The sequence below is a fragment of the Salegentibacter tibetensis genome (genome assembly GCF_020164485.1).
Lineage (GTDB): Bacteria > Bacteroidota > Bacteroidia > Flavobacteriales > Flavobacteriaceae > Salegentibacter > Salegentibacter tibetensis.
In genome coordinates this window covers 1-49,184 of record NZ_JAIQZA010000033.1, presented here as the reverse complement: position 1 = coordinate 49,184, position 49,184 = coordinate 1, and the positions used below count along the sequence as shown (strand labels likewise).

The following is a 49,184-nucleotide window of genomic DNA, read 5'->3' as shown; positions in this document are numbered from 1 at the left end:
AGGGAAAAATAAAATGAGCGTATTAAATGCAGTAAGAAACAAGTTAATCCACATTGCTATGGCATTGGTTAAAAACAAAACATATTACCAAAATCGCTTGGTTTTGTCATAGAAATCGAAGTGACGGCCCGTCAGGTCGAGTTGCGGTATTTGAACCTTAAGCGAAAATAGCGCAGTATCGAGACCCAATAGAAGTTGTAAATCCATGGCACTTCTCGATACATCCCGATGGCTATCGGGACTGATAACTAAAAAGCCATCAATTCAGGAATATTTTGAAGACTTAGCTTTTGATTCTTGGACTCCTTCTTTTTAATTTAACCGTCATTGCGAGGAATAATTTTACGAAAGTAGAATTGTGACGTGGTAATCTGCTGAATGAACCAACATATTTTGCTTCAGTCGTGCCTCCATCGCAATGACCTTATGATTTTATTTTTTTGCCACGAATGCACTTTCAAGTGAAGGATCAAACAAACAAAGCTTTAGAATTTTCAATAACAGGCTCAATCAAGTGGAGTTGCTTTTTCTTGAGTTTTATATTCCCAATTTTTTCCAGGTGTTCCATACGGTGGGCATCGCTGCTAATAAAATCTATCATGCCGCTTTCAAGGAGCTGGAATGCTGTTTTCTGCATACTGATTCCATAATGCGGAGTAAGTGATAACATATTCAGTTGAAAACTACAGCCCCGGGCTTTTAAATCCTCATACTTATTAAGGTTACTTCCGTGGTAAAACGCATATCGTTCGGGATGAGCCAGAATCGGTTTTAGGTTTCTATTTTGAATTTTAAATAAAATTTCGGCTAAATTAATCGGTGCCTGGAAATAAGACATTTCAACCAAAACATACTTATCTACCACGTTCAAAACATTTTCCTTTTCCAGCTGATCTATTAAAAATTGATCCATCATATATTCTCCCGCGGCTTTAATCGAATTTCCATCCGGTAGTTCCTTTTTTACCTGTTCTAACGCCGGAAGAATAGTATCTGGAGTATTGGGATAGAATTCCCCCATAACGTGAGGGCTGGCTATAAAATTCTTTACTCCAAATTCATTAAATCGCTTAATCATTGCTATAGAATCCTCCACATTTTTCGCACCATCATCTATTCCGGGCAATAAGTGATTATGGAAATCGGTAAAACCTTCCAATAAATCGGCTAAAAATATTTTTTTCTGAAAAATGGATAGCATTTCTAAGTTTTAGGAGTATAAAATTACATATTTTTAAATCGAATTAAGCATATTTAAAATGACTTAACGCCTACTTATGAAACAAAAACTACTTACACTCCTATTTGTGGCTTTCGTCTTATCGGTGAATGCTCAGGAACTAGACTTCCGGGGTAATATAAATACAAACGGCTTATTGTTTAGTGAAGAAAATTCTCCTTTTTGGATGCATACCAATCAAAGAGGAAGAATAGATGAACTCACCAATTTTTCTGGCCTTATAAATGCCTTTGCGCTATATAATCTTTCTGAAAATTCAAATTTAGAATTGGGCCTGGGAGCCCTTTATCAGGATGGATATGCTGATAAACTGCAATTAGACGAAGCCTATCTGGCTTTTAATAATTCCTGGCTGGGGGTTGTTGCCGGCCGCAAACAGCGCAAAGAAATGTATCGTGGGTTAAGCGCCACCAACCAAAGTATTTTATGGTCTCTAAATGCGAGGCCACTTCCCGGAATTCGACTTTTTACAAAGCGACCTGTATTTTTTAAAAACAACAGCGGATTTGGTTTTGAGGCTTCCCTGGAAGAATATTTTATGGACGATGATCGCTATGTAGAGAATACCCGTATTCATCATAAAAGTTTCCATTTAGTCTATAGATCTTCGCCCGGTTTTCAAATTTCAGCGGGTTTAAGGCATTTTGTGCAATGGGGAGGCACTCACCCCGAGCTTGGGGATTTACCTTCAGATTTCGAGGCCTATACAAGGGTAGTAACCGCCAGAGGAGTTGGAGAAGATACCGGCGATGGTATTTCAGAACAAGAAATCAACGGACTTGGAAACCACCTGGGGAGTTACGAGATAAATATCAAAACTATTTTAGCCGGTTATAATCTTGAAATTATTTATAATCATTTATTTGAAGATGGTTCGGGAAGCGTTCTTAGAAATACCCCCGATGGCCGTTACGGGATTTTTATAGAAGACCCTGCGGCGCCTGTAGACTCCTGGTTTCAGGCGGTAATGTATGAGTTTTATTATACCAAAAACCAGAGTAAAAACTTCCCAACTTCCGATGGGGAAGATAATTACTTTAATAATAATTTGTACCGTTCTGGCTGGACCTATGAAAATCGTGTCCTGGGACTTCCATTTATCACACTTGGACCGGATCGTTTCAGAATAAACAACAATAAAATAGTTGCCCATCATATTGGTTTAAGCGGAATGGCTTTTAAGAAAGTTCCGTATAGATTTCTGGGGAGTTTTAGGCAAAATTATGGAGCAAAAGGAGGAGGAAACATCACCGAGCACCACGTTCTTTCTACCTATCTTGACCTAAGTCTTTTACAAAATATAGTAAATCTAAACCTTCAGCTGGGGACTGATTTTAGTGAAATTGACGGCCCTAATTTTGGTGCCGGTATATCTATTTCCAAATCGTTTTTATAAAAAACATCAGCAATTTTAAACTTCGCCCCAATGAAGCAAATAGCTACGCCCATTTTAAAAATCAATCATAATTTTGAACTTATAACCTGGAATCCCTCTGCGGAAGAATTCTTAAAGGAAAATCTCAATAAACAATTAAAGATAGGTTTAAGTATTGACCAGGTTTTTCCTCAAAAACTTTTAGAAAACTTCAAAAGTGATTTTAAAAAAAATGAAGGAGCTTTTTATAATGCTTTTTCTTTTTCAGCAACAAAAGATATAGAATTATCAAGTAGCCCTTGTTTGGATGCTAAAGCAAATATTGATGGCTTTTCTATATGTTTAAAATTGACTTCCAAAAAAGAGTCCTCATCGTCTGAAAATATAATTCAGCTTAGAAATATTCTTGAAAATTCGTCCCTGGCAATTTTCTTAACCGATCCTGCTGGACCAATATTAGATGTTAACAAAGCAGCTTGTAGAATGTTCGGCTATACTTTTGAAGAGCTTATCGGTTTAGGTCGGGAAGATATAATTCAAAAAAACATCGATTTAGAAAAAGCGGTAAAGCAAAGAAATGAAGCCGGGGAAATAAGACGGGAATTAACAGGAATTAAGAAAAATGGGGAGACTTTTCCCTGTGAAGTGCATTCAGTTATTTTTACCACTCATAAGGGGGAAAAAAGAACCAGTACTACGATTGTAGATATTTCAGATAGAAAAAATCAGGAGTTAATTGCAGAAAATAGCAAGCAGGCATTTCAGTCTTTATTCGATTATAATCCTGATGCGGTGTATTCTTTCGATCTGGAAGGGAATTTTTTAAGCCTTAATAATGGTGCTACAAAACTTAGTGAGGCATCGAGGGAGGAATTACTGGATATGACATTTCTGCCTTTAATCCCTGCAGAAGATCGTGCCCGGGTGATGGCTCATTTTACCAAGGCAGCTTCTGGTGAAATACAACACTATCAAACAAATTTTGAAAGTCTAAAAGGCACAAAAAAAGTTCTGGATGTGACCAATTTTCCTATTTATGTAAATGGAAAAATAACCGGGGTTTACGGCATAGCAAAGGATATAACCCAACAACTAAATATAAAACAGAAACTACGGGAGGAGCGTAATATGTTTCGGGCAATTATAGACTATATCCCCGATCGTATTTTTGTGGTAAACGAAAAACATGAAACGATTTTAACTAATCATAGTTTTTATAAGAATTACATTGGGGTGGAAAACGAACAAAAAAGCTTGGGTCTGACTCCGGCAGATTATTTTCCGAAAGAAGAAGCAGAGGGAATTATTCAGGATAACGCCCGGGTTATGAATCAGGGGATTCCTGTGATAAATCGTGGCGATATTGTAAAGAATTTTAATGGTGATCAGGAATATACGCTATTGACTAAGGTTCCTGTTAAATTCGGGGATAATAAGAAAGGTTTAGTGGGAATTTCAAGAAATATCACTGAAATTAAAGAAAAAGAAAAAGCCCTGGAAGACCTAAATAATCAATTGCGAAAGCACGCGGAAGAGCTGGCTCTATCTAATAAAGAACTGGAACAATTTGCTTATATCGCCTCACACGATCTCCAGGAGCCGCTTAGAATGGTCACTAGTTTTCTCAGTCAGCTGAAGAAAAAATATAACCATAAACTGGATGAAAAAGCGCAGCAGTATATTTATTTTGCGCACGATGGTGCAACCCGTATGCGGCAAATAATTTTAGATCTGCTCGAATATTCCAGGGTGGGCAGGCTGGAGCATACGGTAACTGTGGTGAATATTGAGGATTTGGTTTCTGAAGTCTTATCACTTCAGAAAAAATGTATCGAAGAGAAAAAAGCCGAAATCATAATAGATCAGCTTCCTACGTTGAAAGTTGAAGAACCACTTTTAAGACAGCTGTTTTCAAATTTAATTGGGAATGCTTTAAAGTATTATTCAAAAGACAGGCCTCCAAAAATTAAAGTTTCGGCTTTAGAAAAGGATAAGTACTGGGAGTTTAGAATAAGCGATAACGGTATTGGAATTGAAAAGGAATTCACGGAAAAGATATTCGTGATTTTCCAGCGCTTGCATCAGCGTGAAGAATATGAAGGAACAGGAATTGGTTTGGCAATTTGTAAAAAGATCGTAGAGAATTTTGGGGGCGAAATATGGGTGGATTCCGAATATGGTAAAGGGAGTAGCTTTTATTTTACGATCCCAAAACAATTTTAGTATATTTACTCAATAGGCAAAAACTAATTTCCGATAAGCGATTCGGATTTTTTTATATTACATCTTATAAACCTGATTTAAGCTAGTTTATTCAACTAATAAAATTCTAATAAATCGATTTAAAATTAATTTAAATGAGGAAAAGTTCCGGGGAATTAAAAATTTTAGTCATTGAGGATAACCCGGGAGATTTTATTCTTATTGAAGATTATCTTTCTGAAGAACATAATGCCCTGGAATTACAGCGCGCCGAAACCTTTAAGTCGGCGAAAGAAATCCTCCAGGCTTCTTCAAATTTCGATACTATATTACTCGATTTATCGCTTCCAGATATTAATGATACCGAAATTCTTGTAAAAGAAATCCTGGCATTATCAAATGCTGCCCCAGTAGTGGTGCTTACAGGGTATACAGATAAAGACTATGGCGCTAAAACCCTTTCCTGGGGTGTTTCCGATTATTTACTGAAAGATGAAATTAATGCTTCTAATCTTTCAAAAAGCATTCATTATAGCATGGAGCGTAAAAAGGTACAGCGACAACTATACGAATCTGAAGAAAAGTACCGTACCCTTTTTGATTCCAGTCCTTTGCCTATGTGGGTTTTAGACAGGCATAGCCTTGAGTTTCTAAGTGTAAATCAGGCCGCGATCAAATTATATGGATATAGCCGGGAAGAATTTTTACAAATGACGGTTAGGGATCTATGGGCTGAAGAGGGCGATAGAATTGAGAAAGTCGTGGAAGAAAATTTTCACGATTTGTTTACCGTCAAAGTAAAGCATTTTACAAAAGGTGGCGATACGCTTTACATAGATGTACAGAGCAATCCTATTTTATTTGGAGGGCGGGAAGCAAGGGTAACCCTTGCACATAATGTAACCGAAAAACTTAAAGCCGAAGAAAAGTTAAAACACAGCCAGCAGCGTTTTAAGGCCCTGGTACAGGATGGCAGTGATCTAATAAAAATTTTAGATGAAAATTTTTATTATGCTTACGTAAGCCCTAGTTCAAAAAATATTTTAGGGATAAAACCTGAAAATCTGGAAGGTAGAGATGCCTTTGAATTAATTCATCTGGACGATCGTGCAAAAATCCAAGAACAAATTCAGTATCTAGGAAAGAAAAAGACCATTCAGTTGCCGTCTTATAGATATAGAGACGGAAATGGGGAATGGCGCTGGCTTGAAACCATTATTAGTGATTTACGGCATGATCCTGCGGTAAATGGATTGGTAGCAAATTCCCGTGATATTACTAAGTTCAAATTGCAGGAAAAACAGTTAAGGGAAAGCCTGGAACGCTATGATATAGTAGCTAAAGCTACCAGCGATCTTATAACCGATTATAATATTGAAAAAGATGTTTTTCAGTATAGTAATGCGATTTACGATATTTTTGGCTATTCTCAAAATGAATTAAGAGCCTCAAAAAAATGGTGGCAGGAGCAAATTCATCCTGATGATAGATTACGCGTAGTTGAGGCTACCAATGCAATTTATGAACGAGGGCAGAAATTGTTGAGCATTGAATATCGTTTTCAATGTTCAGATGGGGACTATAAATATGTTCTGGATCGTAGCTATGTAATTACTGACGATAGCGGGAACCCATCACGTATAATTGGTTCTATACAGGATATTACCGAAAGAAGGAAATATATTAATGCTATAGAGCGCAGTAACGAAAGGCTTCGTGAAATTGCCTGGACCCAATCTCACGTGGTTAGGGCCCCTTTAGCAAGAATTATGGGTTTGATAGATTTATTAAAAAATCAAAGAAATAACCTTGATAATATTGAGGAAATTATAGATAATATCTTAAATTCGTCTAAAGAGCTTGATAAAGTGATTCGGAAGATTACAAATAAGACCGAAGAAGAATTTTAAGCTCCTGCCCTAAATTTTTTAAAATGCTTGAAGTAATTATCGTAGATGACGATCAAATTGTGGTATTTATCCAAAAGAAAATGGTAACCAATCACGAGATTGCCATAAACCCTATTAGCTTTCACGATGCTGCAGCTGCTTTAGATTATATAATTGGAGAAAAGCAGGGCAAACAGCGAAAGAACTTCCTGATTCTTTTAGATATAAATATGCCCAATATGAACGGCTGGGATTTTCTGGACTGTTTAGAAAATCACGAAGAAAAATCTAATTACCATGTGATAATGGTAACCTCATCTATTGATAATAAAGATAAAAAGAAAGCTAAGAAGTACAGTACCGTCCGTTCTTTTATAGAAAAGCCTATCTCTACTTCAGATTGTGAAAAAATTAAAGAGATTTCAGAAATTAGTCATTTCTTTGAGCGGGTTTAGACCCCTTTTTCCCGGGGTTCGGCATCATCAATTTTCTCCTGTGCCCATTCTTTTTCATCTTCCTCGGCTTCAGGTTTTTCTTGTTCGTCTTCCGCTTTTCTTTCAAAATTCAGTTTGATATACATAGGAAAATGATCAGATCCCATGGGTTTTTCCCGTGCAATTTCTATTAAAGTAAAATCATTGCTGTGAAAAACGTGATCCAGCGGCCATCTAAAAAATTGATAATTAGCATGAAAAGTGTTAAAAAAGCCTCTACCCCTTCTAGGATCCAATAATCCGCTCATTTCCTGAAATAATCGGGTAGTTCTGGACCAGGCTACATCATTTAAATCTCCAAAAACCAAAACGCTTTTATCCTGTTCCTTTACATCCCTGCCAAGCATTAATAATTCGGCATCACGATTGGTAGATGTATCGGCTTCAGAAGGGCTTGGAGGTCTTGGGTGCATACAGTGAATTCTAATTTTTGTATCATCATCTAAACGTACGAATCCATGAATAGAAGGAATATCGTTTCTTACCAGATACCTAATCTCGGTTTCTTCTAATTTCAATTTAGAATATAAGTGCATTCCGTAGAGATTTTCCTGGGGTACTTTTACGGTGTATTTATATTCCTTCTCTAATTCTTTTAAAGCATCCTCCCATTTCTTATCAGATTCCAGGGTAAGTACAATATCAGGCTGTCTTCTGTTTATAATTTCAAGAAGCTTATGGTAATTGTTGTTTGTAGTGAGCACATTACTAACCAAAAGCGCGATATTATCGCTGGGATCCCCATCTTCAAATTCCATCACTTCTTTTTCAGCCAGTAAGGTATAAGGGTAAATTTTATGAAGTTGATATATAAGGCTTAAAATAAGTAATCCTAAAGCTATGAAATGTATTATTTCAGAAAAATCAAATACTAGAAATGCAGCAATAATAACCACGATAATAAGAAATGAAATTTGAATACGTGGAAAATCAAAAGCACGTATCCACCATTGGTCAAAACGTGTTGCAGATGCCAGGCTGGGGATTAAAAAAATCCCACATAACACAAGCATTATAATTTCTGAAATTTCCATGGAGAATAACTTAAAACTTATAAGAAAGCGCCAGGCCTTTAGTATTTATTCCTGTACCATTAATATTAAATCTAGCCGTAGGATAAACATCAATATTTTCTTTACCCTTTTTATGTAATTCTGGAATTAAGATTCCACTCGCAGCACCTACTACCAAACCGGCGATATTATCGGTTAAAAAGTGTTTACCGGCTTTGGTTCTCAAATAGCCCATTAATGCCGAAAAACCTGCAGCACCTCCCCATACATAAGGTACGGCTTTAGAATCTGGATGAAAATCATTGAAGATTTTGGCGGCAAAAAAACTACCGGCAGAGGCAACAGCGGTGTGACCGGCAATAAAAGAACGCTGCGCCCCGCCTTCGGCACGTTCTCCAAAAGGAAGCTCCTCATTGTAAACCAGGGGCCTGCTTTTATCTATTAAACCGGCTGTCATGGTGTAAATAACCCCGGTGGTTGCCATAGTTTCAACAAATAGAACACTTATTTGTCCAAAATTATTTCGTTCTGCTTTACCCGGTAAAAAGGCCAGGGGCATTCCCAGGGCGGCATAAAACGGAATATAACTTACAGCATCAGCTTTCTCAGAATGGTATCCTGCTGCCCAACGATTAATTCCCGCAATATCATTTTTATCTAAAGCAGCTACTTCGTCTTCTGTAAGTGCATCCTTATTCTGAATAAATGTAAACCCCAGTACGTTTAAGCCTACGGTTCCTGCAATATAAGCCCCATCTTTCCAAAGATCGGTTTTATAAGGAGAATCTTGCGAATAACTGTTATAACTAAGAAGATAACAAAAAAGAATTAAAAGTGTTTTTTTCATTATTCTATTGTTGCAGGTTTAATCCTTCATTGAGGGTTTAATTCTCGAGACCTGCCCGAATCATTCAGGCGAGCTTGCCTCGAAATTATAAAATAGTTTTCCAATTCATACCTCGTGGGTTTGCCCCGAGGTTCTTGATTAATTTCCAAATCTCTAAACTCCATGGTAAATGCTGAAGTATTTAAGAAAAGAATAACAATATAAAACTCAATTATAACACTCCCAGATTTATAGATTAACATAAGTTTAATCCCTGTTGCAGCTAAAGATTTTCTAAATCTATTTAAAATACCTTAATTTTAGAATATGAAGAAGAGAGATTACAGACAGGGCAGCGGATTTGTCTTTAATAAGTTTGAAGAACCTGAAAAATCACCATTTGACAGGTTGTTTGAAGTTTTTAAGGAACTCATCACGCATACCTCTGGCGATTTAGATGAAGCTTTAGACTGGCTGAAACAGTTGGACGAAGAGTATAAATTAAGCACTGAAGATTATACGTTGGATGATTTTGTGGAAGACCTTAAAAAGAAAGGTTACATAAAAGAAGAAAGCGAAGAAGAAGGCGGCGGAATGGCAATTACGGCCAAAACCGAACGCGCTATAAGAAAACAAGCTTTAGACCAAATCTTCGGAAAGTTGAAAAAAAGTGCCTCCGGAAGCCATAGAACAAACCATGCAGGCAGAGGAGACGAACATACAGGTGATTTCAGAGCATTTCAGTTTGGAGATTCGCCCGATAAGATTTCGATGACCGAAAGTCTGCGAAATGCCCAAATTAACCACGGCATCGGAAATTTCAATATGACCGAAGAGGATCTGGTGATAGAAGAAACCCATTATAAATCCCGAATGAGTACCGTGTTAATGATAGACCTTAGCCATAGCATGATTTTATATGGCGAAGATCGCATTACACCAGCGAAAAAAGTAGCCATGGCTTTAGCTGAATTGATCACTACCAGATACCCAAAAGACAGCCTGGATATTATAGTTTTTGGTGACGATGCCTGGCCGGTTTCTATAGCCGATCTACCTTATCTTAAAGTTGGCCCTTATCATACTAACACTGTTGCCGGTTTAAAACTGGCTATGGATATTCTTAGAAGAAAGCGAAGTACTAACCGTCAGATTTTTATGATCACCGATGGAAAACCGAGTTGTTTACGAGAGCGTGATGGTTCTTACTATAAAAACAGCATGGGACTCGATCCATATATCTTGGGAAAATGTTACACCATGGCCCGGCAGGCAAGGAAATTACATATTCCCATCACCACTTTTATGATTGCACAAGATCCCTACTTAATGCAGTTTGTAAGGGAGTTCACTTACGCTAATCAGGGCAAAGCTTTTTACACCGGCTTAAAAGGCCTGGGTGAAATGATTTTTGAGGATTATGAAACCAATAGGAAAAAGAGGATAAGGGGGAATTGATCAAACTCCCCGTTTTGGTTTACAACCAAAACTTCCCCTCTTTATCTAAAGAGGGGAGCAGTTAAAAAAATAAATAATTGATAAGGAAGCAGATTCATACACGTGAGGAATTAAAAGGATATCGCAAAGCCCTTAGAGAAAATATGACATCGTGTGAAGCTTTTCTTTGGAACTTTTTAAAAGCTAGAAGGCTTGAAGGAAAACGGTTTACAAGACAGCATAGTATTGGGAATTATATAGTAAATTTTTACTGTGCTTCAGAAAAATTGATCATTGAACTGGATGGCGAAGTACATTTAAATAGCAACGACGAAGAGAAGGATTTAAAACGTACTGAATATTTACAAGGATTAGGATTTAAGATTATTCGTTTTGAAAATAAAATGATATTCGACTTCCTGCCCTCAGTATTAAAGGAAATTACAGATAATTTTAAATCCAATTAAAACTTTCCCTCTTTATCTAAAGAGGGGAGCAGTTAAAAAAATAAATAATTGATAAGGAAGCAGATTCATACACGTCAGGAATTAAAAGGATATCGCAAAATCCTTAGAGATAACCTGACACCGGCTGAAGCTTTTCTATGGAATTATTTAAAAGCCAGAAAGCTGGAAGGAAAACGGTTTACAAGACAACATAGTATTGGTAACTATATAGTAGATTTTTACTGTGCTTCAGAAAAATTGATCATTGAACTGGATGGCGAAGTACATTTAAATAGCAACGCCGAAGAGAAGGATTTAAAACGTACTGAATATTTACAAGGATTAGGATTTAAGATTATTCGTTTTGAAAATAAAATGATATTCGACTTCCTGCCCTCAGTATTAAAGGAAATTACAGATAATTTTAAATCCAATTAAAACTTTCCCTCTTTATCTAAAGAGGGGAGCAGTTAAAAAAATAAATAATTGATAAGGAAGCAGATTCATACACGTCAGGAATTAAAAGGATATCGCAAAATCCTTAGAGATAACCTGACACCGGCTGAAGCTTTTCTATGGAATTATTTAAAAGCCAGAAAGCTGGAAGGAAAACGGTTTACAAGACAACATAGTATTGGTAACTATATAGTAGATTTTTACTGTGCTTCAGAAAAATTGATCATTGAACTGGATGGCGAAGTACATTTAAATAGCAACGACGAAGAGAAGGATTTAAAACGTACTGAATATTTACAAGGATTAGGATTTAAGATTATTCGTTTTGAAAATAAAATGATATTCGACTTCCTGCCCTCAGTATTAAAGGAAATTACAGATAATCTTAACCACAAATAATGCTCCTCCCTTTTTTAAAGGGAGGTGGCTGAATTTCGATAGAAATTCAGGCGGAGGGTTTGAGCAGCAGGATGGGTTAAAACAAGAATAAAAAAATAACAAACATGAAAATAGAAAATATAAATACACTTGGTGAATTAAAGAAATCCGGATATAAAAGTCGGGGGATTAAAGAGGAACTCAGGGAGAATTTAATTGAAAAGATCAGGAAAAACGAACCTACTTTTCCGGGAATTCACGGTTATGAAGATAGCGTAATCCCGGAGCTGGAAAGGGCAATTTTATCGCGGCATAATATTAATTTACTCGGGTTAAGAGGTCAGGCGAAAACCAGGCTGGCTCGCTTAATGGTCAATTTACTTGATGAATATATGCCGGTGGTCCAGGGTTCAGAGATTAACGACGATCCGCTAAACCCAATTTCCCGGTACGCCAGAGAACTGTTAAAGGAAAAAGCAGATGAAACTCCTATAAACTGGGTACACAGGGATGAACGGTTTTTCGAGAAACTCGCCACGCCAGATGTTACCGTGGCCGATCTAATTGGGGATGTTGACCCAATTAAAGCAGCAAATTTAAAGTTAAGTTATGCTGATGACCGCGTAATCCACTTCGGAATGATCCCACGGGCCAATCGAAGCATCTTTGTAATAAATGAACTGCCCGATTTGCAGGCTCGTATCCAGGTGGCCTTATTTAATATTCTCCAGGAAGGCGATATCCAGATTCGGGGATTTAAATTGAGGCTACCCTTAGACCTTCAGTTTGTATTTACTGCTAACCCCGAAGATTATACCAATCGCGGTAGCATTGTAACTCCGTTAAAGGATAGAATTGGTTCTCAAATTTTAACGCATTATCCCGATAGTATTGAGGTAGCTAAAACAATTACCGCCCAGGAAGCAAAACTGGATGAAAGACAAAGTGAACTGGTTCACGTTCCGGAACTCGCAAAAGACCTGCTGGAACAAATTAGTTTTGAAGCCAGGGAAAGTGAATTTATAGACGAAAAAAGCGGAATTAGCGCCAGATTGAGTATTACGGCTTATGAAAACCTGCTCAGTACCGCAGAAAGACGTTCGTTGAAATCTGGAGACGATCAAACCTTGTTGAGGTTTGGGGATTTTTTGGGTGTGGTTCCTTCCATTACCGGAAAAGTGGAACTTGTTTACGAAGGAGAAGAAGAAGGAGCAGCCAGTGTTGCACTTCAATTAATTGGTGATTCGGTAAAAACATTGTTTCCTGAATATTTTCCTAAGATTGAAAAGTTACAAAGGCCAGATGAAACCACACCTTATGATGATTTGGTAGAATGGTTTTTTGAACAAAGCGGTTTTGAACTTCCCGACGACCTTTCTGATGCCGAATACAAAGAAAAACTGGACTCCATAAAGCCGTTAAACGAATTGATTAAAAAGTACCAGCCTGAGATATCAGAGAAAGATTCTTATTTCTTAAAAGAGTTTTTGCTGTGGGCATTAGTAGAATATAAGAAGCTGAGCAAACACCGTTTTGCCAAAGGGGTTCAATTTAAAGATCTTTACGGAAGTTATATAAGTGACCTTTAAATAATTATTGAAATAAAACGAAAAAACACCCGGTTAAATTATTAATCGGGTATTTTTTTTATGGAATAAAAAGAAATTCATAATTCTTCCCTTGTAACCTCATTTTTGTTTTTATTACCCCTAAAATTATATACTTTTATCATCAGAATAAGGTCAAAAATGAGGATTAAAGAAAATATCGATTTCACTACTTCAAAAAGCATTTCCGGCCGGGGCATTTCTGGCATGACTATTATTCGTATTACCCCTTTTGGGGTATAATTCTACATAGCACCAGCGTACACACCTGTTTTTTTAAAACAAAATCATTCTAATTCTAATCAATCGACTTATGAAAGTCCTAAAATTCGGAGGTACCTCTTTGGCATCTCCAGAGCGTATAAAACTCGTAGCAAAAACAGTTCAAAAACATTTAAAGGAAGACAAAACTCTTGTTGTTTTCTCAGCATTCGGTGGTGTTACCAACGATTTACTGGAAATGGCCGATCTGGCTTCCCGTGAAGATCTTGCCTACAAAGATATTCTATTAAACAATGAAAAAAGGCATCTTGAAGCGGTTCGGGAATTAATTCCGGTAAACTCTCAAAGTAGCATTTTAAGCAAAGTTAAAACCGAATTAAATCGTCTTGAAACTTTATACGAAGGTGTTTACCTGCTTAATGAACTATCCAACAAAACACGCCACGTAGTAGCTGGTTTCGGGGAAGTTTTATCTTCTTTAATTATTGCTGAATATTTCAAAAATCTGGGAATAAATTCTCAGTATGTTGATTCACGAGAGCTTATAGTTTGTAAAAATACGAATGAAAAAGTACAGGTGAATTATCAGCTAACCAATAAAAATATAGATAAGTATTTTGCTGAAAAAGATGCTTCCCTGTATATAGCTCCTGGTTTTGTTTCCCGAAACGAGCAAGGCGTTCCCAGTACACTGGGGCGTGGTGGTTCAGATTTTACAGCTGCGCTATATGGTGCTGCTTTAGATGTAAAAGAAGTGCTTATTTATACCGACGTTAACGGGATGTATACGGCCAATCCGCAAATTGTTCCGCACGCTTATCCGCTTAAAGATATTTCTTACCAGGAAGCGATGGAATTGTCGCATTTTGGGGCCAAAGTGCTTTATCCGCCAACGCTTCAACCTTTGCTGGATAAACAAATCAATATCCTTATTAAAAACACCTTTAAACCCGATGAAGAAGGAACTTTAATTTCAAAATCTTCAGAAAAGAATTTCCGATGGGTTACAGGGATCACGCATATAGATTCCATAAAATTACTGAATATTGAAGGCAGTGGAATGGTAGGCATCCCCGGCTTTTCCAAACGTTTTTTCGAAGTGCTTTTTCAGGAGAATATCAATGTGGTTTTAATTACCCAGGCATCTTCAGAACATAGTATCTGTATCGCGGTAAAAGATGATGAAGCAGAGCTTGCGAAAGAAGCTTTAGATGAAGCTTTTGAGGTTGAAATTCAGTATAAAAAAATCAAACCGGTAGAGATTGAAGATAATGTTGCTATTGTAGCCCTGGTAGGTGACAGAATGAAAAGCCATCACGGTTTAAGCGGAAAAATGTTTAGTGCATTAGGGAATAACAATATCAATATTCGGGCAATCGCTCAAGGATCTTCAGAACGTAATATTTCTGCAGTAATCGCTAAAAAGGATGTAAAGAAAGCCCTCAATACTCTACACGAGCAATTCTTTGAAGTACCTTCAAAAGAACTCAATTTATTTATTACCGGCGTTGGAAATGTGGGTAGTAAATTATTGAACCAATTAAAGAAACAGGAAAAATTCCTTCTGGAAAACCTTAGGTTAAAGGTTCGCGTACACGGACTCTCAAATTCAAGAAAGATGCTTTTTGATGAAAACGGTATTGATCTTCAAAATTGGGAAGAAGCCCTTGAAAAAGGGGAAAAAGCTGATAAAGCTGAATTCTTTAAAAAGGTTAATGCATTTAACCTGAGAAACAGTGTTTTTGTAGATAACACGGCAAGTGCTGAAATTTCTGCCTGGTACAGAGAATATTTGGCGAATTCGGTTTCTGTGGTAACCTGTAATAAAATTGCCTGCGCCGATAGTTTTGAAAACTACCAGGAATTACAAAACCTGGCACGGGAATATGGAGCTTCATTTTTATATGAAACCAATGTAGGTGCAGGTCTCCCAATAATAGACACCCTTAAAAATCTAATTGCTTCTGGAGATAGAATTAAGAAAATACAGGCGGTGCTTTCGGGAAGTTTAAATTTCGTTTTCAATACTTATAAAGGAGAAGATCCTTTTTATAAGACTGTGGAAATGGCTATGGAAGAAGGTTATACTGAACCCGATCCTAAAATAGATTTGAGTGGGGTAGATGTGGCGCGAAAAATTCTAATTCTTGCTCGCGAAAGTGGATATGAAATGGAACTGGAGGATATTGAAAGTGAAGATTTCCTATCCCAGGAAAGTTTGGCGACCACCAATAATGAGGACTTTTTCGAGTTGCTGAAAAAAGACGAACCTAAATTCCAGGAAATCTATAAATCGGCTGAAGAAAAAGACGCCCAATTAAAATACGTAGCACAGCTGGAAGATGGAAAAGCTGTGGTTGGATTGCAGGCTGTAGACTCCCAACATCCATTTTATAACCTTAGCGGTAGCGATAATATCGTGTTGTTCTTTACCGAGAGATACCCGGAACAACCTTTAATTGTAAAAGGTGCGGGTGCTGGAGCCGAGGTTACTGCTTCGGGAATTTTTGCTGATGTAATAAGAATAGGAAAGAAATAGGTTATGGATAGAATAAAACTGTTTGCACCGGCAACTGTAGCCAACCTTTCCTGCGGATTCGACGTTTTGGGCTGTTGTTTAGACGGTGTTGGTGATGAGATGATTATTTCTAAAAATTCAGAACAGAAACTTAGGATCACCAAAATAACCGGCCAGGATCTTCCATTGGATGTAGATGAAAACGTGGCCGGGGTTTCAGCAAAAGTGATGTTAGCTGAGCTGGGAGAAAAGCAGGGATTTGATATTGAAATCAAGAAAAATATAAAAGCGGGTAGCGGAATAGGAAGTAGCGCGGCCAGTGCCGCAGGAGCCGTTTTTGGAATCAATAAATTACTGGGAGAACCATTTTCGGCTAAAGAATTGATAAAGTTTGCGATGGAAGGGGAGCGCCTCGCCAGCGGGAATGCCCACGCCGATAATGTGGCGCCGGCCCTCCTGGGTGGATTTAGCCTGGTGAAAAGCTACGAACCCCTTGAAATTATAAGTTTACCAAGTTTGCCGGAATTACGAATGTTGGTACTTCATCCGCTAATCGAGCTTAAAACCCGGGATTCTAGGTCTGTAATCAGGCAAAATGTTGAACTGAAAAAGGCGATTAGTCAATGGGGTAATTTAGCCGCTTTGGTAAGTGCATTGTACACCCAGGATTACGAGCTCTTAGGCAGAAGTTTAAAGGATGAAATTATTGAACCCGTGCGTTCTATTTTAATTCCGTATTTCGACAAGCTTAAAGCTCTGGCTTCAGCTAATGGGGCACTGGGTTTCGGAATTTCCGGCTCTGGACCTTCGGTTTTTGCTTTGTGTAAAGGCGATACTGTAGCCGAAAAAGTAAAAGCCGAATTTCAGGAATTTTATCAGGATAAAAATATAGATTTTGACCTGCATTTATCTAAAATCAATTCCGAAGGAATAAAAATAATAGCCTAATGAGACCAGCATGATGCTGGACCCTAAAATTAGCAACAAACAGGAGTATAATTATAAGTTTGTGCTTAATTCCCAAATAGGGATAAAATTATAAACAGATGAAATACATTAGTTTAAACGATAAAAATCATAAAGTTTCCTTTGAAGATGCGGTTGTTCGCGGACTTGCACCGGGAAAAGCACTCTATTTTCCTGAAGAAATCCCGGTTTTATCTAAAGAATTTTTTAAAAACCTGGATAAGCTCTCCAAAGAGGAAATCGCTTATGAAGCGATAAAGCAATTTGTTGGAGACGAAATTGATAAAAACGGACTTCAGGAAATTCTAAAAAAAACTTTGGATTTCGAGTTTCCGGTTGTGCCAATATCAGAAAGTATGGGAACACTGGAGCTATTTCACGGGCCAACGCTGGCATTTAAGGATGTAGGTGCAGGATTTATGGCCGGTTGCCTTGGCCATTTTGTAAAGAAAGGAAATTTAGGGAAGATCACGGTTTTGGTAGCTACTTCCGGGGATACCGGTGGAGCAGTGGCTAATGGATTTTTAGGGGTTGATGGTATAGATGTTGTAATTTTATACCCTAAAGGAAAAGTGAGTGAAATCCAGGAAAAACAGCTTACTACCCTTGGCCAAAATATTACAGCTCTTGAGGTGAATGGTAATTTTGACGATTGTCAGGATATGGTGAAAAAAGCTTTCTCTGATTCAGAAATTAGTGAGAAACGCCAGCTTACTTCAGCTAACTCCATTAATGTAGCGCGCTGGTTACCGCAAATGTTCTATTACTTTTTTGCGTATAAACAATTGGTAGAAAAACAACAAAAACTGGCTTTTTCAGTACCTAGCGGGAATTTTGGTAATATTTGCGCCGGAATGTTTGCTAAAAAAATGGGATTACCAATAGATCATTTTATCGCGTCAAACAATGAAAATAATGTAGTGACCCGTTATTTGCAGTCCCAGGATTACAGTCCAAAACCCAGCGTACAAACTATTTCTAACGCAATGGATGTTGGAAATCCAAGTAATTTTGTGCGAATTTTGGAATTATTCAACAATGAGTTTAAACCACTATCACAGCAACTTTCTTCTTTTAGTTATTCTGATGAAGAAACCAAAAAAGCCATAAAAGAGGTAAAACAAAAGCACAATTACGTAATGGATCCTCACGGAGCTGTTGGGTATCTCGGACTTCAGGAGTTTTTAACTAAAAACCCTGATTACTACGGTACATTTTTGGAAACTGCACATCCGGTTAAGTTCCTCGAAACAGTAGAAGAGGTGATTGAAGAAAAGGTAGAAATTCCTGCTTCAATTAAAGAAGCGATGAATAAAGAGAAAAAATCCATCGAAATTTCAGATTACTCTGAATTGAAGGAGTATTTGATGCAGTAGTTTTATTATAAAATTGTTTGGGAAGCTTTTTTCAACTAACGTCACCCTGAGACCCGTGATAAAGAAGCTTTATCTAGCGGAGGGAAATGACAGATAAATATGAAATTACTGAATTTATTAATGAGCTGAAAATAGATTGGTATTCTGTTCTTTTTCCATTGATGAAAAAGAACCAAAAAATCTAGGCTTACGAAAATGGATCTAAATTTTTCGTTCGATGTCTAAATTTTCTGAACTCGCGGGGAAAATATGAATAATTAGAAAAAGAGGTGTCGCTCAAACAGCAGAAAATTTAAACGACATCTCACTTCGAATTTTACGATCAATTTTCGATAGGCCGCTTAAATTTCCTTCTATTATATACCTACTCCTATAACTCTCTAATAAATAATAAAATCTACTCTGTCAATGGTAATTTATTTCAGGGTCTAAGTTGAGCGATAAGTGATATCAACCTAGACCCTGAAACGAGTTTAGGGTGACGTTAAAAAAGAGATAGCTTCCCAAAAACAATTTATGTTTATTAATATTTAGCAGGAGCCCCTTCTTTTGGAAGGCTATTTTCTATAAACTCCCGAATATCATCATTGGCATTTTTAAGGTCTTCGGCTCTCAAGTACATCATATGGCCACTTTCATAACCTTTAAAACTTAAGCGATCTTTCATCTTTCCGCTTTGGTCTAATTGCCACATCGTGTATTTTGCATTGAAATAGGTAGTAGCCCCGTCAAAATATCCCGACTGAATCATGACATCTAAATTTGGGTTTTGTGCCATTGCCTGTCTTAAATTCTCGCCGGTATTGTTCCCGCTGCGATCCCAGGGGTGTACAGGGCCAAACATATAGTATTTTAAATCGGTTTTAAAATTAAGATCCTGTCTCAAGTAATGATTTATAGCCGGTGTAAACGAGTGTAACCAGGAAGTCAGCTCAGCATTATAATCGGGGGAATCACCAGATTCTTTAGCATCTATTCCAAGATATCTCGAGTCAAGTCGGCCAATTGTGGTGCCTTCTTTTCGTCTTAATTCTTTCCAGAAAAAACGGTAATCTACATCAAGATTATTCTGAAGGATCACTTCTTCTGAAATTCCTGAATAATAAGCCATTTTTTCGGCTACTGCTTCTTTTTTGGTGGTTTCAGTAAAGCCTCCTTTTACTAGTACCGGAAGTAATTCGTTAATACTATATTCTTCAACTTCTTCTAATAATTCTTCTAATTCCTTATTCTGAAGTTCTGCCGGTAAAGCATCGTGATACCAGGCTGCGGCAGCGAAATAGGGTAATCTATTAGCGATGCCCACCGGGCCGTCGCGTTCAATCCCAATTTCGGTAGGAGAAACTAAAATAACTCCGTTAAGATACATCCACTGGCTGTTTTGCAGTTCTAATGCCAAACCTGAAACTCGGGTTGTGCCGTAGCTTTCCCCAATAAGGTATTTAGGCGATAACCAGCGTTCGTTTCTGCTCATAAACGTATTTAACCATTCGGCTAAATATTTAATATCGGAGTTTACGCCAAAGAATTTTTCTCTATCTACTTTTCCGTCTTCATCAGGAATAGGGCGGGAGTAACCGGTGTTAATTGGGTTTACATATACGATATCGGCAACATCTAAGATAGAATGCGGATTTTCTTTTATTCCGTAAGGTTGAATTGGGAAACCTTCATCATCAATTTTTAAAACCCTGGGGCCGGTATAAGCTACGTGCATCCAAACCGAAGCCGATCCCGGGCCGCCATTAAATGAAATAACTAAAGGGCGATTTTCAGTATCTTTTACATTACTTCGCTTGTAATATGTATAAAATAAACTGGCAATTGGTTCACCGTCGTTGTCCCAAAGCGGTTGCATTCCCGTAGTAGCGGTATAATTGATGTTTTTTGAATTAATAGTTACCGAATGATTGGTAGTAACTGTGGTATCTACTGGAATTTCAACTTTTTGGCTCCAGGCCGCTGTTATAAAAACAAGTAAAAATAGTGGGGTAAAGATTTTATTCATGTGGTTCTAATTTTTAGAAACGAAAAATACACCGAAATAGGCGAATCCCCAAATTCGTTAATCTTTATTATTCAAATTTTCATCTCTAAATATTATAATATAACTAAGAATAATTCCACCAATCGCTGCAAGTAAAAAGAAGAGCATAGCAAGACCGGGATATCCAAAAATGGTAAAATCTGAAGGCACCTGCATCAACATTGAAGCACCTATAATCATTGCTGCTATAATTAATCCTAAGGTAATGCGGTTGGCAACTTTCTGAAAACCATCGGTAACCCGTTTTTCGTCTATGGCATCAATCTTTATTTTAAACTCGTTTTCTGCCAGGTTTTTTGAAATAATGTTTAAACGATCGGGTAAATATTCTATGAATTTCTTTGATGCCAGGAGGGAAGAGAAAAAGTTTTCAGGTTTTAATTCCTCATACATCTTATCGCGCATCATTTTATTAGAGTGACGTTTTATGGCATCTCTCAGATCAAAATCAGGATCTAAAACAGCGATTATCTGATCCAGGTTTAGAAGGATTTTCCCCAGGATATTTACTTCTACCGGAAGGTGAATTCCACTTTCAGCTGCGAGCCTGTTTAACTGGATAAGCAGGCGGCCGGTTTGCATATCTTTTGCCCTACCATGCTCACTATCCATGATAATATCACCGATAGTCTTTTTAAAGAATTTAAGCTTAGCATCCTCATTCACTTCACTCATACTTAACAATACCCGAGCGGTATCTTCGCCACTATTGTTACTAATAGCCATTAAAAGCTCTAAAATATATTCTTTAATGGCCGGGCTAAACTTAGCGACCATTCCAAGATCTATAAGGGCAATCTTATCATCTTTTGTAAACTGAATATTCCCGGGATGCGGATCGGCGTGTACAAATCCATCATTGATTACCTGTTGTAAATAGGCCTTTACAAGCTGATCTACCAGTGGTGAATAATCTACTTCAATTTGCTTGAGCGGAGAAATTGAAGTGATCTTTTTACCTTCAATATACTCCATGGTGAGCACCTTGGCAGAAGAATAATCCTGAATGGGTTGCGGCACGATAAGATCCTTGAAACCTTTTAAATTATCGCCAAGGGTGATTAAATTTTGTGCTTCCCTGTGATAATCCAGTTCCTGCAATAAAATACGCCTCAGTTCAGTTAAAACATCGTCAAAAGCATATTTTTTAGCCGTGGCGCTGTGTTTAACAGCAAGATCAGCCAGCTCTTTTAAGGTATCTAAATCTGAAAGGAATTGTTTTTTAATTCCGGGCCTTTGAATTTTAACCGCCACCGGTTTACCAGATCTTAGCGTAGCTTTATGTACCTGCCCAATGGAAGCACTTGCCAGGGATTTTTCATCAAAACTCTCAAAAGCTTTGGAAATTCTTGTACCTATTTCTTCCTCAACAATACGGTGCACTTCTTCGTATGGGATTGCGGGCACATCATCCTGTAATGTCGCCAAAGCTTCTAAATAAGCGTTGGGGAGTAGGTCTGGCCGTGTTGAAAGCAATTGTCCCATTTTTATATAGGTTGGCCCCATATTTTTTAGATCTTCTACCAACTCATCGGGGCTTTGATCGTAAGTGTTTTGGGTATTATTTTTATCTGAAGTTTCATCCATTGCCTGGGATGCTGTGTTTGCAAATAAATCGCTGTTCCAGTATTTTAACATGAAGCCTATAAATTTCTGGTAACGCAAAAGATCGTCGGGAAGTACAGACATATGGTTATTGGTTGTTAGGTTATTTAATTTTAAAGATATCTATTTAAAATTATAACACCAATTTGAGAAGAATTGCAAAGCATTTTTTTGCATTATTTAAGAAACCTTTTGAATGTTTTACAGAAATTAAGATTTTACCGGGTAAATTTTCTATTTTCAGTATTTATTTTATTCACCTCTGAAACCTATTTTTAGTGAGCAAAAACGGCAACTTCAATTTTAAGGAAAAAGTAGATCAAGCTACTTTGCGTAAACCATTATTTTCACGTCCTGGTAAAGATATACCTGCGAGTATAGTAGTTTTCCTTGTAGCCCTTCCCTTATGCCTGGGAATAGCTCTGGCCAGTGGAGCCCCATTGCTTTCCGGACTAATATCCGGAATTATTGGTGGTATTGTAATAGGAAGTGTTAGTCATTCTTCGGTGAGTGTTAGTGGTCCAGCGGCCAGTTTAACTGCGGTAGTCCTGGCCTCCATTGCTTCCCTTGGGAGTTTTGATATTTTCCTGATGGCCGTGGTGCTGGGGGGTATTTTTCAGTTTATCCTGGGAATTCTAAAGGCCGGTCTTATCGCCGATTATATGCCTTCAAACATTATTAAAGGTTTACTTGCGGCAATTGGAATCATATTAATTATCGCTCAACTACCTTATGCTGTTGGTTTTGTAGAAGATCCGGCAGGCTATTTTTCAACTAGAGGTGATATATTTGATCAGGTTTCGGGAATGTTTAAAGGTTTCTTTTATTCGCTTCATCCCGGGGCAGTAGTTTTATCTATAATTTCCCTTGCCATAATTATATTCTGGGAGAAAAGTCCGCTTAAAAATTTCAAACTTTTGCCCCCATCTTTAATTGTGGTGATCCTGGGTGTTTTCTTAAACCTGCTTTTTAAGTATATAGCTCCAGTGCTTCATCTGGGAGAAGCTCATTTGGTTAATATTCCGAAGATTGACACGGTGACCGAGTTAATTACATTTCCCGATTTTTCTGCAATAACAAATCCTGAGGTTTGGGGTGTAGCGATAACTATTACCCTTATCGCGTCTATTGCCAGTTTACTGGCTATTGAAGCTGCAGATGAAATAGACCCGCATAAACGAAAAACCCCTCCAAACCGGGAATTGGTTGCCCAGGGAGTTGGCAATACAATAGCAGGTCTTGTAGGTGGTATCCCATTAACGTCTGTGATTGTTAGAAGTTCTGTAAATATTAATGCCGGGGCCGAAACCAAACTTTCTACAATTTTACACGGGATTTTTCTGCTCTTAAGTGTGTTATTCTTAAGTACGGTTTTAAATCTTATTCCACTTTCCAGCCTGGCGGTTATTTTGCTGGTAGTTGGTTATAAGCTGGCTTCCTGGGATGTTATTAGTACCATGTACAAAAAAGGATGGAACCAGTTTATTCCTTTTGTGGTTACCGTGGTGGCGATTATTTTAACCGATTTACTTATAGGTATTTTCATAGGATCGCTGGTAAGTATCTTCATTATACTGCGTAGCAACTATCATAATGCCTTTTTTATTGAAAATACCAAGATATTTAAAGGAGAAACAATAAGGCTGGAACTTTCTAATGAGGTTTCGTTCTTTAATAAGGCTTCAATAAAGAACAGTCTTTGGAGTGTTCCACAGAATTCTAACGTGATCATAGATGCAACTTTTGCCAGCTATATAGATCATGATATTTTAGAGATCTTTGAAGATTTTAAAACAACTTTCGCTGAGGAGAATAATATTAACGTGAGTATTATTGGGCTTAAAGACAAATATTCTGCAGGGAAAGAGCTGGATTTTGTTCGGGAAGATATAGAAGAATCTAAAGAGAAATCTACTCCAAAGGAGATTCTGGAATATTTAAAGGACGGAAATTCACGCTATGTAGATGGAAAACTGGTTTCCAGACGTCTTCGGAATAAAGAATTGATGGATTTCATTAATTCGGCACCGTTAGCTACTGTGGTAAATTGTATAGATTTAAGGGAGCCTCTAAATGTGATGATGAATACCGGAATTGGAGATTTAATTCCTATTAGAGCTGCAGGAAACCTTGTAGACACTCATATTATAAAAACTATAGAAATTTCCTGTAAACAACAGGGAGCACGATTTATATTAATTATGGGTAATTCATCCAATAAAATTTATGCAGAAGCTTTAAAAGATTATATGGAAAATGGATATCAGAATCCCGATTCCCTTATTGCTGAAGCTTTAAAAGCAAAACAAATTCCAGCTAAATTCGAGGAGAAAGATTTATACACTTATGCCGATCTTTTAACACGCTGGAGCCTCAAAGAGTCGCAACAAAGAATTATGAACCAAAGCCAGTACCTAAACCAACGAATCACTCAAGGTAACATAGGTTTGGCCACTGCATTTTTTCATCGTGAAAATGGAAAAATTGAGTTTTCTGAATTATATGATTCGGTACCAATTTCCTAGTATGAAAGCTTTTCGTTTAGTTTATTAATGTTTACAGGATTACCGAAAATATACAATAGATCGCCTTGTTTAATTTGAGTGTCTGGTAAAATTTCAGTGATATATTGGGTATCTCTTTTTATTGCTAGAACGGTAACCCGAAAGTTCTTGCCAATTCCTGAAGTTTGAATACTTTTCCCTACAATATCCCTGTTATTCTGCTGAACACTTAAGGTCACGATTTCCCGGTTTGGGATATGTAAATGTTGTAGTGATGGTTTATGCGGCCTGCCTTTTACCGAGGTTAACATCTCATAATCTGAAGAACGTATGCTTGCGGTAAAATCCATTATTTCATTATACGGGACCAGGTATTTTTTAAGTACACGGTTAAATATTTCTATTGAGGTTTCAAACTCTTCAGGGATAACTTCATCGGCTCCTAATTTAATGTTTTCTTCAATTTCCCTTACATAGCGTGTTCTTACAATAATGTAGGCTGTTTTAGAATATAAGCGGACATTACTAATAATTTTTTTAGTAGCCCCGGGATCTGAAATAGCAATTACCACAACACGAGAATCCTGAACGTGAAGGTGTTTTAAAATTAGCGAGTTTGTAGCGTCTCCAAAAATAATAGGTTCATCATTAGCTTTTGCCTTTTTGAAGGTTATGGGATCGGTATCCAGAATAACATAAGGAATTTCAGCGTTACGGGCTGCTTTCGCGATATTTTCTCCATTAATTCCGTAGCCAATAATAATTAGGTGATCATCTAATTTTTTGGGTTCATCAGTTTCTTCAGTAGTCTTATGTTTATTAAGACTCTCCAGCCTATGCCTTACTGAAGATGGAACCCTGGCTTTTAAAATCGAATAAGTGATCTTTGGGGCTGCTGCAATTAGAAATGGGGTTAAACCCATAGTAATAATTGAAATTGCCAGGAAATACTGGTAGATACTGTCAGGAATAATATTATTATCTAAACCAACTCCTGAAAGTAACAGAGAAAATTCCCCAACCTGGAATAAACTAAATAAACTTAAAAATACAGTTCTTGGTGGATATTTAAGCAACATAACCGTTGCACCCACTACTAACATTTTTAATAAGACCACCCCAATTACCAGGGCAAGGATCATTAAGATGTTTTTGATAAAAAATTCTAAATTCAGTAGTGTACCTACCGAGATAAAAAAGAAACTGATAAAAATTTCCCTAAAAGGCAAAACATTCACGGTAGCCTGGTGGCTGTATTCCGATTCAGAAATAATAAGTCCGGCGAAAAAAGCTCCTAAAGCCAACGATAATCCAACCGAAGAAGTTAGCCAGGCAATGGCAAAGCAGAAAACTACTGTTGTTAATATAAAGAGTTCTTTACTTTTTGTTTTAACAACCATACTAAAAATACGAGGTACTATATATTTAGCCAATAAATAGATTACCACTCCAACCCCAACAATCTTAAGGATAAGAAAAAGCACGGTAGTTAGGAGATCGCCACCATCACCCGCTAAAATTGGGGTAAGTAGCATCATAGGAACTACGATTATATCCTGAAAAATCAGAATGCCAAGTGCCACACGGCCATGTGGAGCGGTAATTTCGCCTCGTTCCTGGACTAGCTTTAATACGATTGCCGTACTACTTAAAGAGAAAAGAAACCCAAGGAATACTGCCGAATTTAAAGGTAAACCAAGGAAATAAGCAATGATCGTGGTAAAAAAGATTGTACCACCAACCTGAAGCCCCCCGCCAATTAGGACGGTGTTTTTCATAGCAATAAGTTCCTTTATAGAGAGTTCAATTCCAATAACAAAAAGCAGGAAAATAATACCAATTTCAGAAAGTAGTTCTACCTCGTGTGAAGAACTTATAAGGTTAAAGGCGTGTGGGCCTGCAATAATTCCCGCTAGAAGGAATCCCAGGATAGAAGGGACCTTTATCTTTTGGAATATAAGGATAATCAATATTGAAAGTCCCAGAATAATTACAATATCCTGTAAAATAGGAATTTCCATAAACGATTTTTTAGTTGGTTCGGCGCCCTAATTTAGCGGTTATAACCCAATTATGGAAATAAAAAGCGGCGGGAATACCCGCCGCTTAAAACACTTAAAACCAAAAACCTCGGGGCAGGTCCACGAGGTATGAATTGGAAAACTATTTTATAATTTCGAGGCAAGCCCGCCTGAATGATTCGGGCAGGCCTCGGAGAACCTGCCCGAAATAAATTTCATTCAGGCGGGTTAAACCCTCAATGAGGTAAGGGATTAAAATTTATTAACCTTTTAACCAGGCATTTCTAAGTTTGACTTCTTCGCTGCTTTCAGGCAGGCTTTTTTCTGTAATTGTGGTGTCGGTATCTGTAGGCTGTGCAGTTGTTGCGGTGAGTTCTAATTCTTTCCCGTCTCGCATTACCACAAAGCTAACTTCTTCTCCTTGTTCCCAGGATTCAGCAGTCATTATTAAATTATAAACATTCTGAATATTATATTTTTCATTGTTTACAGTTTTAATTACATCGCCCCCTTTCACGTCAAGCTCCTGAAGAAAAGAATTAAATTGAATATTTTTTCTAAAAAACAACTCACCTTTGGCAGGATCGCCGTCTATATAAGGAGTTTGGCCTTTTATAAAATAGCCGGTGTTGATTTCAGTCTCAGATTCTTCGAGGCCTACTTTTGCGAAAAATTCATTGTAAGGAATGGGAGTAGTTCCGCTAACATAAGTTTCCAGGAAAGTTCTTAATTCAGGATAAGTTAGCTCAACGATATCATCAAACAATTCATCATCCTTAAATGGTTTATCCATCCCGTATTTATCGCTTAAGGCTTTCATAAGATCAAGAATTCCCATTTCTCCATCACTTAATTCCCTTAAACGAATATCAAGGGCCATCCCAATTAAGGCTCCTTTTTGGTACACATTATAATAACTGTTTTTATAAGGATCTTCAAGGATATTTTTGCTCATTTCAGTAAATGGCATGGTATCGTCAAACTGTTGCGCAGTTTTTATTTTCTCTGAAATCCGATCATAAAAATCCTGCTTTTCAATTAACTCCTGGTTGATCTGAAACAGGTTTGCAAAATACTCGGTAACACCTTCATACATCCATAAATGCTGGGACATTTTCGGGTCGTTATAATCGAAATAATGAACTTCTTCTGAATGAACATTTAGCGGAGTTAAAATGTGGAAGAACTCGTGAGAAACCACATCTGTCATTGTTTTTTGTAATTGATCGGGCTGCATAGACTCCGGAAGCACAACCACGGTAGAGGTGTGGTGTTCTAAAGCTCCAAAACCACGGGCATCCTGCTTTTCGCTATCTGAAAGATATAATAGAATAGCATATTTTCCGGTATTGTCTACTTCTCCTAAAAAGCGTTTCTGTGCGCTAATCATCTCCTGGATCCCCGGTTTTATACTTTCTGAAGTATATACTTCATTAGGAGAATATACATTGATAAGTACTTCCATTCCTTCTACCATAAAACTGGTGGTATCTGGTTTGGCATACATAATTGGGTTATCTATTACTTCAAAATACCGACTTAAAGAATAAATATCTTCTTTAAACTCCATATTGTCTGAAGCTGCAACAGTTTTACTTAAAGCCGTTCCAGGGATTAGACCATGTGGTCTTTTAATTTCCAAACGATAAGCTTCTTCCTGTTCATTTTCAAAATACCCTACAAAACCGTGGAGGTTAAGCATAAAGTTTTCTCCGGCTTCAATATTGGTTCCTGAGGGTGAGAACACACCTTCTTCGCCTTCAATGTCATAAGTATCATTAACCTGATAACTTACTTTGTCTAAGTTTGCGGCATTTGGAATTGTCCAGGAATTATCGTCTATTTTTTCAAACTCCAGTTCATTTCCATCATAATCCAGGGCTTTAAAATTTTCGATAAATTTTCCGTAGTTATCTATAGAGTAGGTGCCGGGAACAGTTTTAGGAATATAGAAAGTGGTATTTTCAGTGGTGAACCTATCGGGATCTACTGTTACCGAAACTTTGTCTTCTACAATATTTACAAGGTCTATACTTGCAATTACCGGTTGAGCTTTTTCTGAGGTTTGTGTGGTTTTACAACTGTAAAGGGCGCAAATAAACGCCAGCGTATAAATAGCTTTTTTCATTGATAAACTTTTCTTTATTTATATGACTGCAAAAATGCTTAAAAGTTACAATTATCTAGTCTGAAATTATGATTTTAATAAAATTGGACGCGAAATTATGGAAATGTGCTCTGGCTGGGTATTCATTTTCAATCAGGGTTACAAATTAGGCATAAAAAAAACCGCTGAATTTATCAGCGGTTTTTAAAGCTATATTATCGTCAAACTAATTTCAGCTTCTAATATGAAATCATTTCATTTAGAACTAGATCCTGAAATAAATTCAGGATGACGACATAATAGACTTAGTTTTCGTAAAAGAAAAAGTAAACTACTCTCTAATATGACCTTCACCTAATACATAGTATTTGTTGGTCACCAGTTGTTTTAAACCAAGTGGTCCACGGTGGTGAAGTTTATCGGTACTAATAGCGAGCTCTGCTCCAACTCCCATTTGACCGCCATCCGTGAATCGGGTAGAGGCGTTGTGGTATACGGCAGCGCTATCTACCTGCTCCATAAAATTGGCAGCTTCTTCTTTATCTTTAGTGATAATCACAGCAGAGTGACCACCCGAATATTTGTTGATCTTATCCATTGCGGCATCATTACCATCTATAGCACCAAGTACAATTCTCATTGCCAGGAATTCTTCATACCAGGTGTCTTCAGAAGGTATTTTTTCTTCGTTTGGAAGTACTTTGGCGATATCATCATCTACCTGAATCTGTACTTTATTTTCAGTGAACATATCATAAAGCTCTTTCACTCTTTTTTCAAAGTCTGGCAGATTTTTATCGATCAATACCTTATCTAATGCATTACACCCTGAAATCTTATCGACTTTGGCATTTAGCATTACCTTTTTAGCGGTATCAAAATCGGCGTTTTTAGAAACATAAAGGAAATTATTTCCCCGTCCGCTTACTAAAACAGCACCGGTTGAATGTTCCTTAACAAAGGCGATTAGTTTCTCACCACCTCGTGGCACTACTAAATCGATATGCTGTGGTGGATTTTTAAGAAATTCCTGAGTTTCGGTTCTATTTAATTGCAATAGCTCGATCCAGTCTTTTTCCAGGTTATTTTCCTGAAGTGCTTCGTGCCAGCATTCCTCAAGAATTCTGTTTGAGTGATTGGCTTCTTTACCACCTTTTAGATAGATCTTGTTATTTGCTTTAAAAGCAAGTACAGCAGCTTCAATAGTAACATCGGGACGAGACTCATAAATAATCATAATTGTTCCGAATGGTGCGGTTTTATTGGTGATATCCAATCCCGTATCTAATCTTCTATGCTCTATAGTCTGGCCTACAGGATCTTCCTGGTCCATAACTTCTTTTACAGAGCGCATCATATCGTCTACCTTGGCATCATTAACTACCAACCTATCATACATAGCCTGATCTCCTTCGCCAAAAGCATCAAGATCTTTTTGATTTGAGGCTACGATCTCTTTACGCCTTTTATCCAGGATATTGATCATGGATTGCAGAACGTTATTTCTTGTTTTAGAATCTAATAATTTCATTATATTTTAGTTTAATTAAACTTCAATTTTTGTAGCTTTTTAAGCGGTGAATTTGGTACCTACCGGTTTTCCGGCTACGATATCCAAAATCACATTTCTTTGTTTACCATTAGCGATATAAGTGGTAATATTTTTGGCAGCGGTACCTTTTGCAATCTTTATTTTAGATTCCATACCACCACGGCCTTCGCCTTCACCTTTTCCAGATTCCTGAACATATTTTTCAACATTTTCGTCAACTGTGACTTTGTTGAGTTTTTCAGATTCGTCATCTTCAGGATGACCGGTGTATAGACCATCGGTATCACTTAAAATGATTAAGGAATCTGCCTGTATGAGTTCAGCAACAAGGCTTGCCAGTTCATCGTTATCAGAGAACATAGACATAGTTACCGAAACTGCATCATCTTCATTGGCAATTGGGATAATCCCTTCAGACAATAAAGATTCGTAACAGTTAATCATATTTTCGCGGTGAATTCCCGGGCTAAAATCTCTTTTAGTAGCAAGGACCTGTGCACAACGCATTCCATAATCGTGAAAAATACTATAATAGTGGCGCATCATACGAGGTTGCCCTACCGCAGAAAATACCTGTCTTCTCTTAGAGGCATCTTCAATATCTACATCTCCAAGCACTTCTTTCCCCGCAATAGCCGATCCAGAAGAAACGAGAACTACCATTATATCTTCTTCATATAGTGTAGCTATTTGTTCTACAAGATGTTTTAGTACCGGGCCTAAAATCCTATTATCTTTATTGGTCATCACATTAGTTCCGACCTTAACCACAATTCTCTTTTTTTCCATTTTGTAAAGTTATATTTAAACTTCCTTCTTTAGACTTAGATTACTCTTTTCCTAATTCTACAGCTCTGTCAAAAGCTGCATAGGCTGCATCTTTAATTAGTTCTTCTACGTTATTATCGTCCATAGAATCTAAAGCTGCACGAGTTGTACCTCCTTTAGAAGCAACACGCTCCATCCAGGTGCTTGGAGAAAGATCTGATTCATTAAAAAGTTTTACAGCACCTTCAAATGTTTGGCTTACCAGTACTTTAGAATCGTTTTTGGAAAAGCCCATTTTTAAAGCTGCTTCCAGCATGGAGTTCATAAAGTAAAAAACGTAAGCCGGTCCACTTCCTGAAATTCCTGTTGAAGCATCTATAAAATTCTCGGTATCTACGTGAATTGATGCTCCTGTAGTATCTAATAAATTTCTTACCATTAAAAGTTCAACTCTGGATACTTCTTTAGCTTCAGTAAATGAAGTAACCCCTTTTCCTACCTGGGCAGGAAGATTTGGCATAGATCTGACTACTTTTTTAACGCCTAATCCTTCTTGAATTTTATCGATAGTTACACCAGCCATTAAGGAAACAAATATTTGTTGGTCGTTTACCAAAGGTTTAATTTCCTCAAATAAAGCATCACAGTGATATGGTTTTACCGCAAGGAATACGATGTCTGCCTTTGGAAGACATTCTTCTATATCATCATAAACATCAAAGTGGTCTACCTTACTCAGTGTAGTAATTACTTCAGCCGATTTATCGAAAATCATAAGATTTCGGTGGTTAAGTAAACTAGACTTCGCCATTCCTTCAGCGTAAGTAAGTCCCATATTTCCTGCTCCAATAACTAATACTTTCATTCTATATTTTTTGGTTAATTAATTCATTTTGACTTTTGGATCTCCAAATCCGGTCTATTAAGAACAAAGACTATGCAATGTTTCCTAATAGACCATCTTAATGTACAAAAGCCAGAAGTAAATTAATTTATTTTGAGCGTATCTTTTAAAATATAAGGTTAAACTAATCTAAAAAGAAAATTAGCAAATTTTCTTGAATATATAAATCTATGAAGCTTAGACCTTACGGGGAGTAAGCTAAAAGCGATTTTGAATTTAACTTTTGGTATAATTAGGAATATTAAAACCCTTATTAGGCTTTGGAAACGCTGAATTCTTATATGGTTTTGCCTCGTAATAAGAAAAAACTATATGCAATAATTTAGATTGATTCTATAATATTACTGACAGTTTACTGCCATTATAGCAGGAGAAATTGCGCTAAAATGGACGAAAAGGTTTTCGTTGAAAGATTGAGAATTCAGAGCTTTAAGCTTATAATATCATCAAGTGCCGGAATTGTAACCTCGCATTTATACAGATCTTTAATTTTTACTCTTAAAGTATCTAAGGCTGTGGGTTCCCCGTGAATTAAAAATACCTTTTCCGGAATTTTCTTAATTGCTGAAACCCAATCCAGCAATTCTTGCTGATCGGCATGAGCAGAGAGACTTTCAATTTTTAAGATTTTCGCTCTCACCGGGCAATATTTTCCGAAGATTTTTATTTCTGAAGCTCCGTTTTCCAATTGCCTTCCCCTTGTACCCTCTGCCTGGTAGCCTGCTAGTAAAACAGTCGTTTCAGGTTTATTTATTAAATACCGCAAATAGGTGAGGACCCGCCCCCCGGTAACCATTCCGCTGCCGGCAATCACTACTTTTGGCCTGTTCTCATCTATTGTTTTCCAGGTATCCCGATACAAGGTAATAATATTAAAATAAGAAAGCATTTTTCTAAATTCAGCAGCCTCTAGTTTGTGCCACTTGCTGAAACTTTCAAATAAGCCAAGTACCTCATTTCCCATAGGACTATCTATATAAATGGGAATTTCAGGGATTTTATTTTTTTTGATTAAGAGGTAAAGCTTATACATAATCCCCTGTAAACGTTCTACGGCGAAACTCGGAATTATAAGATTCCCCTTTTGGTTGAGCGTATCTTTTATGGCTTTAATAAGAATTTCATCTGAATCGTCTTTGGGGTGAAGCAGGTCACCATAAGTACTTTCCAGAAAGAGGTAATCGGCCCATTCTGGTTTTTTGGGCGCTTCCAAAAGTAAATCTTTATCTCTGCCAACATCTCCTGAAAATACAAAAAGCTTTTTATAAATATCCAATTCAATAAAAGTCGAGCCTAAGATATGGCCGTTGGTTTGATATCTATATTTTATATTTTCTGAAACATGGTACCACTCATTCAACTCAATATTTTTAAATAAACCTATCGTTTTTTCAGCATCACGCAAAGAGTATAAAGGTAAAGCCGGTTGGTGCTTGCTGTATTCTTCCTTATTTGCTCTTTCGGCATCTTCTTCCTGTATTTTCGCACTATCTTTTAAGATCACCCCGGCAATTCCTAAAGTTGGTGGTGTTCCTAAAATTGCGTTTTTATAACCTTGTTTCACAAGACGTGGTAAATATCCCGTGTGATCCAGGTGACCGTGGGTTAGTAAAATCAGGTCAATGGCTGCAGGATCAAAAGGGAAATTTTTCCAGTTGAGTTTACGTAAACTTTTAACTCCCTGAAAAAGCCCGCAGTCAATTAAGATATTTAGTTCTGGTGTTTCTAAAAGAAATTTAGATCCGGTAACTGTACCCGAAGCACCAAGAAAATGAATCTTCACCTTGTTTTCCATCTTTTCTAGTGTTTACAGAGTTCTTTCATTTCTTTGAGAATTTTATTTTTACGTGGATTATTAATTCCTAAATGATCCAGATAGAAGGTGTCATCAATAAGCTCCTGACATAATACCACATCCCGGCTTAATAAAAAGTTTTTTTCCCTTTCTGAAAGTAAAGTTGAAACCGTTATTGGATATAGACCAAGTTTGTCTACTCTATCTTTAATACCTTCGCCCTTTGGGTAATCCCAGCTTAATAATTTAAGATTGGCGCATTTGGCATATTTTACAGCATCTGCAGTAAACCGGGTGTTGGTTACGACCCAACCTTCTTCAAAGTCCAGTTTGTTATGTCCGTTATTTCTGAAATTTTTTATATCCCGAAACCTTGAATCTATATAAAGAGGAATTTTTACATCACAATTTCTACCGGCATTGTGAAATTTACACTCTATTAACACAAGTTTAGTACCGGTTTTTGCTTCCACATCAATTTCGTGGGTTACGCATTTTCCCTGATATGTTTTCCCCGTGGCCGTTTTATAGCCGCTATGGGTTAAAAGCGCCGCTATAAATTTTTCAAACGGAAACCCGGTTGGGCCCAGTTCATAAATAGCGGTCTTTAACTTATATTTTGAGGCAATGGTTTTATTTCCTTCTTTAAGCAAACTAAAGGCCCGATTATAAATTTCTTTGGTAGAAATTCCATTATAAAGTTCTGCTTTTAGCTTCTGAAGTGTTTTTTGAATCAATTCTTCATTTGCACCAGAGCGTCTCAAGGACTCTGCAACCCGTTCAATGGAAAACTGAGCTTTTTCGCCTGAAGCTTTTATAACTTTTAGATTGGAGATATCCATTTTAATGGTTTTTTTGTAGAATAATAGATTTTGAAACTATAAATCTGAAGGCATAAACAGGATGGGGATTTGCGGTTTTCTCCCTAATTCTTTGAGTAAAGATTTGGAAAAAAGATTTCTAAAAAATCCTCTTTTCTTATGGTTTAACACCAATATATCGCTGTTCCTGCTTTGAATGAAACTATGAATTCCTTTAGTAACTTCTATATTAGTCAGGGTGTGGAAACTATGGGTGACTTCCTTAAAATATTCGTGTAATTCTTCTTTTTTATTTTCTTGCTCCTCAGTAAGTTTTTCGGTATCCTGGATATATAAAATTCTAATACTGGCTTTAAATTTTTTAGCCATATCTATCAAAAAATTAATCTCTGCAATAGAAAACGACTTGTCATAACGTGTAGCCATAACCATCTCTTTTTTCACCTCGGGTACAAAAACACTTTGTTCTGGTATTAATAGAACCGGCAGGTGATCTACCGTTTCTATCACATTCATACTATTAGTGCCAAAGATCCTGTCATCGGGTTTGGTCTCGCCTTTTGTGCCCATCACTATGAGATCAAAAATATTTTCTTTTTGAATTTCAATTACCGAATCGTTTAACCAGGATTCTAAAATTATCCATTTAAACCTATGATTTTGGTTCTTGTTTATCACAGCTACTTCTTTCAGCAGCTTATCCATTTTTATCTTATTTTCAGCTTTAGCCTGTAATAAACTTTTCCCATTAATATCGGGAGTATAAAATTCCGGTTTGCAGGCATTTAAAAAATAAAAATCGCAAAGCTCATTTTGAAAAAAGCTAAATGCATAAACTGTAGCTTTCCAGGCGTTAGCCGAAAAATCGGTGGGGATGAGTATATTTTTCATAACTAATTAAATTTTCCCGATGGGATTACCATAAATGGAACTTTAATATGAAAACCTATTTTATTCACTACCGGCCTAAATAGTAGGTTTTCAAAGAAGCTACGTTTGTTGTTCACCATCAAAACTAAGTCTACCGTGTTTTGTTCCTGAAACTTTTTAATGGCTTTAGTCACACTTTTATCCTCAACGGTATAAAATTGATGTGTAATGTCCTTTAGAATTTTGCTTAGGTTTTTCTTATTTTTTTCCTGTTCTTCATCCAGATCTTTTCCTAAGAAAACGTGTAGCATATTTATTTTTGAAGTATGGTTTCTTGCAAAGATTAAGATAGGGTCCAGTTGAGGAGCACTAAAATGCAAATCGAAATCTGTAGGGAATAAAATGTTTACCGGAGGGTGGTATTCATACTCAGAAGGAATCATTAACAGAGGGGCTTTTAGCTTATTTATAGCGTGTACCGTATTGGTGCCGATTAAAATCTCTTCAGCGCCTGTTGCGCCCTGCGTTCCCATAACTACCAGGTCTATTTCTTTAGAATTCAATTGTTCTTTCATCTCATCTATCAAAAGATTGAAAGCTGAAATTTTCTCAAATTTATGTTTTGAGTTTTTAAAATCACGGTTTATTTTTCGTTCTACTTTTCTCAACCCCGCAAGGGAATTTTTCTTGTAAGCGTCAGCAAGGTTTGGCTGAGTGCTGTTATATAAAATATATTCAGAATCATATAAAACAGGGGTATAGGTATTCAGAAGATAAAAAGTACATTCTTCATCCTGAAAGGCTTTTAATGCATAAGAAATAGCGTTATATGCGTTTTCTGAAAAATCTGTGGGTAAGAGTATTTTTTTCATGATTTCTATGTTTTAATTGCATTCCCTATTAAAATTTTGCAGAACAAGTAAGGGTACTTTTGGATGTAAACCCACTTTGTCTATAGTAGAAGTCAGCAGCATATCTTCTAAATACGTGTGGCGGGAATTTACCATCACTAAAAGATCTATTTTATTGGTAGCAATAAATTCTTCTATTGCTTTTTCTTTATGTAGTTCCTCGTTCTGGTATTCTTCTACCTTTATATTATAGAACTGTTGTTTTAAAAACTCAAGATTATCTTTTTGCCTGGCTGAAGTTGCTTTATGTTTAGATAAATAGAGAAAGTGAATTTTAGATTTAAAATCCCGGGCAATTTCACCAACGATTTTTAATTCCCTTTTTTGATAGGGAATTAAAAAATTGGTAGGAAACAGGATTTTTTTTGGTTCCTTATATTTGAAATTCGCCGGAATTGCCAAAACCGGACATTGCACATATTTTAAGACGAGTAAGGTATTACTTCCAAAACCCAGGTTCCTGTCGTTGGTGGCACCCCGGGTTCCCATGATAACAATATCGGCATTTTCTAAATTCACGAGGTTATTTACCTCATCTACCAGATCGCCAAAAGCAGCAATAGATTTAATGCTGTGCCTGGGATTACAAAATTCATCGTGAATTGTCGAACTTATTTCAGCCAGGGCCATGTCAGTCTTTTCTTTGGTGACGGCTTTGAACTCATCCATTAATTCATTGCTTAGCAAACTTTCATCGGTATAAACCTTTTCTGCGTAGGCATGCAAAAGAATGACTTCGCTCTTTTCATACTTAAAAAGTTGACAGGCAAACCGCAATGCGTTATTTGCATTTTCTGAAAAGTCGGTGGGTATAATTATCTTTCTCATCTTCTGGAACTTTGAATTATAAAGTTAACCGATGAGGTAAGTTTAAACTATGAGGAAAATCAGTTTGTTTCTGTTTTTTAAGCCTTTACATTTTATAAGAGCTTTGGCGTAGTATGACGGGTATCATATTTAAATACAGACAATTGCGCTAAATTTAATGTTAATTATAAAACTTTGAACAATGAGAAATTTAATTTTTGGAATCTTAATAAGTATTCCGTTTGCGTTATTTGCACAGGAGCCGAAAGAATTTGATTTTGTAGCCAGTCAGGAGAATGGATTCACCGCAGTACAACAAGGTAATAGTTGGGGGTTTTTAAATGCCAACGGCGAACTGGTATTTGAGCTTAGGAACGATCTTATTGTCAATGAAAAGCCGAAAAGGGGAAATATTGGCGTAGCGGGAATGAAATTTCCGCAACTAAAAGATGAACGGGCTATTATTAGAAAACAGCACGATGGCGTTAATTATTACGGATTTATAAATGTGGAAGGAAAAACAGTTATTGAGCCTGAATTTTTAAATGTAACCAACTTCTCAAATGGAAAAGCCCTGGCGCTAAAACTGGAAGAAGAGAGACTTGGAGAAAACCCACTTCTGGGAAAGAATGTGCTTTCTTATAAATATGATGTGGTTGTAATTGATAAAAATGGTGAAATACTAAAATTTAGAAGGTCCATTTCCGGTTGCTGTATCCAAACAGAAATTAAGGGAAGCACCAAAGATCGAGGCTAAATGGTTGGGAGAAAATGTAGTGAGTGTGAAAGGCCCCAATAAAAAATGGCGGGTTCATAATTTTTAAAACGGAGGTGACTGCTGAATTTTAAGTCACCATCTTTCTGGACTTGTTTAAGGGCCTGCTCATGAAGTTGTTTAAAGATATAAGTTGTTGATGTATCGTACAGATATAATATGAAACAATCCCGAAAAAATTTCGGGATTGTTTCATTTTTTTAAGACACATTTACAGTTTTAGTCTTTTTAGACTTATCTATTTTTCTTTTCTTCAGACTCATTTTTAAAATACCTTCCTTGTATTTCGCTTCAACTTCTTTTTCCATATCTACTTCTTCGGGTAGAGCAATTTGCCTGGAAAAACTATTGTAGCTAAACTCTTTTCTTACGAAACCTTCTTTTTCTTCTTCGACTTTATTTTCTTTTTCTGCCGAGATGGATAAGATGCCTTCCTCTATAGAAATTTTAAAATCTTGTTTAGAAAGTCCTGGAGCTGCAAGTTCTATTTCAAACTCGGTCTCTTTTTCCTTTACATTTAGTGCCGGAAATAGATCCTGGTCAAAATCTCCATTAAAGAACCTGTTAAGATTAAAGATTCCTCTTTTGGTGTCCAATAAGTCAGAAAAGAATGGATCGTTTGCCAAAATTGAACGTCCCAGGGCAGGAGTTCTGCGATTGTTAGATTTAATGATAGACATAATATTTAGATTTTAAATGGTTAATAATTTACAATTAAGCACACTAATTTAAAATCTAAAAATGATATTTAATATGATGAAAATCAGTTATTTGAATTTTATAGAAAAGCCTTTTAAACACAGAAACAGGAGACCATTGCCTCCTGTTTCTTAAGAAGATATTAAGTGTACTATTTAACACTTGGTTGATATCAGTGATAATACACGAAGTAAAATTTGAATATCAGGCTAAAAAATACCTTTGATACCTTCTAAATTTGATTTTCAAACTCTAACAAGTACATAGAAATCAAATTATATTTTTGTTATGCTGATTAATATTTTAAAAGTAGCTTAAAACATACTCGAAAAAAATGACAAATATCAGGAAATCAATGTTTAACAAAAAATTAAGATCAGGTGATCTCCTGTAATCTTTCTGGTTTTAGAATATTTATTTTTCTTCCTTTTATGGCAATGATGCCTTCTTTCTTAAGACTGGAAAGGCTACGAATAAAACTTTCCGGAGAAATTCCAGCAATACTCGCCAGGTCGGTTCTGGAAATTCTTAATCCCTGGAAATCCGGGCTTTGTAATTCTTCGGCAAATTGAAGAATTGTATTGGAGGTTTTTTTTAATACTGAAGCATAGGCCATTTCGAGAAGCTGTGATTTCAGCCTTAAAACAGTATCGGTTAAATATTGGGCTATATCCAGGCTTAATCCCTGGTTTTCCTGCAGTATTTCCCTAAATTCTTTATGCAGAATCCGGTATAATTTGGAAGGCTCTAAGGTTGTAGCCATTTCAGGACAGGTGGGGTTTTTATGAAAACCATAAAGTCCCAGTAGTTCATTTTCACGATAAATCCCGGTAATTAATTCTTTCCCCAATTGGTCCATCCTGGAAGTTTTCACCAGGCCTTTGCTTATAAGATAGATAAAGCTGGAGTGCCTATTCTCTCTGAATATAATTTTATGTTTATCCAGGCTTATTCGTTCTCCTTTTTCTTCTATATATGATTTTAAAGCCTCAATATTGGAAATAGTAGTTTTATTAATTTTTTTATTCTCTATGCCATTAAGATTTTTCTGTTTTAGTAGTAATTCTATTTTTTGTAAAAGTTCAGCCTGTGAATACAAATTTAGCAAATAGTGATGGTTAGGGTGAATTGGCTTCCAGCTATCAAATTCATCTTTTGTAATAATTGATAATAATGGGATCTTATACATTTCCAGAGCTCGATTAAAAATTTCAGAAGAAATTTCCGCATTACTTCCCCAAATAAGCAGATCAGGTTTCTTTTCCGTAATTAGATTCTCTAAGTTTTTCAAAGAATCGGTTTGCAAGCATTCATAGGCTTTTAAACCCGATAATTCATCTTGACTTAGATGCCCGGAACCTTTTCCCGATATACAAAGAATACGCTTCATCTCTGGAGAAATTTAAATTAATAAATAAGATAATTGGGGATTGCTTTACATCTCTAGTGGGGGGAGAAGGGGAGAAATGCTTTTTGCAATACTTAAATATACAAAGTAATTTTTAAAATTTATAAAATTATAAAACGTTGAAAATCAGTTTTATGAAATTTAGTAATGTGTCTGAATTGGTAGGATTTCTTCCTGAAAACTGATTTTTATCATTTTTAGCTAATCGTCTGAGACTTATCTTTAAAGGGTGAAAATTATATTATGGAACTTTCTAAGAAACAAGTACTCACCGAAAAATTCTACCAAAATATTGGGATGCTTTTCTATGCCATTGCGTCATCAGATAAAGTGGTGCGCCCCGAAGAAATAAAAACTTTAAAAGAACTTGTTCAGAAAAAATGGGTACCAATAGACACTTTAACCGATGAATACGGAACTGATGAAGCCTATAAAATTGAAATGATCTTTGATTGGCTGGAAGAAAATGAGCCGGAAGCAGATTGGGCTTTTAATGAGTTTAAAGACTATAAAAAGGAAAATGAGCGATTATTTAGCGTTCAAATCAATCAGTTAATTTGGGAAACTGCCGATGCTATTGCAGCTTCATTTGCAGGGAAAAACAAATCTGAGCTCATTATGCTTTCAAAATTGAAAATTTTACTTACTACTTGAGATAATCAAAAAATAACTAACCAAAATTTCTAGATATATTTTAATAAAAATAAGGTTATGAATACGCTAATTTGCCAAAGTTGTGGTTGGCCGTTTACTACAGCCACTGCCGCTACAAATCGGGATAGGTCGGTAAATACCGATTATTGTCGGGATTGCTATCAGGATGGAGCTTTCACCGATAAGTCTCTTAGTTTGCATCAATTAGAGGTGAAATTATTGGAGATGGCTGAAGTGCACGAAGATATAAGCCTGGAAGAAGCTCAGCAACTCATAAAAAAACTTCCCGAGTTAAAAAGATGGCGGTTGGAGAATATTTAGCAATCTAAATGAATGAGTTTTAATCTGGACTATTAATACCCAATAGCTCTAATTCGAATATGATTTTTTTACGCGATAATTGAGATTTATCCCAATAAATATCGGGAGCTCCTGGACTTGCCTGCCCTTTTCGCAGGAAGGCCCCGAACTTATGTCAGGTCTGTTTAGCTTCGGTTATTTTATTGCGTTTTAAAACCAAGCTTGTTTTTTAAAATAGGAACTTCCCATTTAATCATTTCTTTTAAAAATTCATCTATTTTTTCTACGATTAGTTTTTCTGTAATATCACCTGGTGAATAAACACCTAACTCAACAATTTCATTTTCTGGAAGTATCCAATTTTCTAAAATGGGAAATGTGACAAATACCTCTACATCCCCATTATGTAATTGTGAAAAAACAAGGGCGCCTCCTTGCAAAAATTGATAGGTTGGGATTTTATTGGTGAAATCTATAAGATCGGCAGGAAAAGAATCAAACGTAATATTTACCGCTTCGTTGGTGTGAATCCATTTCAATTCCTGTACTTTCCACCCAACGGAATAAGCAGATTCAGCTTTTTTTAAGGTGGTAATAATAAGTTCTTTGGTTTTGTTTTCCCAGGTAATTCTTTTATTTACCACCGTTTTTATCGAACTTTTGTATTCATTGATCCGCTCTTCCAGATGTTCCATTTTCATAGTAAACCACTTAAAGATTATTGATTCTCTTTTTTCATCCTGGCCTTTTGGCGTTCTTGTTTTCTAAAATACCCGCGGAATAAAATGTTATGCTTTAAAGCTTCCATATTTTCATTAAAGCGAAAAGTAGCCTCTTCAATATTTTGCATACTTTGATCGAGATGATTCACAAAACTGGTGTCTTTAACTACATAATTAAGCGCACCTTTTTCTGAATTTAAAGTATTGGAAAATTGTCCCAAACCTGCACTAATCTCTTTTATTTGTAAAGAAGTAGCCTGCAAATCCTCAATAATGGTACTAAAGCTTTTTTGGGCGGTAGAGTCGCTGAGTAATAAACCGGCCACACTATTCTCATAATCTATTGTGTTTAAAATACCATTTAGTTTTGCAAGTCCGGCCTTTGCCGAATTAGTAGTTCGATTTAAATTTTCAGCACTTTCCTGGATGTTTTTTGCAAGACCTTCATCTTTAAGTAAATCACCTAAAACACCTTCTCCTGCATTAATGCTATTGGTAATCTTCAAGAGATCTTCGGTTAAAAGCGCTGCATTTTCATTGGTTTTGTTCAGGGTATTAAGCATATCGGCTGTGGCAATCTGGCTAAGCGAGGCAAGCGTATCACCTTCTTCAATAGTCCTGGAAGGTGCTTTATCTGGGGGTAAAATATTTAAGACCATACTTCCTACTAATCCATCAGAATTTATGGTTGCCAGGGAATTAAATTTTATTAGGCTTCCTGTTTCCCGGTTTATAAGCATATCTACGCAAATTGCAGTATCGTTTAAAAACTTGATATTTTTTACAGTTCCTACGTTTACGCCGGAGTAACGTACATTATTGCCAGACTGCAAGCCATTTACGTTCTTAAATACTGAACTTACCAAAATAGAATCCCCGAACAGGTTTTGCTTATTTCCAATGAAATAGACCCCCAACGTAAAGACGATGAGCCCGGAGACAATGAGAATTCCAAGTTTTAGATTTCGGCCGGAATTTGATTTCATAACTATACTATTTAAAAAATGCTTTAATTTTTGGATCACCAGATGCCGCCAGATCGTTAAAGCTTCCTTCGGCATAATCTTTTCCGTCAAGTAATAAAATTATTCTATTTGAAATTACCCTCGCACAATCTACATCATGAGTAATTATAAGGGATGAGGTTTCATATTTTTTCTGTATGTTCATCATTAATAAAATAATCTCTTTTGCTGTAATAGGGTCCAGGCCGGTAGTAGGTTCGTCATAAATAATGATCTTTGGTTTTAAAATTAGTGCTCTTGCTAAAGCAATTCTGCGTTGCATTCCTCCCGAAAGTTCAGCAGGCATTAGATCTATAGCTTGCGGTAAACCTACATTTTCAAGTGCTTCTTTTACAAGCGCTTCAGTTTTAGTTTCAGAGTTTTTTCGATGTCTTCTTAGTGGAAATTCTAAGTTTTCCCTCACCGTCATAGAATCGTACAGGGCGCTGCCCTGAAACAAAAAACCTATATCGGTTCTTACTTGGTCCAGTTCATTTTGCTTCATTTTAGAAATGTCATTACCTAAAACTTTAATGCTGCCCTTATCAAACCCCATTAAACCTACCAGGCATTTTATCATCACAGATTTTCCAGAACCCGATCTGCCCATTAAAACCAGGTTTTCTCCTTTAAAAAGATTTAAATTGAAATCCTTTAGTACTTCAAGATCCCCAAAACTTTTATATAAATCCTTTATCTCTATTACAGCTTTGTTTTCCATCTTTAGTTGTAAAAAATATCAGTAATAAAAACTGCAATAAAATCCAGAACGAATATCAGCATGGAGGTGAAAACCACTGCCGAATTTGAGGCTTTACCCACCCCGGCGGTTCCTTTTTTGCTGTTATATCCTTTAAAACAACCCACCAGGCCAATAGCAAAACCAAAGAAAAAAGTTTTTACAGTAGCGGGAATTAGATCAGTAAATTCCAGGGCCTCAAATACCTGGTTAAAATACAGCGTAAAGGAAACATCGCCTTTCGAATTTTCTATAATTGCAGAACCTATTAGAGCCACAAAATCACCGATTATAACAAGTATTGGCAGCATACATGTTGCCGCTAAAACCCTGGTAACTACCAGGAATTTAAACGGATTTGTCCCTGAAACTTCCATTGCATCTATTTGTTCCGTAACCTTCATGGAACCTAATTCGGCGCCAATACTGGAGCCAATTCGTCCGGCACATATAAGTGCAATCATTACCGGCCCAATTTCTCTAACAATAGAAATACTTATCATAGAAGGCATCCAGGAAACCGCACCAAACTCCATTAATGTGGGTCTGGACTGGAGGGTAAATACCAGTCCTAAAATAAACCCGGTAACACTTACCAGAAGCAAAGACTTATTGCCCATCTGGTAACATTGATTCAGGAATTCCCTAAATTCAAAGGGCCTGCTAAAAAGTTCCCGAAAATACCGTCCCATAAAATTTCCCATTTCCCCAATTTCAATGAAAAAGGAATTAAAACCTTGTTGATAAGAGGACAAAAATTTCATATTGAAATATTCTATTAGCTATAAGAGCTGTTACCTGAAAGCATTCGAAAATACTCCGAAGTATTTTCGAATCATTTTAAACCTCACATTGCAAGTAAATTTAGGTTGAGAAGTCTTTAATAGGAATGATATATATCAGTTTAATTGAAGCTGGGAATTAGAAAGTTAGACCGAGGGAAGTTTCCGGCTAAAAAGAGTTCGAAAAAGTATTTTTATAAGCTATTTGAAGAAAGTGATAATTTCAAAGCTTTGAAATCTAAAATTAAGAATTGTAAAATGGGTAATTTCCATCATTATGGAGATTCTGTTATTATAAATGGCAAATGAGTCCACAATTTGAAGATTTAACCTTTAATTTTGGTGCTTGCTTTTTTAATATTCTCTAAAGACTGACTTAATCATTCCTAAATGACAAAAGTAAATAACTACCCTTCTAAATCGGAGCTGGAAACTAAGCTTAAAACTGAAGAGCCTCGCGTGATTGCGGTAGGCGCAAGCGCCGGTGGGCTGGAAGCTCTCAAGGCTTTTTTTGAAGGCATAGACGAAACCGATAAAAACGCATATGTAGTTATTCAGCATCTTTCCCCAGACCATAAAAGCATGATGGCAGAGCTACTTAAAAAAAATACAAATCTGCCCATACGTGAGATTAAAGATCGCACAACCATCAAACAAGGACATATTTACTTAATCCCACCGGTCAACAATTTAACTTTTGAAGATAATCAGCTTCACCTTATAGAAAAACCGAAAAGGCCAGGTTTAAACCTTCCTATAGATATGTTCTTTGAAGCACTTTCCAGGGAGCGAAAGGAAGATGCCATTGGAGTAATTTTAAGTGGAACCGGGAGCGATGGGACCCGGGGAGTAAGGGCAATAAAAGAGCGTAATGGAATGATTATGGTTCAGGATCCTGACGAAGCTAAATTTGATGGGATGCCACACAGTGCAATTAATACCGGTATGGTAGATTATATTTTACCGGTTTCTAAAATGGCTCAGGAACTTAGAAGTTTTATAGAGTCGCCTGCGGTTTTTCATTTCAAAGACGGGGATATTAATTATAATGAAAGCGAATTAATGAAAATTCTTCGCTTTATAGATGAGAAAACCGGTCTTGATTTCAGAGAATATAAGCACGCGACACTGGCCCGAAGAATTGCCAGAAGGGTGAACGTTTGTAAATGCAAAAGTATTTCAGAATATTATCAATTTATAATTAAAAACGATGAAGAAGCAGAAATACTACATCGTGAATTTTTAATTGGAGTCACCAAATTTTTCAGGGACGAAAAAGTATGGAAAGTACTTAAGAAAGAAGTAATACCAAAGCTGGTAGACAAGAAAAAAGATGGAGACGTTCTAAAACTATGGGATGTTGCCTGTAGTAGTGGTGAAGAAGCCTTTTCTTTTGCGATGATTGTTAACGAAGAAATTGAGCGCCAGAAAAAAAATATAGACCTAAAGATTTTCGCAACAGATATTTCACAAAAACACCTTGAAATTGCCAGTAAAGGATTTTATCCCGAAAGTATTGTTGCAGATATTGATTCAGAATTGCTTTTGAAATATTTCATCAGTATGCCCGATGGTTACGAAGTGATAGATAGGATGCGCCGGATGGTGGTTTTTTCAAGACATAATATCATTAAAAACCCACCTTTCAGTAATATGGATATGGTGGCCTGCCGTAACTTATTGATTTATTTTCAACCCGGAATTCAGAATAAGGCTTTAAATTTTTTACAATATGCGTTAAAAACTGGGGGAATTTTAGTTCTTGGCACCAGTGAGAATGTGTCTTCTCAGAAAAACAACTTAAAAGTAATAAATCGTGCAGCTAAAATTTTTCAGAACGAAAATACCAGTACGCGTTTAAAATCCAATGTTTCTCAGGCAAGCGTTTCTAATAGATTATCATCAGAACCAAGGGAAGTTCAACAGCTTACCTATAGAAAATCCTCAAATCCCATAAAGAATAAACTTACCGAAGAACTTAACGAAACAATCCTGGATACTTTTGGCGGTGCCAGCGTATTTGTAGATAAAGACTTTAATATTTTACAGGCAGTAGGGGAATTTAGAAAATATGCCAATTTACCGGTTAGCGGTTTTTCAGTGAATTTATTGGATATGCTGGGAACCGATTTGAAAGACATTATTCAAAGTACCTTAAAAAAGGTAAAAAAAGATAACGAAAAACTTAGATATAAGGATGCTTCTTTCGAGCATCAGGGTGAGCAAAAGTCGGTAGATATTATAGTGAAACCTTATGGTCAAAGTATTGAAGATAGCGGCGCCAATTTTGTAATTACTTTTATCGAGAAAGAAGTAAACCTCAAAGAGGTTAAAACCCTTGGTAAACTTACCCTTAGCAGTCGCACTAAAGAATATGTTGCAGATCTTGAGGAAGAGCTTAAAGAGACTAAAGAAGAGCTACAAACTTCAATAGAAGAGATTGAAAACAGTAACGAAGAATTGCAGGCTGCCAATGAAGAATTACTGGCATCTAACGAGGAGCTGCAAAGTACTAATGAGGAGCTGCAAAGCGTAAACGAAGAAATCAACACAGTTAATGCTGAAAACCTTCAAAAAGTAGAAGATCTCGCTGCCCTGAATGCCGATATGACCAATATGCTGGAAAGTACCGAAATTGGGGTGATTTTCCTGGATAGAGAGTTGAGAATTAGAAAGTTTACACCTGCAATTCAGAGACACTTTAATTTAATTGATTCAGATGAAGGCAGGCCTATAGAGCATTTTACTTCCAGTATGGGAAAAAGCAATCTTATTACCCGTTGTAAAAGGGTTCTTAGGACAGGTAAGATCCTGGAAAAACAGGTAATGACCAAAGATGGTTCTTATTATCTGAGAAGGATTTCTCCTTATGTTGATTCTAATGAGAAAATAAGCGGGGTGGTAATTACGTTTATAGATGTTGGTTTGTTACAAAAATCTAAAGAGAGATTGATAGCCAGTGAAAAACGTTTTAAATCTTTCTACGAAGAAGACCCGGTAATTCATATTAGTGTAGATCCACAAACTCAACTCATTGTACAATGCAATGAAATGGCGGTTACCAGATTGGGTTATGAATCCAAGGATGATTTAATTAACAAACCGGTCTTTGACCTTTATAACGAAGAATCACAACTTAAAGCTCTAAAATCTAATAAAGAGTTTAAAGAGACCGGGGCCATAGTTAATTTGGAGCAGGATATGCTAACGGCTTCGGGAGATCTGCTTCCTGTAATTCTAAATGCCACTGCAGAAAAAGATTTAGACGGTAAGATTGTAACTATTAGATATACCTGTGTTGATATTTTGGCGCTAAAACAAGCTGAAATGAAATTAAAGCAACAGCACGACGATTTAGAACGGGCTAATAAAGACCTGGAACAATTTGTTTCTATTTGTTCTCACGATCTTCAGGAACCGCTTTCAACTATTAAATTTGGCAGTGATGTGCTGGGTAAAATGTATGCATCCCAGTTAGATGATAAAGGTAAAGATTATGTAAAATACATTAAAGATGCCTCTACCCGTCTTTCAGAGCAAATAAAAGCTCTATTGGAACATTCCCGAATTGGCCGCCAGGGAGAAAAAAGCCTGGTGAATACTAAAGAGATTGTAGAAGTTGTAAAGTATGACCTTGGTAAAAGAATTAAAGACACCAATGCAAAAGTAAATGCAGGGTCACTTCCAAAAATTATGGGGCACGAAGTTGAATTACGCCTTCTTTTTCAAAATCTTATTAGTAACGCGATAAAATATACTCCAAAAGAGCGAAATCCAGATGTTCGTATTACTTCTTTCAGGGAGGGAGCTTATTGGGTTTTCTCTGTAATGGACAATGGCTACGGAATTTCAGAAGAAGATAAAAAGAATATTTTCACCATCTTTAATCGGGTGAAAGAGACTGATGAAAATGAAGGTACTGGAGTTGGTCTTGCACACGTGGAGAAAATTGTCCAACTTCACGAAGGAACCATTTGGGTAGAGAGCCAGGTTGGAGTAGGTAGTACTTTTTACTTTAAATTAAAAGCCTAGCCGTGTTTAAGCTTCAGGTAGCTTTCATATCCTACCAATATAGGAATATTCGAAATTGTAAAAAGAACTCGTTTATTTAACTGGAAAAGCGCATTTTCGCGGTAGATTCGCAAACATTTAAAATCTCCCTGGAGAGGATATTGAGAAAACAAGAAATAACTTAGGTAAATTCAATTTAGAAGATGCTGACTAAGCTTAGAAATTCCACGAAAAAACTTCACGAAGAGCTGGAGAAAGAAAACCTGGCCGGGAAGATTATTTCACACGAGATAAGCCTGGAGGACTATAAGCTCCTGCTTCTTCAAAACTATATCGCCTATAAAATTACCGAGGCTGAAATTTCAAAATTCATCCCTTCCTATAAATCTGATAAAAACCATCAACTCGCGCAGGACCTGGAAAATTTAAATGTTGATACTTCAATTTTCAAAGAATTTCAGGATAAATTTAAGATAGGCTCTTACGAGGAAGCCCTGGGGGCAGCTTATGTTGTTTTAGGCTCTGCTCTAGGTGGAATGTATATTTCTAAAGAAATTCCAAATTGTCCTGAATTGGAAAATATTGCTAATCCGCATTTCTTTAATGGCGATCGCGAGGGTGTAAAATCCTGGAATAAATTTGTAAAAGAACTCAAAGCAGAAGATTTCAACGAAACTCAAGTTGCTGAAGCTTCAAAAAAAGCACAGGAAACCTTTAAATTTTTTGGTCTTGTTTTTAGGGAAACCTCAGTAGTTCCTCAACAAGATTAATTTTCATTTATTTTCCGGTCTTGTTTCTTCCCGCATTTTATTGGTCTCAAAAAAGGGATTTAAACCCTGCAATTTTATTGCAGCACTTTAGTATTGCGAAAAAATCTATATTTTCGAGCTATGAGTTATCAACGAAAAGGCTCACACACAGTCAGTCATTTGA

General features: G+C 36.6%; 39 protein-coding genes. 18 read left to right on the top strand and 21 right to left on the bottom strand.

The genetic code is table 11. The features are described 5' to 3' along the window. Positions 1–469: 469 nt before the first annotated feature. Positions 470–1,201 (bottom strand): tyrosine-protein phosphatase, encoded by a 732-nt coding sequence (locus LB467_RS15010; RefSeq protein WP_224474868.1) that lies wholly within the window; start codon positions 1,199–1,201, stop codon positions 470–472. A gap of 76 nt (positions 1,202–1,277) precedes the next feature. Between LB467_RS15010 and LB467_RS15005 the strand changes: the two genes are divergently transcribed. The 4 genes from LB467_RS15005 (at position 1,278) to LB467_RS14990 (ending at position 7,161) form a co-directional block, all read left to right on the top strand. Continuing rightward, positions 1,278–2,636, top strand: coding sequence for a capsule assembly Wzi family protein (locus tag LB467_RS15005; RefSeq protein WP_224474867.1), 1,359 nt, complete (start codon positions 1,278–1,280; stop codon positions 2,634–2,636). Positions 2,637–2,666: 30 nt separating this feature from the next. Beyond that, positions 2,667–4,838, top strand: a complete 2,172-nt coding sequence (locus LB467_RS15000) for a PAS domain-containing sensor histidine kinase (RefSeq protein ID WP_224474866.1) — start codon at positions 2,667–2,669, stop codon at positions 4,836–4,838. A 134-nt stretch (positions 4,839–4,972) separates the two neighbouring features. Further along, the gene (locus LB467_RS14995) at positions 4,973–6,727 is read left to right on the top strand and encodes a PAS domain S-box protein (RefSeq protein WP_224474865.1); all 1,755 of its coding nucleotides are present in this window, start codon (positions 4,973–4,975) and stop codon (positions 6,725–6,727) included. 23 nt (positions 6,728–6,750) lie between these two features. Further along, positions 6,751–7,161 carry a response regulator gene (locus LB467_RS14990; RefSeq protein WP_224474864.1) on the top strand — a complete coding sequence of 137 codons (411 nt, stop codon included), beginning with the start codon at positions 6,751–6,753 and terminating at the stop codon, positions 7,159–7,161. Here LB467_RS14990 and LB467_RS14985 read toward each other — a convergent pair. Further along, entirely contained in the window at positions 7,158–8,234 is a 1,077-nt protein-coding gene (locus tag LB467_RS14985) for an endonuclease/exonuclease/phosphatase family protein (RefSeq protein WP_224474863.1), read from the bottom strand. The two genes, LB467_RS14990 and LB467_RS14985, sit on opposite strands and share 4 nt — an antisense overlap. Positions 8,235–8,244: 10 nt before the next feature. Continuing rightward, entirely contained in the window at positions 8,245–9,060 is an 816-nt protein-coding gene (locus tag LB467_RS14980; RefSeq protein WP_224474862.1) for a phosphatase PAP2 family protein, read from the bottom strand. 306 nt (positions 9,061–9,366) lie between these two features. On the opposite strand from LB467_RS14980, the gene LB467_RS14975 reads away from it, so the two are divergent. From LB467_RS14975 to thrC, 8 genes are all read left to right on the top strand, one after another. Beyond that, complete coding sequence (locus LB467_RS14975) at positions 9,367–10,497, top strand: vWA domain-containing protein (protein WP_224474861.1); 1,131 nt, start codon at positions 9,367–9,369, stop codon at positions 10,495–10,497. A gap of 77 nt (positions 10,498–10,574) precedes the next feature. Beyond that, positions 10,575–10,943 (top strand): endonuclease domain-containing protein, encoded by a 369-nt coding sequence (locus LB467_RS14970; protein ID WP_224474860.1) that lies wholly within the window; start codon positions 10,575–10,577, stop codon positions 10,941–10,943. A gap of 51 nt (positions 10,944–10,994) precedes the next feature. Then, a complete protein-coding gene (locus LB467_RS14965) occupies positions 10,995–11,360 on the top strand; it encodes an endonuclease domain-containing protein (RefSeq protein WP_394371801.1) in 366 nt (121 codons plus the stop codon). A gap of 51 nt (positions 11,361–11,411) precedes the next feature. Beyond that, entirely contained in the window at positions 11,412–11,777 is a 366-nt protein-coding gene (locus LB467_RS14960; RefSeq protein WP_224474869.1) for an endonuclease domain-containing protein, read from the top strand. A gap of 104 nt (positions 11,778–11,881) precedes the next feature. Continuing rightward, positions 11,882–13,345, top strand: coding sequence for a magnesium chelatase (locus LB467_RS14955; RefSeq protein WP_224474858.1), 1,464 nt, complete (start codon positions 11,882–11,884; stop codon positions 13,343–13,345). A 331-nt stretch (positions 13,346–13,676) separates the two neighbouring features. After that, positions 13,677–16,124, top strand: coding sequence for a bifunctional aspartate kinase/homoserine dehydrogenase I (gene thrA / locus LB467_RS14950; RefSeq protein ID WP_224474857.1), 2,448 nt, complete (start codon positions 13,677–13,679; stop codon positions 16,122–16,124). Between the two features lie 3 nt (positions 16,125–16,127). Next, complete coding sequence (locus tag LB467_RS14945; RefSeq protein WP_224474856.1) at positions 16,128–17,051, top strand: homoserine kinase; 924 nt, start codon at positions 16,128–16,130, stop codon at positions 17,049–17,051. A gap of 98 nt (positions 17,052–17,149) precedes the next feature. Further along, positions 17,150–18,445, top strand: a complete 1,296-nt coding sequence (gene thrC, locus LB467_RS14940; protein WP_224474855.1) for a threonine synthase — start codon at positions 17,150–17,152, stop codon at positions 18,443–18,445. Between the two features lie 523 nt (positions 18,446–18,968). Here the strand turns inward: thrC and LB467_RS14935 are convergent. Together LB467_RS14935 and LB467_RS14930 are read right to left on the bottom strand one after the other, a co-directional pair. Then, positions 18,969–20,453, bottom strand: coding sequence for a S10 family peptidase (locus tag LB467_RS14935; RefSeq protein WP_224474854.1), 1,485 nt, complete (start codon positions 20,451–20,453; stop codon positions 18,969–18,971). 57 nt (positions 20,454–20,510) lie between these two features. After that, entirely contained in the window at positions 20,511–22,181 is a 1,671-nt protein-coding gene (locus LB467_RS14930) for an ABC1 kinase family protein (RefSeq protein ID WP_224474853.1), read from the bottom strand. Positions 22,182–22,375: 194 nt separating this feature from the next. Here LB467_RS14930 and LB467_RS14925 point away from each other — a divergent pair, with 194 nt between their 5' ends. Continuing rightward, positions 22,376–24,622: a bifunctional SulP family inorganic anion transporter/carbonic anhydrase gene (locus LB467_RS14925; RefSeq protein ID WP_224474852.1), complete on the top strand. Its 2,247-nt coding sequence runs from the start codon at positions 22,376–22,378 to the stop codon at positions 24,620–24,622. On the opposite strand, the gene LB467_RS14920 is transcribed toward LB467_RS14925, so the two are convergent. From LB467_RS14920 to LB467_RS14875, 10 genes are all read right to left on the bottom strand, one after another. Then, positions 24,619–26,622 carry a cation:proton antiporter domain-containing protein gene (locus tag LB467_RS14920; RefSeq protein WP_224474851.1) on the bottom strand — a complete coding sequence of 668 codons (2,004 nt, stop codon included), beginning with the start codon at positions 26,620–26,622 and terminating at the stop codon, positions 24,619–24,621. The genes LB467_RS14925 and LB467_RS14920 overlap by 4 nt on opposite strands. A gap of 262 nt (positions 26,623–26,884) precedes the next feature. Then, on the bottom strand, positions 26,885–28,750 hold the full coding sequence (locus LB467_RS14915) for a M61 family metallopeptidase (RefSeq protein WP_224474850.1): 1,866 nt from the start codon (positions 28,748–28,750) through the stop codon (positions 26,885–26,887). A 310-nt stretch (positions 28,751–29,060) separates the two neighbouring features. Then, positions 29,061–30,260: a glutamate-5-semialdehyde dehydrogenase gene (locus tag LB467_RS14910; protein WP_224474849.1), complete on the bottom strand. Its 1,200-nt coding sequence runs from the start codon at positions 30,258–30,260 to the stop codon at positions 29,061–29,063. 39 nt (positions 30,261–30,299) lie between these two features. Next, positions 30,300–31,070: a glutamate 5-kinase gene (proB, locus tag LB467_RS14905; RefSeq protein ID WP_224474848.1), complete on the bottom strand. Its 771-nt coding sequence runs from the start codon at positions 31,068–31,070 to the stop codon at positions 30,300–30,302. 40 nt (positions 31,071–31,110) lie between these two features. After that, entirely contained in the window at positions 31,111–31,914 is an 804-nt protein-coding gene (gene proC, locus LB467_RS14900; RefSeq protein WP_224474847.1) for a pyrroline-5-carboxylate reductase, read from the bottom strand. 460 nt (positions 31,915–32,374) lie between these two features. Then, positions 32,375–33,748, bottom strand: coding sequence for an MBL fold metallo-hydrolase RNA specificity domain-containing protein (locus tag LB467_RS14895; RefSeq protein ID WP_224474846.1), 1,374 nt, complete (start codon positions 33,746–33,748; stop codon positions 32,375–32,377). Positions 33,749–33,753: 5 nt separating this feature from the next. Next, complete coding sequence (locus LB467_RS14890; RefSeq protein ID WP_224474845.1) at positions 33,754–34,590, bottom strand: restriction endonuclease; 837 nt, start codon at positions 34,588–34,590, stop codon at positions 33,754–33,756. A 36-nt stretch (positions 34,591–34,626) separates the two neighbouring features. Next, positions 34,627–35,460, bottom strand: a complete 834-nt coding sequence (locus LB467_RS14885; RefSeq protein WP_224474844.1) for a universal stress protein — start codon at positions 35,458–35,460, stop codon at positions 34,627–34,629. A 2-nt stretch (positions 35,461–35,462) separates the two neighbouring features. Further along, entirely contained in the window at positions 35,463–36,311 is an 849-nt protein-coding gene (locus LB467_RS14880) for a universal stress protein (RefSeq protein WP_224474843.1), read from the bottom strand. Between the two features lie 12 nt (positions 36,312–36,323). Continuing rightward, positions 36,324–37,178 (bottom strand): universal stress protein, encoded by an 855-nt coding sequence (locus LB467_RS14875; protein WP_224474842.1) that lies wholly within the window; start codon positions 37,176–37,178, stop codon positions 36,324–36,326. A gap of 181 nt (positions 37,179–37,359) precedes the next feature. Here LB467_RS14875 and LB467_RS14870 point away from each other — a divergent pair, with 181 nt between their 5' ends. Then, positions 37,360–37,914: a WG repeat-containing protein gene (locus LB467_RS14870; protein ID WP_224474841.1), complete on the top strand. Its 555-nt coding sequence runs from the start codon at positions 37,360–37,362 to the stop codon at positions 37,912–37,914. A gap of 218 nt (positions 37,915–38,132) precedes the next feature. Here the strand turns inward: LB467_RS14870 and LB467_RS14865 are convergent, their stop codons facing one another. Both LB467_RS14865 and LB467_RS14860 read right to left on the bottom strand, forming a co-directional pair. Continuing rightward, positions 38,133–38,612, bottom strand: a complete 480-nt coding sequence (locus LB467_RS14865; protein WP_224474840.1) for an Hsp20/alpha crystallin family protein — start codon at positions 38,610–38,612, stop codon at positions 38,133–38,135. A gap of 395 nt (positions 38,613–39,007) precedes the next feature. Next, positions 39,008–40,021 (bottom strand): Crp/Fnr family transcriptional regulator, encoded by a 1,014-nt coding sequence (locus tag LB467_RS14860; protein WP_224474839.1) that lies wholly within the window; start codon positions 40,019–40,021, stop codon positions 39,008–39,010. A 261-nt stretch (positions 40,022–40,282) separates the two neighbouring features. Here LB467_RS14860 and LB467_RS14855 point away from each other — a divergent pair, with 261 nt between their 5' ends. Both LB467_RS14855 and LB467_RS14850 read left to right on the top strand, forming a co-directional pair. Further along, positions 40,283–40,693, top strand: coding sequence for a hypothetical protein (locus tag LB467_RS14855; protein ID WP_224474838.1), 411 nt, complete (start codon positions 40,283–40,285; stop codon positions 40,691–40,693). A 57-nt stretch (positions 40,694–40,750) separates the two neighbouring features. Next, entirely contained in the window at positions 40,751–41,014 is a 264-nt protein-coding gene (locus LB467_RS14850) for a zinc ribbon domain-containing protein (RefSeq protein WP_224474837.1), read from the top strand. A 179-nt stretch (positions 41,015–41,193) separates the two neighbouring features. Here the strand turns inward: LB467_RS14850 and LB467_RS14845 are convergent, their stop codons facing one another. From LB467_RS14845 to LB467_RS14830, 4 genes are read right to left on the bottom strand one after another with little or no spacing between them, the layout of a single operon-like run. Next, a complete protein-coding gene (locus LB467_RS14845) occupies positions 41,194–41,694 on the bottom strand; it encodes a hypothetical protein (protein WP_224474836.1) in 501 nt (166 codons plus the stop codon). Positions 41,695–41,711: 17 nt separating this feature from the next. Then, positions 41,712–42,701, bottom strand: a complete 990-nt coding sequence (locus LB467_RS14840; RefSeq protein WP_224474835.1) for an MlaD family protein — start codon at positions 42,699–42,701, stop codon at positions 41,712–41,714. A 7-nt stretch (positions 42,702–42,708) separates the two neighbouring features. Next, the gene (locus tag LB467_RS14835; protein ID WP_224474834.1) at positions 42,709–43,440 is read right to left on the bottom strand and encodes an ABC transporter ATP-binding protein; all 732 of its coding nucleotides are present in this window, start codon (positions 43,438–43,440) and stop codon (positions 42,709–42,711) included. Between the two features lie 2 nt (positions 43,441–43,442). Then, complete coding sequence (locus LB467_RS14830; RefSeq protein ID WP_224474833.1) at positions 43,443–44,222, bottom strand: MlaE family ABC transporter permease; 780 nt, start codon at positions 44,220–44,222, stop codon at positions 43,443–43,445. Positions 44,223–44,630: 408 nt separating this feature from the next. Between LB467_RS14830 and LB467_RS14825 the strand changes: the two genes are divergently transcribed. Both LB467_RS14825 and LB467_RS14820 read left to right on the top strand, forming a co-directional pair. Further along, positions 44,631–48,272 carry a chemotaxis protein CheB gene (locus LB467_RS14825; protein ID WP_224474832.1) on the top strand — a complete coding sequence of 1,214 codons (3,642 nt, stop codon included), beginning with the start codon at positions 44,631–44,633 and terminating at the stop codon, positions 48,270–48,272. A 182-nt stretch (positions 48,273–48,454) separates the two neighbouring features. Next, positions 48,455–49,021 (top strand): biliverdin-producing heme oxygenase, encoded by a 567-nt coding sequence (locus LB467_RS14820; protein WP_224474831.1) that lies wholly within the window; start codon positions 48,455–48,457, stop codon positions 49,019–49,021. Positions 49,022–49,184 lie beyond the last annotated feature (163 nt).

Bases quoted from the DNA above. Each gene is read 5' to 3' on its own strand.
- LB467_RS14930 (WP_224474853.1), bottom strand. From the start codon at position 22,181: ATGTCTGTACTTCCCGACGATCTTTTGCGTTACCAGAAATTTATAGGC.
- LB467_RS14910 (WP_224474849.1), bottom strand. From the start codon at position 30,260: ATGAAATTATTAGATTCTAAAACAAGAAATAACGTTCTGCAATCCATG.
- LB467_RS14820 (WP_224474831.1), top strand. From the start codon at position 48,455: ATGCTGACTAAGCTTAGAAATTCCACGAAAAAACTTCACGAAGAGCTG.
- thrC (WP_224474855.1), top strand. From the start codon at position 17,150: ATGAAATACATTAGTTTAAACGATAAAAATCATAAAGTTTCCTTTGAA.
- LB467_RS14860 (WP_224474839.1), bottom strand. From the start codon at position 40,021: ATGAAGCGTATTCTTTGTATATCGGGAAAAGGTTCCGGGCATCTAAGT.
- LB467_RS14945 (WP_224474856.1), top strand. From the start codon at position 16,128: ATGGATAGAATAAAACTGTTTGCACCGGCAACTGTAGCCAACCTTTCC.
- LB467_RS14975 (WP_224474861.1), top strand. From the start codon at position 9,367: ATGAAGAAGAGAGATTACAGACAGGGCAGCGGATTTGTCTTTAATAAG.
- LB467_RS15000 (WP_224474866.1), top strand. From the start codon at position 2,667: ATGAAGCAAATAGCTACGCCCATTTTAAAAATCAATCATAATTTTGAA.
- LB467_RS14830 (WP_224474833.1), bottom strand. From the start codon at position 44,222: ATGAAATTTTTGTCCTCTTATCAACAAGGTTTTAATTCCTTTTTCATT.
- LB467_RS14985 (WP_224474863.1), bottom strand. From the start codon at position 8,234: ATGGAAATTTCAGAAATTATAATGCTTGTGTTATGTGGGATTTTTTTA.
- LB467_RS14890 (WP_224474845.1), bottom strand. From the start codon at position 34,590: ATGGATATCTCCAATCTAAAAGTTATAAAAGCTTCAGGCGAAAAAGCT.
- LB467_RS14880 (WP_224474843.1), bottom strand. From the start codon at position 36,311: ATGAAAAAAATACTCTTACCCACAGATTTTTCAGAAAACGCATATAAC.
- LB467_RS14870 (WP_224474841.1), top strand. From the start codon at position 37,360: ATGAGAAATTTAATTTTTGGAATCTTAATAAGTATTCCGTTTGCGTTA.
- LB467_RS14915 (WP_224474850.1), bottom strand. From the start codon at position 28,750: ATGAAAAAAGCTATTTATACGCTGGCGTTTATTTGCGCCCTTTACAGT.
- LB467_RS14895 (WP_224474846.1), bottom strand. From the start codon at position 33,748: ATGGAAAACAAGGTGAAGATTCATTTTCTTGGTGCTTCGGGTACAGTT.
- LB467_RS14825 (WP_224474832.1), top strand. From the start codon at position 44,631: ATGACAAAAGTAAATAACTACCCTTCTAAATCGGAGCTGGAAACTAAG.
- LB467_RS14855 (WP_224474838.1), top strand. From the start codon at position 40,283: ATGGAACTTTCTAAGAAACAAGTACTCACCGAAAAATTCTACCAAAAT.
- LB467_RS14840 (WP_224474835.1), bottom strand. From the start codon at position 42,701: ATGAAATCAAATTCCGGCCGAAATCTAAAACTTGGAATTCTCATTGTC.
- thrA (WP_224474857.1), top strand. From the start codon at position 13,677: ATGAAAGTCCTAAAATTCGGAGGTACCTCTTTGGCATCTCCAGAGCGT.
- LB467_RS14995 (WP_224474865.1), top strand. From the start codon at position 4,973: ATGAGGAAAAGTTCCGGGGAATTAAAAATTTTAGTCATTGAGGATAAC.
- LB467_RS14990 (WP_224474864.1), top strand. From the start codon at position 6,751: ATGCTTGAAGTAATTATCGTAGATGACGATCAAATTGTGGTATTTATC.
- LB467_RS14875 (WP_224474842.1), bottom strand. From the start codon at position 37,178: ATGAGAAAGATAATTATACCCACCGACTTTTCAGAAAATGCAAATAAC.
- LB467_RS14835 (WP_224474834.1), bottom strand. From the start codon at position 43,440: ATGGAAAACAAAGCTGTAATAGAGATAAAGGATTTATATAAAAGTTTT.
- LB467_RS14935 (WP_224474854.1), bottom strand. From the start codon at position 20,453: ATGAATAAAATCTTTACCCCACTATTTTTACTTGTTTTTATAACAGCG.
- proB (WP_224474848.1), bottom strand. From the start codon at position 31,070: ATGGAAAAAAAGAGAATTGTGGTTAAGGTCGGAACTAATGTGATGACC.
- LB467_RS14850 (WP_224474837.1), top strand. From the start codon at position 40,751: ATGAATACGCTAATTTGCCAAAGTTGTGGTTGGCCGTTTACTACAGCC.
- proC (WP_224474847.1), bottom strand. From the start codon at position 31,914: ATGAAAGTATTAGTTATTGGAGCAGGAAATATGGGACTTACTTACGCT.
- LB467_RS14920 (WP_224474851.1), bottom strand. From the start codon at position 26,622: ATGGAAATTCCTATTTTACAGGATATTGTAATTATTCTGGGACTTTCA.
- LB467_RS15005 (WP_224474867.1), top strand. From the start codon at position 1,278: ATGAAACAAAAACTACTTACACTCCTATTTGTGGCTTTCGTCTTATCG.
- LB467_RS14845 (WP_224474836.1), bottom strand. From the start codon at position 41,694: ATGAAAATGGAACATCTGGAAGAGCGGATCAATGAATACAAAAGTTCG.
- LB467_RS14955 (WP_224474858.1), top strand. From the start codon at position 11,882: ATGAAAATAGAAAATATAAATACACTTGGTGAATTAAAGAAATCCGGA.
- LB467_RS14865 (WP_224474840.1), bottom strand. From the start codon at position 38,612: ATGTCTATCATTAAATCTAACAATCGCAGAACTCCTGCCCTGGGACGT.
- LB467_RS14885 (WP_224474844.1), bottom strand. From the start codon at position 35,460: ATGAAAAATATACTCATCCCCACCGATTTTTCGGCTAACGCCTGGAAA.
- LB467_RS15010 (WP_224474868.1), bottom strand. From the start codon at position 1,201: ATGCTATCCATTTTTCAGAAAAAAATATTTTTAGCCGATTTATTGGAA.
- LB467_RS14980 (WP_224474862.1), bottom strand. From the start codon at position 9,060: ATGAAAAAAACACTTTTAATTCTTTTTTGTTATCTTCTTAGTTATAAC.